We start from the raw sequence: 51,879 nt of genomic DNA on the forward strand, positions 1-51,879 counted from the left end.
ATATACAATCGGGTTTACCATCGCCCTCTAATTATGGTCCTATTTCTCAAAAGCCGCATAACTGTAATTTGAATTCGGTTGAGACAAGTATGAAGATTTCAGGATCGGCCATTACAAATACCGGAAGCGCTCGCCTTTCAAATCAGGATTGCATCCTGGCGGGATCCTGGAAAGAGCAGCGATCAATGACCGTGCCCTACCGGTTTGATTTTTCTGAGCTTACCGGTCAACCGGTCTTGGTTGCTGATGGTTTGGGAGGCCATCGTGCTGGAGAGTATGCGAGTGAAACGGTTGCAAATACATTTCTTTCAATGAAATCGGCGCCAAAGAGTTCAATCGAACTTGCAGAATTCTTAAGAAGTGCAAATCGAACCTTGTACGACGTGTCAGTGGGAAACTCACTATTGGAGGGGATGGGTACGACCGTTGCTGGCGTTGTTTGCCTTTCTCAAAAGCTGATTTGGTTCAATGTGGGGGATAGTAAAGTCTTTCGTTTTCGCAATGGTTTTTTGCACCAGTTGAGTGTTGATGACCTTGTCTCAGAGACATCCCTATCGGGTCTGATGAAACCTGCGTTGTCTCAATCCCTTGGCGGGACACCCAATTTCCATGACATCGATCCCCATACAGATATCGAGCAAGCGAAGATCGGCTCGAAATACTTAATATGCAGTGACGGCCTGACGGACGTAGTTCCGCTTCCATACATCGAGCGGGCTATGTCTCAATCGAACGAAATCGCCGTTGGACGACTGCTCGACGCTACACTGGCGCAGGGAGCACCCGACAATGTTTCCATCATAGTGATATCTGTGGAAAACAGCACTCTTCAAAAACACGAGCGCGCGCGATAACAGAATTCGCAAATATACCATGCGCTGAAGCTCTATTGGGCATTTAAGTCGTCCCCAGACTTGGCCCAGCGGGATCACCTCTTGTTGCGCAAACAATCAATTATACCCAGACCGGCATAGCCTCTAACGCCAACTTGAATAACAAGCGGAGTGAATAAAGATCTTCTTAGTGACTATGTACCAGCTTGTCGAAGTAAGGAATGTAGTCGCAGAACTCAGTTTTCTTCCGCACAAATAAGGAAACAAGACCCGATACAGTTTTCGAAGCTCAAAAGCTGCTGCACTAGCCAATCCTGACTACTCATGGACGGTATCACAACTGGTCGCCGGCTTTTGACTACCCAAGTATTGTATTCGTCTCTCTCTGTCGAAAGTCGGCTTGCCCAAAGAGCAAGCGATCTCCAAACTCAATCTGTCCCAAACTCGGGTCACGCCCTCTTCGCTTGTGGTGGCAAAGGATTGACCATCGGGTGATAGTGCAATTCTCCAACTTGGGGCTGTGTGCACTTTCTGAACAGGCATGAGCCTTCGGTTGACTGCCACGTCCCACCAATGCAACTCTCCTGATCTGTCGACTGCGACCAATGTCGCTTCATCCGCCAAAAAGGCAATATCCGTCGCACCACCCTTGTGCCCGCCGTATGCCGCCAGTTCTTCGCCGCTTTCCAGATCCCAGACTTTTACCACCTCGTCGCTTGACGCTGACGCAACTTTTGAATTGTCAGTTGAAAACGCAACACTCCACAGCGTGTTGTCGTCAGCGTCTATCACTTTTTCCAACTCATTTTGCAGGATACTCCAAATATAGATCTTTCCCGTGGAGGAAGCTGCGGCAAGTCTGGACTCGTCCGGAGATATGGTTACTCGGTTTATGGCCGTTTCGGGCAATCCAATTGTTTTTGCGACACTTGTGTCTACTGCATCAATTCTATGAACCCCGTTCCCTGTGGCCGCAAAAAACAACGAAGTGGCGGTTGGAGAAATGTTCCAGACCGGCGTCTGCCCCAAATTGAACTCTTCTGTTAGCTGCAAGGAAATTGGGTCCCAAATCCGGATGTTGCCGTCCCGATCACCAGTGACAAGGTGCCGACCATCTTGCGAGAACGCCACCGCCCAAACCTGATTTCGATGCCCCCTTAACAACATGGGTTTCATTGTCGATCCCACATCCCAAATCCACACATTGCCTTCGCTATCGCCTACCGCGATCTTGTTTCCATCTGGGCTATACGCAATGCCAAGAGCCTTATTTCCATCTTCAAAGATCAATGTACTGTCGCGGCTTGTTTCATAAACGATCTGCCAAATACGAACTTGCTGGTCCCGACCAAGTGTCGCCAGGATGGGAGCGTGCGTGGCAGTTTCGATGTCCACGATGCTCTGGCTATGCGCTTGAACTTCGTCGCCGATCGGAAACATGTTTGAATCTTCCATTATCAGCGTTCCGTTCGCCGTGGCCCCTACAAGTACGTTTTTGGGACCGGAAAACGCTGCGGCTACAACAGCTTCAGCATGGGTAAAGCGATCAACGACTGGGCCACCTGACGGAAATCCGATCGTCGTGACCTTTCCATTCGTATGGGAGACTGCAAAGAGACTGCCATCGCTGCTAAAAGAAAGGTGGTCAGGATCCGGACCAAGCGGACCACCCGGTATTGGGGGAAAGGCAGGACGCGCATCAATGTCTACCCATCCGTATATGGATCCGTCGACATTTCCAGCCACCAAACCTTCCAGAACCGGGGAAAAAGCGACCCGTTTAAAGCCGAGTTGCCGTTCCGCCAGAGGTGGACCTATTTGCATCCCGTTAGAAACGTCCCAAAGACGTACAGTGCCGTCTCCGGTGGCAGAAGCGGCACGCCTGCTAACTGAATCGAACGCCACGCCGAACGCGACGTCGTCACCGGAGAACAGTGTTGTGACCAGACCAATTCGAGAAGGACCAACATCCCACAAACGGACATCCCCGTCAGTTGCAGCCGACAAAAGGAGGTTTCCGTTCGGTGAGAATGCCAGGTCTCGAATACCCCCCGAGTGTCCTTCCAACTCAGCCAAAACACCTTGATCCGAATTGGTACTGTGGATCACAATGCGGCCATCTCGCAATCCGACGGCCACGCGTTGCCCTGCGGCATCAAGATCCATGGTTTGGGCGTCCCCGACCGACAGAGGACTTCCCAGCGGAATGAGGCCTGGTTCATTCAATTTCTGGCGCGCCATAAGCATTGCGGAACGTGCTTCCGAAGTGGAGGCGGCTGAATTGGCGCGTGCGATGGCCTCTGTGCTGAGGGAAAGGGCAAGCAACGGGTCCGAATGAGATAGGCCATTTGCGGCCGCTCCTAACGCACGCGCAAACCGCTCGTTGGCTTCCGCAGTGGCCTCCACTGCAATTTTACGGTTGCTTTCAGCAAGGTTAGAGGCACGAATAGCCATTATGGAAGCACCCGTCGCCCCAATGGTCAGAACCGCCAGCGCAGCAGCAGCGATTTGAAAGTAGAGGCGTCGCAGTCGTTTGCGCCGATTAGATGCCGCCAGAGCTGCCTCGCGCGCTTCGCGCGCCTGCCCGAGGAACTCTCGTTCAAGCTTTCCTAACTCATTTTCATTTTCAAGCGACCACTCCTCCGCGGCCAATAGCCTTGTTCCCCGATATAACAAGTCAGGTTCGCGACCATCGTTTTCCCACTCGGCGGCATCATGCTGAATACGTTGACGCATTCGCAGGTCGTCCCGGCTATCCTCGATCCAAGAGTTCAATCTTGGCCACGTACGCAACAGGGCTTCATGCGCGATTTGCACGGTGTTCTCATCCACCGACAAAAGGCGAGCGTCTGTCAGAGCTTCAACAACTTTCCGCGTTGTTTCTGGTTCGGAATCTTGTTCGACCTCATCTATCGGAAGCAACCTGCGTGTATCTGGCGTTCCCTCTCCGGGGGTTACCAATCGCAAAAACAATCTCTGCGTGGCATTTTTCTGATCATCGTCAAAAGTGTTGGAAAAAAGCGTCTCTGCTGTTTGGCTTATTGCACCCGTTACACCGCCTGCCTCTCGGTAGCCGTCCAGGGACATGGTTGCACCCTTACGTCGGATATAGGTTTCGTAAAGCGAATGCGCCACGAGAGGTAACGAGCCAGCCTCTTTGCCCGCCTCATCAACAATTGCATCTATCAGAGACCGGTCCATATGCAGCCCGGCCGCGCGCGCCGGCTCACTTATCGCGCGGCGAAGTTCCGCGCGGGTCATCGGCCCAACCATCAATTGGTTTTCAGATATCCTGTCCGCAAGCCAGGGAATTTCCGCGCAGGAGGCGTAAAAATCGGCACGAATTGTGATTACAATTCGAACTCGGCTATCTGCAGGGTCGGTCATTGCAGATAATGCTTCGATGAACTTGTTTCTGCGCTCTTGCGTGACCAGCGTAAAAAGTTCTTCGAACTGGTCTATGCAGATAAGCAGTTCGCCTTCATTAGCTGTCGCAAGTCGGCGCGCTGCGCTGGGATATGCGATGAAATCATTCAGTGAGACCTGAGCAGTAAGATGTGAGTTGTCCCCGATGAGTTGGAAATACAAATCCGTCATCGGATCCCGACCGGGGGTAAAAACACAAACACGCCAGTTTTCGCTACCCGGTATTGCGTTTGCAGCCACTGATGGGAGTAAACCAGCGCGAAGGACTGATGACTTGCCGCTGCCGGAAGAGCCCCCCAAAACCAGCATTCGGCTTTGTTGAAGCCTGTTTACAAGTTCTTCGACCAGATCTTCCCTGCCAAAAAAATAACTGGCGTCTTCTGACTGAAAAGCCGCCAACCCTTTGTAGGGACATTCCACCTGACCCTCTGAAATTTGCGTTACAGCTTCGGACGCGGCTTCTCGTCGATCCCGGTCCAGAGCATCATTCATCGCATTGCGCCAGGATAGCATTTCCTGAAACCGTGCCTCAGGGTCCAGCGCCATTCCATGCTCGATGCAATCGCGCCACATCTCTGGCAACCCAGTCAGGTTCTCAGATATGCGGTGAAAAGGTGGTGGGGCCCGGCCTGTCAATACGTGCCACATAAGGGCCGTTGCTGAGTAAATGTCGGTCATTGGAGACACAGGTTCTCCGTTTTCAACCTGTTCCGGCGCTTGATACAGCGGTGTTCCGGCCATCATAGTCGCGCCTGTCACGCCAATCGCCATGTCTTTTGCGATTCCCAAGTCGGCCAAAAACACTCTTTCATCCGGCTCGACCAACGCAGTGAAAGTGCTTGCGTTTTCATTGTCTTTCGGGCGCTTGATGCGTTGCAAAAGCACGTTTGCCGGCTTGACGTCACGATGCACGACGTTTGCTTCATGAACCGCCGTCAATCCATCGGCAAGCGCGTCTATCAGGATGCCCACACCATCACGCTGAGCTAACAGCGCTGGCTCCAAACGCTTCAGACGTTCCGCCAAAGTACCCCGATCCGCATAGTCCATGACAAAGTAGGGCCGCCCATCCTCCAGCCGTCCTACATCGTGAACGGACACGACACGCGGAGATCGAATACGCCTCAGCAAACGCGCTTCTTCCAGGAAGTGGGTAATGACCTTGTCATTGGTGGCCAGATTTGCGTGCAGAATTTTTAGCGTAACAGGGACTTCCAGTTCTTCATCCCTGGCCAAGACGACGGCCGCAAAGCCGCCGCTAGCAATTTCCCTTTCTACGGCATAACGGCCTATAAAAGCGGGGAAACTCATGGCCCATCCCTTACCTCAGAGATGCTCTTGCACGTCCACGCAATGATACTTGGTCGCGTCCAGAATATTGTGATCTCTGTCCGCCGCGGTAACGCACATTGTTGTGGCCCCCTCTCGTGCGGAGGTTGAGGCAGCTTCCTTGGTCTCATAGGTGGGGTAATCGTCGTGTCGGTGCCATCGGCCTTGCTCGACATTAAACTCACTCTGAGCGTTCCTGCCGACTTGCTCTACGGCGTAGCTCTCCCCCCACCAAGCGTGCAGGTGGTTCTTGGAGACGTCTGGTTCAAAGTTCGCTTCGTAGGTGATCGTAAGTTCGTCACCATTTTTTTCGACCGACACGATGCGGACTTCGCATCCATCCACCGGGCAGGCGTTTGGCATATCTGATTGTGCCATCGCTTCCACACCGAACAGAAATGCGGTTGCTCCAAGGATCAAACCAGCGCGACACAATTGGTTCAAATAAATAAACTGCATGCTTCCCTCCTGAGCTTTTTGAATTCAGCACTGCAGGATAATCCTAGCACGAAATGCAAATATCTTTCTGAGACTTTCGCCACAGAACTCAGAAGTCTGACTTTGGAAACAGCTATCGACGCACGACTTCAAATTCGAGAGGCCGGGCATCAGCGTGTTGAGTAGGGAGAGACAGCGATATCAAACCCCCGCCTGCAAGCATGACCGCTTCTCGTTTTAGCTGAATTTCTCTTTCGTTTTCAAACTTTACGTATGTCCCAGATGAGCTTCGATCTGTCAGCATGAGTTTGCCGTTTTTCATGTTCAGCACTGCGTGCAACCGCGAAACCCATGGCTGAGGCATAACTACGTCGCATCGTTTTGATCTTCCGATCCTAATTTCATCACCTTCTCTGCAACGCCATGACCTGTCGTCATGATAGAGGACAAGTGCAAAGCTGCCGCTCTGGGTTCCTTGACTGAGACTGCGATCAATCAGTGTCGGTGTATGCACAACTGTACTGAGTCCGTCCGTGGGTGGTCGCATTGAGTAAACTTTTACAGGATCGCTCACACCTTTCAGGTGAAGCGGACCAATCGGAGTGAGCAGCTGCTTTAGGTCTGGGTTTAAGTCACGGGCGACGCACTCACTGACGCAAGCCTCGCTTGGATTTGCAGCCGCAGCCAGTCTGGCAGTCAGATTAACAGTTTCACCGAAAATCCCGTTCTCCGCGAAAACGATTGGACCATGATGCACTCCTGCATGAACGGACAACAAAGTGCCGTGCGGCTTGTTTATCATCTCCAATGCCGCCTTAACTGCAGAGTCCTGATCAAGAAAATAGCATAAGACGTCGTCGCCTTTTTGCCCTACAGGAATACCTCCAAGGGAAATTGCAGCTTTTCTGAGACGGTTAATCTCGAACTGTATGAGCTTTTGCGCCTGATCATCCCCCATTGCCGCATAGAATGGAGTGCTATCCGAGATATCTGCTATTATCGTGGTAGCGAGCTTTGATTTCACAGTGACGTTCGCGGTTTGGTTTCGAAACAACATACCTTACGGCATTGAATTCCCAGAATAGGTTAAATGAGCTGAACTTCACAAATCAACCAGCTGAAACGGTGGCCACAAACTGCCAAGCAGTTTTGATCACGGGCGCCCGGGGCGGAGGTCGCCACAATTGGTATCTCCAGAGCAACTTTTCTTTAGGTAGAAAGCGTGCGTTAGCTGCACTTGCATAGAAGCTCTGAGGGCAAAGTCGTTATTCTGTATTGCGCAGGGCAATCATGACCTACTGAATCACTGGCAGCTCAAGCGTAAGACTCGCACCTTTTTCGACTTGGTTGATTGAGACGTGACCTCCGTGGCGTTGTGCAACAGCGGAGACGATTGACAACCCCAACCCACTTCCTTCGGACGGTTCCAGTTGAGAAAATCGTCCGAACGCTGTTTCGCTGTGCTCTGGGGAAAGCCCCTTACCGTCATCCGTCACCGTCAAAGTGACGCTGGCATCCTTTGGCAAAACTGTAACCGAAACACAGCTCAGTTCTTTTCCACCATGCTTCAGCGAATTGTCGAGAAGGTTTTTGATTGCCTCGCTTAGGAAACGCTTGTCCCCGGAAACGGGAACTTTCGCATTCGGCATCGTGACCTCAAACTCGATACCATTTGCAAGGAAGTGAACGCCAATTTCAGTGCAGGCTTCCTCGACGACTTCACGAAAGTCGAACTCTTCAATCTGGTCCAGATGCGTTGGATGGCGTAGACGTTCAAGCGAGAGCAATTGTTCCGCCACGGCCGCAGAACCCTTTGCCGCGATCACCAATTCAGCAATGCGTTTGTCCCTGTCACCGTCAGATTTTGCATCCCGAAGGGCTTCGGCCATAGACTGTACGGCGGCAGCCGGATTGCGGAGTTGATGTGCAGCTTCGGATATAAACGTCTGGTGCGCGTTTATGCTGCGTTCCACTTGCCGGAATAGCCGATTAAGGGTTTTGACAATTCCTTGCGCCTCTGAAGGTACAGGCCGCCTGATTTCGCTCAGATCGTCGGGAGAGCGGAGATCGATCGCATCCTGCAAATCCAGCAGCGGCCGCAGACCGCGTGCCACCCCGAACCAGACGACAACTGCGAGTGTGGCCAGCAAGATGCCCATTAGGATGGCAGCGCGGATCGATAGTTGGTTAGCAAATGCATTACGGTCGGCCATGCGCTGCCAAACTGTGACGGTTGCGTCCCCTTCAAGGTTTTCGATGATCACCCGTTCCGTCATCTTGAGCACGCGAACCTGCTCGTTGCGATAAACAGCTTGGAAGAAGTGCGGCGTAAACGGGTCTTGTTGGTCCAGGCCTGCCAGAGCTGGGGGATAGGCATATCCGGTCACATAAATGCCACCAGGGCCGGTGACATGATAGAAGATTTCGCCCCCAGATGCCTCACGGATCATATTTCGCGTCGACGGTAACAATGCATCACCGCCCGAGATGGCGACATCGCGGGAAATCGCGAGACCCGCAGACAACAGGCTGTCGTCAAATAGCTCCTGCGCTGTCTTCTGGGCTACCGTGAAACGCCACAGCCCAAGTAGCACCGCAAGAAAAACGAGTGGCGTCAGGATCAGAACAAACAGCCTGAGCCGAAGCGAATTAAGGTGGATCACGTGTCCACCTCAAGGAGATATCCAAGGCCCCGGGCTGTTTTGATCCTGATGCCCAAATCCTGAAGTCTCTTGCGCAGTCGTGACACATGAGGTTCGACGGCTGAATCCTCGACATCGGCTCCCACGCCGTAGACGTAGTCGGTCAGCTGACTTTTGGGGACGATCCTGCCGCGCCGTTCCAGCAGGCATTCCAGCACCGCCAACTCCCGTCGCGGGACGTCAAGCACCTGTCCATTTGCGCTGACTTGCCGGGCGGTACGGTCAAATTCCAAGTCGCCGATGGTTTCGCGCGATCCATAATCCAGTTGCTTGCGGCGCGACAGGGCACGGATGCGGGCCTCTAGCTCGTCCATCTCGAAGGGCTTCACCAGATAGTCGTCGGCACCCATGTCCAGACCCGACACGCGATCACTGGTTTCACTGCGCGCGGTCAGCAGGATGACGGGTGCGCTGTCCCCCCTGTTGCGCAGCGACCGCAAAATCTCGAGCCCTGATCGGCCAGGCAGGTTGATATCCAGAACGATCAGGTCCGCGCCTTCCTGCTCAAGATACAGATCGGCGGCGTCGCCATCTGTCAGCACATCTGCGGCATGGCCCCGATCGCGCAGCCGATAGGCAATAGCGTTGGCAAGGGGCTCATTATCCTCGACGATGACGATCCGCATCTGATCTCCTGCAAGTTTCACGCAAGGTTGACGCTCCATGATTGCCAGATGGGAGGGGGAATCAACCCCACAGTTCTATTTGCAATCACTGTGGCGTGAGACGCGCTGACGTGGTTGTCTGGTCAACAGGGAGGAACCAATGGCCATTTCCAACTTCACCCGTCGCGCCGTCGTGGGGCTGATCGCCGCCGCCGGTATCGCCGCACCTGCCGCAGCTGAGGTCGATTTCTCGGGCAAGACCATCGAATGGGTTATCCCGTTCTCAGAAACGGGTGGCTCAGCCAAATGGGCCAATTTCTTTGCGCCACTCCTGTCCGAAGCACTGCCGGGTCAGCCGACCGTGGTCGTGAAATTCATGCCGGGCGCAGGTTCGACCAAAGGCGCCAACTGGTTCCAGGAGCAAAGCCATGATGATGGCACGCTGCTGTTCGGCACATCAGGTTCGACCCAGTTCCCGTATCTGCTGAGCGATCCGCGTGTTCGCTATGAATACAATGACTGGATCCCGGTCATGGCGTCGGGAACCGGTGGTGTCGCCTATTTGAACGCCGAGGACGGAGCAAAGTTTGATGGGTCGGCAAATGCACTGAAAGACACCAACTTCATCTACGGGTCGCAGGGTGCAACGCGTCTTGACCTTGTACCGCTGCTGGCGTGGCAGATGCTGGGCATGAACGTCGAGCCGGTTTTTGGCATCAAAGGTCGTGGCGACGGTCGTTTGATGTTCGAGCGCGGTGAGGCCAACATCGATTATCAGACCTCCTCGGGTTACTTGGGCGGGTCGGCCCCGCTGGTAGAGGCCGGTCAGGCCGTGCCGATGATGACATGGGGTGCTCTGGATGCAGATGGCAACATCGTGCGCGATCCAACTTTCCCCGATATCCCAACCTTCAAAGAGGTCTGTGAGGCCACCGACGGTTGTGAAACCAGCGGTGAGGCTTGGGATGCTTGGAAAGCGTTCTTTGTCGCAGGTTTCCCGGTTCAGAAGCTGGCCTTCCTGCCCGGTGACACGCCACAAGAGGTCGTCGATGCCTACACCGCAGCGTTCCAAGCTGTAACAGAGCGTGGTGACTTTGCAGACATTTCTTCCAAACGAGTAGGCAAGTATCCGGTGTTCGTCGGCGACGGCTCAAAAGCTGCGCTGCAAACAGCGACCAATGTAGATGACAATGCCAAACAATATGTCCTGAACTGGCTGAAAGAAGCCTATGGCGTCGAGCTGAACTAAGCCGACACGTTGTCGCGCGCCCAACGAAGGGCGCGCGCTTTTCTGCACACAAGACAATTTATGAAAGGCGGCCGCTATGGAGGTTTTCGCCACAGCTGTTCCTGCGCTCAGTGACGCGTGGGGTCTGATCCTGCAACCCATCGTTCTGGGATATCTTATTCTCGGCGTCGTCATGGGTTTGGCCGTTGGTGTCTTTCCGGGACTTGGCGGCATCGCCGGGCTGTCCCTTCTGCTGCCTTTCATGTTTGGCATGGACCCCATCCTTGGACTGGCGCTGATGATCGGGATGGTCGCCGTTGTTCCGACCTCTGACACCTTCGCCTCGGTGCTGATGGGGATCCCCGGTAGCTCTGCCTCGCAGGCGACCGTGCTGGATGGCTTCCCGATGGCGAAAAAGGGTGAAGCCGCGCGGGCGTTGTCGGCCGCCTTTGCGTCATCCCTGTTTGGCGGTTTGGTCGGAGCAACCTTTCTGACAATGTTCATTCTTGCCGCGCGACCGATCGTTCTGGCCTTTGGCCTGCCCGAGATGTTGATGATCACCATCCTCGGTCTTTCGATGGTTGCCATCCTCGCCGGACGCATCCCGCTGAAGGGCGTTGCAGCCGCTGGGCTGGGCCTGATGGTCGGTACGATTGGCGAGGCGGACGCTGGCGGGTCGCTGCGTATGGCGACCTATGACATTCCCTATCTGACGGACGGCCTGAAGCTGGTTATCGTTGGCTTGGGCATCTTTGCGGTGCCCGAAATCGTCTCGCTGCTGCGGCAGGACCGGTCGATTGCCAAGGGCGCCTCGCTGGGTGCCGGGTGGCTGGACGGAGTCAAAGACTGGTTCGCTAATATCTGGCTGTCGGTCCGTTGTTCGATCATTGGCGTGGTTGTTGGCGTCATTCCTGGTCTCGGAGGGTCGGTGGTCGACTGGATCGCCTACGGTCATTCGGTTCAATCCACCAAGGACAAAAGCAACTTTGGCAAGGGCGAAGTGCGCGGGGTTATCGGACCGGAAAGCTCGAACAACGCCAAAGAGGGTGGGGGACTAGTGCCAACGCTGCTGTTCGGCATCCCCGGCTCTGGCTCGATGGCGATTTTCATCGGTGCTGTGGCTCTGTTGGGGTCTGGCGACATTGAGGTCGGGCCAAGCATGCTCAAAGACAACCTCGACATCACTTATTCTATTGTCTGGCTGCTGGCGCTTGCCAACGTCGTGGGGACCATCCTGTGTATCGCGGCCTCGGGCGGCATCGCCAAGCTGACCACGATCCGCTTCACCTATCTGGCGCCGTTCCTGTTCATGCTGATCAGCTTTGCGGCCTTCCAGTCTGGTCAGAATTTCGAAGACCTTCTGGCCCTGTTCGTCATTGGCCTGATTGGCATCTTCCTGCGCCGTTTCGACTGGTCGCGCCCTGCCTTCCTGATTGGGTTCGTTCTGTCCAACCCGGTTGAAAAGTTTACCAACCAGGCGTTTCAGATCGCCTCTTTCCGTTTCCGCAAGAGCTTTGGCGAAGGGATGGAGTATGTCTTCAGCCCCATCGTGATCGTCCTGATCGTGGTCACCGTAGTTTCGGTCATTCTGGGCATTCGGCAGGCCAAGATGATCATGGCTGAGGGTGAGGTCCAATCCGGCAGCAAGCGTGCGCCGTTGGTCTTCCTGCTGGTGATCATGGCCTACCTGATCGTGGCATTGGTCAACGCCAACATGATCCCCGACTACAACATGACCGACAAGATCATCCCATTGGTGATCGGCAGTGTGTCTTTGTTCTGCTGCGTAATCCTGTTGATCCAGATGATGCGACGCCCTGAGGGGAATGCGATTTTTGCCGACAAGGAAATTGCCGGTGAAGATGCGAGCGCTCCGCATGGGCTTTGGTCGACGCTGGCGTGGTTTGCGGGTTTGATCGCGGCCACATGGGTTGTGGGCTTCATTCTCGCCCTGATCGGATTCCTGATCGCCTTCTTCCGCATTCGGGCCGGGTCAAGCTGGCAGATGACCCTGATCCTAACAGCCTGCGGTATCGGCTTCATGTGCGTCATGGCGGGTGCTCTAAACCGGGATTTCCCACCGGGTCTGCTTCAGGACATGGTCAGCCTGCCGTGGCCGCTGAAATGAGCGATACATTGACCCTACTGTGCCTCGATGGGGATGGCATCGGGCCGGAAATCATGACCGCAACGCTGGCGGTTCTGCAAGCCGCCAGTCCAGCTCTGAATCGAGAGGTCAGGATCGAGCGGAAGATGATTGGCTTTGCAGCGTTGGAGGCCGAAGGGTCGACAATTCCGCAGGCTGTCGTCGAAGCCGCTAAGGCCGTTGACGGGGTCATATTGGGGCCGGTTTCCCACAACAGCTATCCGCCGGTTGATCAGGGCGGGCGCAATCCCTCGGGCGTTCTGCGTAAGAAGCTGGAGCTTTTTGCCAATCATCGCCCGGCCAGAACGTGGCCGGGGTTGGATGCACCGTCCCGCAAAGCCTTCGATTTGATCGTGATGCGCGAAAACCTCGAAGGGTTCTACGCCGACCGCAACATGTTCGCCGGTGGCGGTGAGTTCATGCCGGAACCCGATGTGGCGCTGGCTTTCAGGAAGGTCACGCGCTCGGCCAGCATGGATATCGCACGAGCTGGGTTTGAACTGGCCGCGTCGCGCCCCTCCAAGCATGTGACTGTCATTCACAAGGCGAACGTCATGCGCATGACGGATGGCTTGTTCCTCGATTGCACCAGGGTCATGGCCGACGAATTCGCCGATGTCACCTACGACGAAATGCTCGTAGATGCTGCGGCGGCTCATCTGGTTCGCGACCCTTCCCGGTTCGACGTCCTGATCACAACCAACATGTTCGGCGATATTTTGAGTGATCTCGCCTCGGAACTGGCTGGGGGTCTGGGGCTTGCCGGGTCCTTGAATTTCGGTGTCCGCCACGCAGTGGCACAAGCACAGCACGGCTCTGCCCCGGACATCGCCGGGAAAGACATGGCTAATCCGGTCTCGCTGATTTTGTCCACTGAAATGCTGCTGCGACATCTCGGGGAAATCGCTGCAGCCGATCTGATCCGCGCATCCGTGTGCACAGCATTGGCATTGCCCGAAACGCGAACGCGCGATCTTCACGGTGCGCTGGGCACCAGCGAGTTCACCGAAGTTCTCACAAAACTTGTCGAGGAGACTGCGAGATGAGCCAAACCGCAATCCCATATTTTTTTATGCGAGGTGGCACCTCGCGTGGACCCTATTTCCGAAGATCGGACCTTCCTGAGGATCTGGATACGCTGGCCGAGGTCTTGATCGCTGCTGTAGGTGCCGGTCACGCGCTGAATATCGACGGGATTGGTGGCGGCGCGGCGGTCACAACCAAGGTGGCAATGCTGTCGGTCAGCGACGATGAATGGGCAGACATCGACTATTTCTTTGCCCAGGTCTCGGTTGAGGAAAAGCTGGTGGATTTCAAGCCGACCTGCGGGAACATCCTGTCTGGCGTCGGCCCTGCGGCAATCGAAATGGGTATGATTAAGCCGAAAGATGATCAGACCGTGATCCGTATTCGTGCCGTTAACACCGGGGCACAAGTGGTCGCCAAAGTGCAAACCCCGGGCGGTGAACTGACCTATGACGGTGACGCTGAAATTGCCGGTGTTCCGGGACACTCAGCACCGGTGCAATTGAGTTTCATGGGGGTCGTCGGCTCCTCTACCGGTGCCTTTCTGCCCACGGGAAGTCTGCGCACCACAGTTCAGGGGATTGAGTTGACCTGCATGGACGTCGCAATGCCCATGGCCATTGCCCGCGCCACAGATTTTGGCCTGACGGGGTATGAAACTGCTGAAGAGTTGGATGCAAATCGAAAGTTCTTTGATCGGATGGAGTCTATTCGGATCGAAGCCGGCCAATTGATGGGAATGGGGGATGTATCGCAGTCAGTAACGCCGAAATTTGGGTTATTTGCCCCGTCCAAAGATGGTGGCACCATTGCCGTCCGGTACTTCATGCCGTGGAAGACGCATCCAACGATGGCAGTTACGGGGGCGCAGTGCATGGCGTCGTGCGCGCTGACGCCGGGAACTGTGGCAGACGGACTGCTTGAGCGCGCGACTGCCAGTCCTGCAGAGGTCATACTCGAACACGCCTCAGGAAAAATCGGTGTATTGGTTGATTTTTCGAACGAAGATGGGTTTTCACTTGGCGCCGCTGGGTTGGTACGTACGGCTCGCAAACTGGCCGATGGCCATATTTTCGTGCCCCAAAGCGTGTGGGATGGGAGTTGATCGGGCGCACTCAAATTGGTATACTATGGTATACTGAATGGAGTTTTCGCCATGGATGACTACACGGAATGCCTCGACATTGCCCTACAGGAACTCAAGCTGGCGCAAGCGGCACTGCGGCGAGATATGGGGGAATACCCGACACCGATTGCTGGGTGCGACGAGCAGTTCAACCACTTGCTTGATCAAAGCGAACGTGTTCGCAACGCGTTGGCGGCACTTGAAGCTCCAAGTTTTATTCCAACGCCAAGAAATCTCACCGCCGGGCGGAGTATTGAAAGCAGATGAAGGTTCACATCCTGGATGATTGGTTCGACACGTTGCGCGGTTTACCTTGCTTTGCCAAGCTTGCTGAACACGACGTGACGGTCTGGACAGATCATATTGAAGACACCGAAGAGTTGGCTTCGAGATTACGGGATGCCAAGGCAGTTGTCCTGTTTCGTGAGCGCACCAAAGTAACGCGTGAGTTGCTCGAGAAGTTGCCCAATCTTAAACTGATCAGCCAACGTAGCGTTTATCCTCACGTCGACGTACAGGCTTGTACGGATCAAAACGTTTTGCTCTGCTCGAACATGCACGGGGGAACTCCCTCGTATGCCGCAGCCGAGCTGACTTGGGCACTGATCATGGCCGGAATGCGCGATTTGCCGTCGCAAATGGCATCGGTCAAGGCAGGACGGTGGCAGGCTGGAGTCGGCAAGACTCTGCGAGGTCGTCAACTGGGGCTTTATGGCTACGGCCGCATCGCGCGCGCCGTTGCAGACTATGCCAAGGCTTTCGGGGTGAATGTGGTTTGGTGGGCCTCGGATGAGGGGCGGAAGCGAGCACTCGCGGATGGCGAACGGATTGCGCCCAGCCGCGAGGCGTTCTTCGCCGAAAGTGATGTCGTCTCGATTCATGTGCGTTTGAAGCCGGGCACGCGTGGAATCATCACGGCGTCTGATTTCGCACGAATGCAGCCGGGTGCACTGTTTGTGAACACATCCCGTGCAGGGCTTATCGTGCCGGGGGCATTGCTCGATGCGCTCAAAAATGGTTATCCCGGAAAGGCGGCGATTGACGTGTTCGACACCGAGCCGCTGACCGATCCGAACGATCCGTTGCTGTCACATCCGAACCTGATCGCCACCCCGCACATTGGTTTTGTGACCGAGGACGAGTTCGACCTGCAATTCGCCGATATCTTTGATCAAGTGAATGCTTATGCAGAGGGCGCACCAATCCATATGATCAACCCTGACGCTTGGTCAAATGCACCATAAGACTGCCCTCAACCAAGGTGCCCCGCGCTGCCAGCCGATCCAGATGTTGAGTGTTTACTGTTATCGAGCCGTCGCCAAATACGGCGAGACCCTTAAACCTTAATTTCACTGCGTCGATACAAGCCTACGGAAAATAGATGGTTGGAGGCAAATGGACTGCCGAGAAAGGTTGTGATCGAAAAAAGTGAAGCCAACATCTCTTCGTATTACGGCTATCAACAGAATGCTCAAGGGCTATGGCTGTCTAAAACCGAGGGTCGAGACGTGAGGGCGACAAACTATGCTACTGCCAAAGCTTTGGTGATGAAAACCATGGCCAGATCGCAGACTATATCATTGGGGACGCGGTTGATGCGCACCAAGGGCCAGCTCCGCGAGGTCACTGCCATTGCACGCAAACTGGCCGTTTTGCTACACCGCAAATGGGCGGATGACAGCAAGTTCGGTAAATGCAGCCGAAAGTGCCCGCTGCGCCGCCAAGCGCATCTCACTGCGAGGTTTTCCACAACAAATCCGGGCATGCGTGCAGCGATCGCCGATCCGGTATCACCCAGACCGCGAAGAGAGCATGATCCGGATGAGCGACAATGATCCCCTGCAATAAGGGAAAACGAGCTTGACCTACACGCCCCACTAGGGAACCAGAGATGTCCGGTTCGCGCAACGGGCGGGAATACGACCTTAGTTGCGCTTAAGCTCAAGTCTGTTCTGCGGGCTTCTAGTCCGCCGCCGCAACACCAATTCAAACGACGGCGCGCATTCCTGCCAAAAAACACTGGTCCCGAGGTTCCCTCATCCTGCGAAGTTGTCTAGTAAATCTAAAACAATGGAGATTTGACAAGGTGAGGTCAGGGCTCTTTTCACCTGCGCCCCCATAACAAATTCCGTTTTCTGACTTTGTTTTATAAACGCATACAATTCAAACAGCTTTTAGCGTCAAATTTGCTATTCAGGCCACCTTCACAGAGACGACGAGATGATCGCGGGCCGCACGGGAGGGGGAAATGATAAGATTATCTGTTTAGATTTTGGCCTTCGTGTTGCTTACGGGCTGCTGGGAGAAGGAAGAAGAAGCGACCGAGACTATTATTCGGCCCGTCAGAGCGACCGAGATTTCTGACCTATCCAGTTTGTATGACCGTTACTTTGTCGGGACTGCCAGAGCCGCGCGAAGTTTCGTTGGCCTTTCGCGTGCCGGGCAATGTTGTTGGTGTGGACGTTCAGGTTGGTGACCTTGTAACGAAAGGTGCAGTTATCGCGGCCCTGGAACCGGCCCTGTACCAGGCTGAAGTCGATCGGCTTATTGCCGAGCTTGAGAGCGCGCAGACGACGTTCGAAAACGCCAAATTGCAAACAGATCGGCAGCGATCCTTGGTTGGAAAAGATGTTGCTGCTCAGGCGACACTCGACCGATTTGTCGCGGGTGAAACATCAGCTCAGGCGGCAATCAATTCTGTCCAAGATGATCTGGACCGGGCCACTCTGGATTTGACCTATACAAGCTTGGCGGCACCGTTCGATGGCCGAGTGGTCGCGAAGTACATTGAAGATTTCGAAGAAGTCGCAGCACAGACTCCGGTGCTGCGCATTCTGGATGCCGTGCATATCGAAGTGGTGATTGATATTCCCGAACGATACATCGCCCTGGTCCCGCATATTGAGGATATAACCGTTACTTTTGACGCTTTGGGGGATGTGGTTCTATCGGCGGAAATCAGTGAGATTGGATCAGAGGCTTCGGCAACAACCCGGACCTTCCCTGTCACGTTGATTATGGAACAACCGGAAGACGCACTTGTTCTTCCGGGTATGGCAGGACGCGCCCGCGGCCAGCCAAAGTAAGGACACGAGCCATTTGATGCGATCACGGTTCCTGCCAGCGCGGTTTTCGTGCCGGAAGGGGAAGCCGATCCTCATGTCTGGGTGTTTGATACCGGCACAGAAACCATAACCGCGCGGAAAGTTTCGCTTGGCACACCCCGGTCCCAAGGGGTGGCCGTCAGCGATGGTCTGAAATTTGGCGAAGTGATCGTCACCGCAGGAGCGAACTCTTTGCGAGAGGGTCAGAAGGTTTCGCTACTTCCTGAGGGTACGGGGTAATAGGTCTAGCGGCATTCTCCATCCGCAATGCCAAATTCGTTTGGTTCACGGTTATCATGCTCACATTGGGCGGAGTTTCTGCGTTCTTCAGCCTTGGGCAGCCGGAAGCCCCCGAGTTCACCATCAAGATTGCAGTCGTGACCACCCTATATCCTGGTGCCAGCCCTGAGGAAGTTGAGCAGGAGGTCACGGAACGGATCGAGCTGAAACTCCAGGAGATTAAGGAGATCGACTACATCTCGAGCGATAGCAGGGCGGGTGTGTCGACCATTAAAGTCGAAATTCGCCCAAACTATTGGTCGGACCAACTGCCACAAATCTGCGACACGCTCCGTCCCAAAATCAGAGACGTGGAAACCGACCTGCCCCCAGGTGCAGTTCGTCCCGCGATCAACGATGATTTCGGAGATGTCTTTGGTCTGCTGCTGGCTATTACGTCTGATGGGTTCTCGGCGCGGGAGCTCGATGATTTCGCAGAAGACTTCAAACGAGAGCTCTCGTTGATCGATGGCGTCGGCCGCGTCGATCTTTGGGGCACACGCGACAGGGTCATCCATATGGAAACACGGGAAGAAACCTTGTCTGCATTGGGTGTTTCGGCTCAAACCGTCCTCAATACCCTGCAGACGCAGAATGCAATTGTGGATGCGGGGCGAGTGAATATCGGTGACGACCGCATGCGCATTGCGCCAAGCGGTACATTTACTAGCCCGTCTGATATCGCAGATTTGGTCGTTCGTCCTAGTAGCCTAGATCAGGCTCAAAGTGGGCAACTTCGGGGGCCCGAGCTTCTGCGATTAGGAGAAATCGTTGAGGTCAAGGAGGGCTATGCCGATCCACCAACGACCATGATGCGCTATAACGGACCCCCGTCTATTGGGTTGGCGATATCTTTCCAGTCTGGTGTCAACGTTTTCAGCGTTGGGGAAGCCGTAGACGCGAGAGTAAATGAACTGATTGCAGGCCTGCCCGTGGGCATCGAGGTTGAACGGGTCCATTGGCAATCTGACGACGTGAATCTGGCCGTCAGCAGTTTCTTGATCAGCCTCGGACAGGCTGTAGCGATTGTGCTGGTCGTTCTGACTCTGGCGATGGGTGTTCGCATGGGGATCATCATCGGCAGCGGATTGATCCTGACGATCCTAACTACTTTCATACCTTTGGCGGCACTGGGCATTGATCTTCAGCGGATGTCTTTGGGCGCGTTGATCATTGCGCTAGGCATGATGGTCGACAATTCGATCATTGTCTCAGATGGCGCGATGGTGCGGATGTCGCAGGGAATGGATCGCGCGAAAGCCGCAATCGATGCCGCCACGCGCCCTGCTATGTCTCTGCTAGGGGCAACATTCGTCGCGATTATGGCCTTTTACCCCATTTTTGCATCGGTAGAGAGCGCAGGAGAATATTGTCGGACGCTCTTTTCAGTTGTCGGAATTGCACTGCTGGTCAGTTGGCTGCTGTCGATGACGGTCACGCCATTGCAGTGCGTTGCCATGCTGCCGGAGCCAAAGGGCGGGGCCAGTGAGACATTCGACACCGGTTTTTTTGCCGTTTACCGCCGTTTTCTGGCCGCCGCGATCCGCGCTAGCTATCTGACTACCGGAGTGGCCACTGGTGCTCTGGTCATTGCCGAGGTTGGCTTTGGTTCCGTCACACAGTTGTTCTTCCCGACCTCGTCGATGACCAAGTACATGATCGACTATTACGCGCCTGAGGAAACCCGGATCGAAGCCGTATCCGAGACGATCACCCGGATCGAAGAGCGGGTGGAGATGGATGATCGCGTGACGGGTATCGCCAGCTTCATCGGGGCTGGACCACCGCGTTTTTACTTGCCTGTCGACCCCGAAGGAACAAACCCGTCCTACGCGCAAGTCATTGTGAACGTCGAGGATTACCGCGACATTCCTGAGATGACCAAAGAGATCTCGCTTTGGATATCGGCGAATATGCCCGAAGCAACATCCTTCACGCGTCAATTCGGTGTGGGCCCCAGCAATACTTGGGCTTTTGAAAATCGTATTATCGGCCCCGCGGATGCCGATCCCGAAACTTTGCGCGAAATTGGCGACAGAGCAGTTGCGATACTGGATCAACATCAATGGACGAAGGTGGCGCGTACCGATTGGCGCAACCGACTCCTGGTAACCGTTCCTGACTATGATCAGGACCGAGCGCGGTGGACGGGTATTACCTACGAAGATCTTGGGAATACTACCAAGCGTGCCTTCGACGGGCGTTCGGTTGGCCTCTACCGCGAAGGCGACGAGTTTCTGCTGATCATAGTCCGGCCCGGAGCAGATGATGTAGCTGCCGTGGACAACTTTGAACTGCTGCAACTGCAGTCACCATTTTCTGTTGAGCCTGTCCCATTGGCACGGGTTGTTCGCGGCGTGAATGTCCGGCCAGAAGACCCCACGATCAATCGCCGCGACCGGCGCCGGGTTCTGACCGTCCAAGCCAATCCAATCGATAGTGTAACTCTGCCAAGCTATCGCGTCGCAGTTCTCGCTGATTTCGATGCTTTGGAGGCTGACTTGCCGCCGGGCTACAGCATGAAAGGGGTGGAGAGTACGAGGACACTGTGTCTGCGCAAGCGTCCTTGATTCCGGGGATGATACCCGCGTTTTCGATCATGGCACTTATCGTGGTCGGACTATTTAACTCATACCGCAGACCGTTGGTCATTTTCCTAACTGTAGCGTTTGTGCTGATAGGTATTGTTCCAAGCCTGCTTCTCACGAATACCCCGTTTGGCTTCGTCGCATTGCTCGGAGGCATGAGCCTGACGGGTATGATGATCAAAAATGCGATCGTTCTGATTGATCAGATCAACGACAACCTGGCCGAAGGTCAACCGGGTTACGACGCGGTATTGAATGCCGGCGCTTCCAGGCTTCGTCCCGTCGTGCTGGCAGCGGCAACTACTGTTCTGGGCGTAATACCGCTGCTGCCAGACGTATTCTGGGTGGGTCTTGCCGTCACGATCATGGGTGGATTGACCGCGGGCACGATGCTCACAATGATACTGGTTCCGGTCCTGTTCGCCACGGTGCATGGCATTCGACAATCACCGGCGGTCGTTTGACGTCGCCTTTCAAACGGCCCTTGGATCGATTGTTGCATTTGTGAAGCAGGACGTTCTGTAGCCTGGCGGGTTATTTCGGGGGATAAGATGGACAATACAATACTGTACTTTTTAGTTGGCATCTTCGTCGTTGGCCTAATCTCGTTGGGATTTTTCGCCAGAGGTAGCGGAGCTCTTCTAGTGATTGCGATACTGGTTGGTGTGTTGTTGGCGATGATCGGTTTTTTTGGAGGCTACTTTGGCGAAGCACCAAAGTGAGGTTGGACAGACATTTTATTAAAATGTGTTGCTAGTTAAGGGAAACGTCAGCTGAACCAAGAACATGGCTTTTGGGATGCCCTAGGTTGCAGCTGTGAAAAAATGGATTTCCTGTTTTAAGGTCCGACTTTCACAAACGGCTTCCAATGAGTGTTCTTGCTGCGATAGCGCGTTTCTAACTTGAGCCCATCCGATGAGCCCGCAGAAGTTTTGCGCCAAACTGGTTTTGACGTTTTCAAAACCCATCAACCGCAGGCCAAAAGAACCCAGGCAACCTAAGCAATGATGTAATCTATGATCACTATGCGCCGTAAACCGAATGGGTTCGAAACATTTGGGATGCGGCAAAGAAAAAGTCGAAGCTGGGCAAACAATGTCGCCATCGGCCTGCAAGACAGAGATGTCGATGAAGAAGCACTTAGCAGGCAGTTCGAGGATTGGCCCGTCGATGGGATGAAAATCACCATAATTGCGCGTCCGAAAGCAACGTTGGAAGGTTATTATGGCAATAAACTACATGATATATACGGATATGGAGCTGAATGAGCTTCAAGCTCGGTTTAACACAGTATCGCAAACCGCTCATGACTTGCGGGAAACTTGGAGTGCAGGCGAGAAAATCAGCCTCGCGGCCAAAGTGCGGTGGGAGAGGATTCCTTTGACAGCACCTTGACAAGATCTCTGTTTCTATAAATTTTATCTGCTAAAATAAATCGTGGGATCGTGCCGAATGTATCTTGGGTTGGATTTGGGGACGTCGGGTCTCAGAGGAATTCTGGTGGATGACGCCGGTCTTGTTGTCGGTGATGCCGAAGTCAACATTGCGACCTCGTCGCCCAAACCCGGTTGGTCCGAGCAGAACCCCTTGGATTGGATCAACGCTTGCGAAGAGGTTGTCAGCAAGCTCCGCGAAATTAACGCGCAAGCGGTCTCAAGATTGCGTGGCATTGGCCTAAGCGGACACATGCACGGCGCGACGCTTCTGGATCGCGGTGGCGAAGTGCTGAGGCCCTGTATTCTTTGGAACGATACGCGGTCAGCCGATGAGGCGAGGAGACTGGATCAAACACCAGAGATGCGCACCATATCGGGAAATATTGTATTCCCGGGGTTTACTGCGCCGAAACTGGAGTGGGTGCGTACGCATGAGCCGGATGTGTTTTCAAAGGTAGACAAGGTGTTGCTGCCGAAAGACTATTTGCGGTTTTGGCTGACTGGTGAATATGTCTCAGACATGTCAGACAGCGCAGGTACATCCTGGCTTGACGTTGATGCGCGGCAGTGGTCAGAAAAGGCGCTCGCCATGGGTCACATGCGTGTCGACCAGATGCCGCGCTTGGTCGAAGGCAGTGAGCCGGGTGGAGCGTTGAAGGCCCGTTTGAGGCGGGAGTGGGGGCTGTCGAATCCGGTTGTTGTGGCTGGCGGTGCTGGCGACAATGCTGCCGCAGCTTGCGGGATCGGGAGCATCAACGACGGCACCGGTTTTGTCTCACTCGGAACATCCGGCGTGTTGCTTGTTGCGCGGGAAGCCTATGCTCCTGATCCGGAAACTGCCGTGCACTGTTTTTGCCACGCAGTCCCCGATCGGTGGATACAAATGGGCGTCATGCTTTCAGCAACGAACAGCATGAACTGGCTTGCTCGCAATCTGGGTGAACCCGTGGAAAATCTCGCCTCAGCTATGCCCGAAAAACTGAATGGACCTTCTGTGATCACGTTCCTGCCATATCTGTCAGGAGAACGGACACCGCATAACGATAGCCATATCCGAGGTGCGTTTTTGGGTGTGGATGTTTCGTCGGAACCAGCTGAGCTGACCCAGTCTGTAATGGAGGGTGTTTCTTTTGGAATGAGAGATTGCCTGGAAGCACTGAAGAGCACAGGAACCCAGCCAAATAGCCTTATGGCGGTAGGGGGAGGTGCACGATCTCGGTTCTGGCTGGAAACCCTGGCTACTGTTTTGCAAGTTCCACTGGATTTGCCAAAAGGCAGCGAATTCGGTGCCGCTTTGGGCGCTGCGCGACTCGCGATATGTGCTGCAAACGGCGCTGAACCAGCGCAAGTCATGACACCGCCGGAAATTCAGGAACGCATCGAACCACGCGGCGATCTGATTGACGCCTACGAAAACGAATACCGGAGATACAAGCAATTCTATCAGGCGCTTGCGCCGTTGGCAGTAAGATGAATCCAGAAAAGGATAAAGCCTCTGGAATTGAAACCGCTATTCTCACCGATGGGGATATGCGTGTTTCGGTTTTGAACTATGGGGCGATCACGCAGGGTTGGTGGTACAAGGACGTGCCGCTCATCCTTGGGTTCAAGGACCCAAGTGAGTATCTCACCGATACGCGTTACCTGGGCGCAATCGTCGGGCGCGTTGCCAACCGGATCAGCGGCGCAACGTTTGGCTTGGAAGGTGTTAGTTTTGAACTGACCGCCAACGAGGGCAAAAACACATTACATGGCGGCGACGATGGCCTGTCTAGCCAGTTCTGGGACCTCGAACAGATTGCACGGAATGAGGTCTTGTTGAGCTACGTTTCTCGCGACGGGGAGAGCGGCTTTCCAGAGGAAATCAGGTTCGAGGTCAGGATCTGCATACAGGGTCCGCGCTTGGTCTATTCAATGGCTGCACAGCCCGGCCGGCCGACGCCAATAAGCATTGCGCAACATAACTATTACACTTTGGGTGCTGCCGATGGCGTGGACCGGCACAATCTGAAACTCGCTTCAAATCGGTATCTGGAAATCGACGATCAGGGTATCCCGTCGGGCAGGGTGCTTGCGACCGACGAAAACGGGTTGGATTTTTCAACGCCCAAAACGATTGGAAGTGTTCCCGAAGGAATCGATCACTATTTTTGCTTTGATCATGATCGCAGCCCAAAAGTTCCGGTGGCGGAACTCACTTCACCTTCTGGGCTTGCGTTGACAGTCTACTCTGACCAACCCGGAGCGCAGGTGTATTCGGGCTACAAGGGGACGGAACCGCTTTGCGCTTCGCGTGGTGTGTGCATTGAGCCATCGGGTTATCCAAACGCACCGAATATCTCGTCGTTTCCCTCTATAATTTTTACTCCGGAGAACCCGTATCGGCAGGAACTTACCTTAGAGGTGTCTGAGGAATGACATGAGAGCAGGTTCGCTATTCTTGGTTTTCGGCTTAACAATCTCAGCGGTGGGTGGTGCGCGTGCCCAATCGCTTGGCCCTTTGCCGGAGTTCATCGAACCCGACTTGGCAAGTGTCGAGCTGGGGCGGTTGCTGTTCTATGACCCGGTTTTGTCTGGCAACAGAAATATCAGTTGCGCCACCTGCCATCATCCCAAGCTTGGTACGTCAGACGGTCTTTCCCTTGGCATAGGGGAAGGGGGGATTGGGCTGGGTCCAGAGCGAACGCTGGACCCAGAGAACACCCCGGAGCAACGTATTCCTCGAAACTCGCCTGGGCTTTGGAACCTCGGAGCCACTGAGTTCACGACTTTTTTCCATGATGGACGACTCGAAACAGACTCAACGCAACCTGACGGAATCAGAACCCCCTTGGGTACCCATATGCGGTCCGGCTTCAAGTCCGCGCTGGCCGCACAAGCCATGTTCCCGGTTTTGTCGGCGGACGAAATGGCGGGTCATTACTCCGAGAATGACGTGAGCAAGGCGGTCCGTCTTGGATTTTTAACGCAGCAAGGCGGTGCGTGGGATCTGATTGCAGAACGTGTTGCGGCCATTCCGGAGTACGAGCAGAGGTTTGAGGATATAGCGCCGGATGATGAGATTACGTTCACGGCAATTGCTAACGTAATCGCGGACTTTATCGCTTCCGAGTGGCGTGCGGACAACAGCCCGTTCGATCGCGCAATGCGAGGTGAGGCCAAGTTGTCGCAAGAGGCCGAGATAGGTATGGGCTTGTTCTATGGAAAGGCCGGTTGCAGCAACTGCCACTCGGGCTGGTTCCAAACTGATCACAAGTTTCATTCGATCGCACTGCCGCAAATCGGTCCGGGAAAGGCGGCGCGGTTTGAAAACCATGTCAGGGACGACGGGCGTCTTCGCGTGACCGGTTACGACGAAGGTGCGTTTGCTTTCCGCACGCCATCTTTGCGCAACGTGACGCTGACAGCCCCGTACGGACACAACGGAGCTTATGTCGAACTTGAGGACATCGTGCGGCATCATCTGGACCCGGTAATGTCTTTGCGAAATTACTCGATTGAGATGGCTGCATTGCCAGCCTTCCCGGGCTCCGAAGATCATAAGGCAATGTCAGACGGCCAGCACTTAAACGCAATTGCCCAAAGCAACAGCTTGTCGAAAGTAAACCTGACGGATCAGGAAATCGAAACTCTTCTCAGCTTTTTGGCAAGCCTTGAAGACCCGGCAGAGCGGCTAGGTGTGCCGGATCAAGTCCCTAGCGGACTGCCGGTGGATCAATAGTCAGCGTTGGATTCGAACAATTTGTTTAGAGAGGTGTTTCTGCCACTCGCTGGCCGATCCATCCGGCCAGATCACGCGAACCTGAACCTGGTTATCGCTACCAAGACCAAAATGATGAAAGCCAGCGATCCCACCGGCATGTCCACCGCCAATTGTCAGTTCTCGTGTCTGAACACCATGCGAGGTTTTGATTTCAACAAATCCACCGACGGCTGCACGGTTAGCTTGACCTTGATTGATATCCAGCAGCAGCCAATTGCCACTCAGCGAAGTGTTCTGGCTGACTTCGAGATCTGAACCTCGGTTGACGACCACAAGATCCAGCCGACCGTCGTTGTTTAGGTCTGCGAGCGCCGCACCGCGAGATTTCGCCATCGACGCAACGCCAGCATCTGCCGCAGCTTCAAAGAACTGACCATCGAAGTTCTGCAATAGCAGGTTGTTGGGATCGTTCAGAGCGGCATCGGGCATTTGCTCTACATTGCCTTTGGCCACGAATATGTCGTCCCTGCCGTCGTTATTGACGTCGCCAAATTGTGCGTGCCACCCGGTGGATGGCCTTCCGTCTTCGCCGATATGTGGTCTATGAGCGGTCGTTCCCTTTTCGTAAGTTGCATCACGCCATGTTGGGCCGTTCGGTACTGGATCAAAAATCTGGAGTTTCTGATCACCCATCGAGGTCAGATAAACTTCGGGAAATCCGTCCCCTGTAAGGTCCCGAGAGGCGATCCCCATTCCCCAGATCGAAAAAGGCAGCCAGCCTTCGTCTTCCGAGTATTGTCGCGGCTCAGGCTCCATAGCCCATAACTGCTCGTGGCCGCCGCGCACATAGTAGTGCCGGTCGTTGCTGACACGTAGATCAGCTCGGCCAGTTCTAGCCCAGTCCGAAAACAAAATCGAAAGCGAGCAATAGCCGGGTTCAAGGCGCAGCGGCTCATGGTACGAGCCATCTTCCGGGCGGTACAAAAGGGTTGGTCCGCAGGATTCAAAAGGGCCTTCGGGATCAAAGCGATCAACATAGGTGCCAAACGCCAACGTTGGTAAAGTTTGCCCGTTTTCCCATGTTGCTGAGAAACCTGTGGTCCAGTGATCCCCTGATCGAAAACCGAGTTGATCGAAAGGGCTGAATTGGCAGCCGGGATGGCCCTGAAGAAGCAGGTCTGGGCCAACACGCAAAATCGCCAGATCCATTATGCCATCACTATCAACGTCAAGTGGGTACGCGCCGGTCACACCGGTCAGCGAAAGATCCTCAGGCGTTTCTATCCGAAAAGATATCTGATCTCTCGAGGTGTTTATGAACAGTTGAGATCGGTTGGATCCGCCAGCCAAAAACAGCTCTGGAAAGGTGTCCCCATTGCAATCGAAAACTGCCACTCCGCCGCCGACAAAATGCTCCCAACCGCCATCATAGACATGTTTTGGCACATCCACATTTGTAAACTGGGGAATAACAGTGTCCGCATTCGCGACATTGGCATATGCCACAAGTATCGCAAGCTCAGGACGCATTTGCCGTCAGCTCCTTGACCTTAAGAATCGAGATTTGTTCAATTCCATAGGCTGCAGCCCCCTTGGCCCACATCATGTCACCCCAGTGATGAACTTTAATCTGGGGCAAAGGTGCGTCGACATTCACAACGCCGTTTCGAATGCGGGTCATTACTTCGCTGGAACACAAATGCTCAAAGCTCATTTGTGCCCCCGAGACGATAATGCACTCTGGGTCATACAAATTGATCAGGTTGGAAATCCCGAGGCCAAACATCTGACCTGCGCGGGCAAGCACCGACGATGCTCGGTCATCACCCGAGTTGGCGCGGTCATGTATGTCGGAAACAGAGTCCATGCCGTTGGTATGACCTGTGACTGTCATCTCACGGATCAGGGCATAATCGCCTACGTAGGCTTCCAGACACCCGCGTTGGCCGCATTGGCAAAGGGCCCCGTCAAGTTGAACTTTGGTGTGCCCGAATTCAGCGCCGCAGCCTCGCTCTCCACGGTAAAGTTTGCCATCCAGAACGATACCGAGGCCAACACCGTGTTCGATCGTAACGACGAGGAAGTTCTTTAAACCCTTGCCCAAGCCAAAAAGCTGTTCGGCCTTGGCGACAAGATTGGCGTCGTTGTCAACGAATGCAGGGCAGGGCAGCTCATTTGAAAGCAAGTGGCTGAAATCAATATTTCTCTCAGTAATCGAAGAAGACCAGTGGACAAAATTCCTGTTTGCATCGACCAGTCCAGCCACCCCGATGGATACACCTGCCAAATGAGCGACGGATTGGTCGATCTGATTGCAGGTTTCTTCAAGTGCTTCGCGGATCGCCGATACAAATTCTTGCGGCGACATTCTGGCGTGATCCAGAGCATATTTATGGGATGCGACTTCGTTACCTTCAAAGTCGACCAAGATAACTGAGATCACTTGCCGAGCCACTTTTAGACCGGCCACAAGGTGCATCTGGCCGTCCAATTGCAGCAATACTCTGGGTCTGCCTCTTTTCCCCGACTTGGACTGTGCCTGGCTTTCAGTCTCCTTCACCAGCCCGGCTGAGATGAGATCAGCCGTGGCTGCGGTGACGGTCGCAGGGCTGGTTTGCAAGGCGGAAGCAATATCGATCCGCGAGACGGATCCCTTTGCTCTGATGTGCTCCAGTACCCGCAGGCGGGTCGTATTTCTTTGTTCCAAAGAAACCGGAGAGGCTTTGCTTTTCAGCATCTTGTCCTCGCGAATCTTGCTGTTGGCCCAATCTATTTGAATTTGAGTGCCTCTTGTAGAGTAAATATTTTACCGACTGAAATAAATATGGTATTCAAATTTGTGAGAGCCGCGAATCGAAATGCGATGGCTCGGCAAATGGGAGGAAATCATGAAAAGAATTCTCAGCATTTCGGCTGCGGCCACTTTGTTGGCTTCGACCGCATTCGCAGAGCCAGTGGTCGGCGTAAGCTGGTCGAACTTTCAGGAAGAGCGTTGGAAAACGGATGAGGCGGCAATCAAATCGGCGCTTGAAGCAGGCGGTGCCGAGTACATTTCGGCAGACGCGCAATCGTCCTCAGCAAAGCAGCTATCGGACATTGAAAGTCTGATCGCCCAAGGCGTGGACGCGCTTATCATCCTGGCGCAGGACGCGCAGGCCATCGGGCCGGCTGTTCAGGCTGCGGCAGACGAAGGTATTCCGGTCATTGCTTATGATCGCCTGATTGAGGACGATCGCGCATTTTATCTGACCTTTGACAACGTGGAAGTCGGTAGAATGCAGGCGCGCGCTGTTTTTGAGGCCATGCCCAAGGGCAATTATGTGATGATCAAGGGCTCTCCGACTGACCCGAACGCGGACTTCCTCCGCGGTGGACAGCAAGAGATTATCGGGGCAGCCGTCGACAGCGGTGACATCGTAATCGTTGGCGAAGCCTATACGGATGGTTGGCTGCCCGCGAACGCGCAGCGGAACATGGAGCAAATCCTGACTGCAAATGAAAATAACGTCGATGCGGTCGTTGCATCGAATGACGGTACTGCAGGTGGTGTTGTTGCAGCTCTGACCGCGCAGGGCATGGAAGGCATTCCCGTGTCCGGCCAGGACGGCGATCACGCAGCGTTGAACCGCGTCGCGCTGGGCACGCAGACCGTTTCGGTTTGGAAGGACGCTCGTGAACTCGGAAAGGCCGCTGGCGAAATCGCCGTCGCGCTGAGCGGTGGGACAAGCCCCGCTGATGTCGAAGGCGCAGTTAGCTGGACATCGCCCGGTGGCACCGAGATGAACTCGGTCTTCCTCGCGCCCGTTCCGATCACCAAGGACAACCTGTCCGTTGTCGTGGACGCTGGGTGGATCCCATTGGAAGATCTGTGCCAGGGCGTTGAAAACGGACCTGCTCCCTGCAACTAAACTTCAAAGTCCCTGGCCCTGTCTGGGCCGGGGACCATTGCTGAATATGAAAGATCGGAAATGACCGAAACTTCGTCTCAGCCGGTACCTGAAAAAGCGAAACCCAACCTGTTCCAGCAACTGGAACTGGATATGCGGCTTTTGGGAATGATCGGCGCGTTTGTCATCCTTTGCATCGGGTTCAACATCTTTACTGACGGGCGTTTCCTGACGCCTCGGAACCTGTTCAACCTGTCCATCCAGACGGTTTCGGTCGCCATCATGGCGTGCGGGATGGTGTTCATCATTGTCACGCGACACATCGACCTGTCGGTTGGAGCGCTGCTTGCAACAACCTCGGCCGTGATGGCAATGACGCAAACCGAGCTTTTGCCGCAAGTCCTTGGGATGGGTTTGAACAATCCTGCAACCTGGGCGATCACCATTGTCTTCGGGCTGTTTGTCGGCACGCTGATTGGTGCGTTTCATGGCTGGATGGTTGGTTATCTGACGATACCGGCTTTCATCGTCACGCTTGGCGGGTTTCTGGTTTGGCGAAACGTGGCGTGGTATTTGACCAGCGGCCAGACGATTGGGCCTCTGGATAGTACGTTCCTGATGTTTGGCGGGACCAACGGAACTTTGGGAACAACGACAAGCTGGCTTTTTGGGCTGTTCGCGTCTGCGATCGCCATCTGGGCTTTGTGGAGTGGCCGCCGCGCAAAAGCGTCACACGGTTTTCCGGTAAAACCTGTTTGGGCCGAGGCCACTCTGGCCGGAATAATTGCAATCGCCATCCTTGGATACGTTTACATCGTAAACAGCTACGCCATTCCAACGCGCCGGCTACAACGCTTGTTCGAAGCGCGCGGTGAGACGATGCCCGAGGGGCTGGTCGTCGGATACGGCATACCGATTTCCGTTCTCATTTTGATCATCGTGGCGGTTACCCTGACGATAGTTGCGCGGAAAACCCGGTTCGGCCGATACATCTTTGCCACCGGCGGTAACCCGGATGCGGCAGAGCTTTCGGGTATCAATACACGGCTGCTTACCGTGAAGATATTTGCACTGATGGGGTTCCTGTGCGCCGTGTCCGCCGTGGTCGCCTCGGCGCGTCTGGCGAACCATTCGAACGATATTGGCACGCTGGATGAACTGAGGGTTATTGCCGCTGCAGTTATCGGAGGAACTGCGCTGTCGGGTGGCATCGGCACCATTTACGGCGCGATCCTTGGCGCATTGATCATGCAGGCGCTTCAATCGGGTATGGCAATGGTTGGCGTGGACGCGCCGTTTCAGAACATCGTTGTCGGCAGCGTTCTTGTGCTGGCTGTCTACATCGACATCGTCTACCGCAAGCGATTGGGGGCCAAGTGATGCAAGCTCAGGATACTCAGAAAACCCCCACCAACTCCGGTCGCGGATCGGGCGCGCCGCCATTGGTCGAGATGCGCGACATCTCGATTTCCTTTGGCGGGATCAAGGCCGTCGACCATGTCTCGGTCGATCTCTATCCGGGTGAAGTCGTTGGCCTGCTTGGCCACAATGGGGCCGGGAAGTCCACTCTGATCAAGGTGCTGTCGGGGGCCTATCAGATGGATCACGGCGAGATACTTATCGATGGCAAGCCGGTCGAGATCGGCAATCCCCGCGACGCCCGGGCGAACAATATCGAAACCATCTACCAGACGCTCGCCTTGGCCGACAATCTGGACGCGACATCGAACCTGTTCCTGGGGCGCGAGATGACGACGCCTTTTGGTTTGGTCAACGACGCGGCCATGGAGGCTGAGTGCCGAAAGATCATGGCCCAGCTCAACCCGAACTTTCAGAAGTTCAATGATCCGGTCTCCGCCTTGTCGGGTGGGCAAAGACAGTCTGTGGCGATTGCTCGGGCCGTCTACTTCAACGCCCGTATTCTGATTATGGACGAGCCGACAGCGGCGCTGGGTCCGCATGAAACGCAGATGGTGGCGGATTTGATCCACCAGCTTAAGGCGCAGGGCATCGGGATCTTCCTGATCGATCACGACGTGCATGCCGTAATGGAACTGTGTGACCGCGCCTCGGTCATGAAGAACGGGAAGCTGGTTGGGACGGTCAATATCGCAGACGTCACTGATGACGATCTTTTGTCGATGATCATTCTTGGCAAGCAGCCAGCACAAAAAGCAGAGTAGGGGGCAGAAATGCCAAGTGGATTTTTTGAAGGGATCGAACAGATCCGGTTTGAAGGTGTGGAAAGCACGAACCCGCTGGCCTTCCGGCATTACAACCCGGACGAGATTGTCCTGGGTAAACGTATGGAAGACCATCTGCGATTTGCGGTCGCTTGGTGGCACTCATTCGCGTGGGAAGGCGGAGACCCCTTCGGCGGGCCGACGTTCGAACGCCCTTGGCATCCACAGGACGACATGGGCCGGGCTCGCCTAAAGGCGGACATTGCCTTCGAACTGTTTGAGCTTCTGGGCCAGCCATTCTTCTGCTGGCACGACGCTGACATCCGGCCGGAGCAGGGCAATTTTGCCGATAACCTGAGAACTCTGGAGGAAATCACAGATTACATCGGGGAAAAGATGCAGGTGCCTGGTACCAAGCTGCTTTGGGGCACCGCCAATATGTTCAGCCATCGCCGCTGGATGTCTGGCGCCAGTACCAACCCTGATCCCGACGTTTTTGCATTTGCCGCAGCGACGGTAAAATCCTGCATGGATGCGACCCACAAACTCGGTGGCGAAAACTATGTTCTGTGGGGTGGGCGTGAAGGGTACGAAACCCTGCTGAACACGGATCTGACAACCGAACTAGACCACATGGGCCGGTTCTTGAACATGGTCGTGGAGTACAAACACAAGATTGGGTTCAAGGGCACCATTCTTGTGGAACCCAAACCTCAGGAGCCGTCCAAGCACCAATACGACTATGACGCCGCCACTTGTATCGGGTTTCTCAGGAAGTATGGGCTGGAGAACGAGGTGAAACTGAACCTCGAACAGGGGCATGCGATCCTTGCCGGGCACAGTTTCGAGCATGAAATTGCGGTTGCCGCCGCCGAAGGGATGCTGGGGTCGATTGATATGAACCGCAATGACTACCAATCCGGGTGGGATACGGACCAATTCCCCAACAATACACCGGAAGTTGCCCTAGCTTACTATTACATCCTGAAGGCTGGTGGCTTTACCACCGGGGGCACGAATTTTGACGCCAAAATTCGCCGGCAGTCAATTGATGCCACAGATCTGGTGGCGGCGCATGTCGGAGGGATGGACATCTGTGCACGTGGTCTGAAAGCTGCTGCCGCCATGATTGACGATGGCGGTTTGGAAGACGCGATGTCGGAACGGTACTCCGGTTGGAAGTCTCCACAAGCGAAGTCCATGTTGGGTAGTAGTTTGGAAGAAATTTCTGCCAGGGTTTTGCATGATGGCATAAACCCAGAACCACGATCTGGACGCCAGGAAATTCTGGAGAATTACGTGAACAGGTTTGTGTGACCAAAGAAATCCGCGGACGGTTTCAAAAATGCGACTTGGTTGGATGCAGTGACCGGCGGCGGCATGTCCATCGGAGCGGTATGGCCGAAGCCGAAGTCGACACCACCCCAGATGCGTATATCCTCGACGATTTCATGTGGTCATCGACGGGGTCACTCGGCCTGGAAAGGTTTCAAGCTTTCTTGAAACTGTTCGATGAATTCAAGTGTCACCAGTGACGGTTGCTTCAAAATCGGGCGTACAAGGGAGAGTGTATGTGACAAGAATGGTTTGAACGGTCGATAGCTCAATCCGCTCGCGGCGTATTGGACGGCGTCCAACTCGCTTACCACAGAAACGCCGACACCTTTTACCGCTAATTCACAAGCTGCTGTGAATTGCCTGACTTCAATGTGGGAATTCAGTTTCACATTGGCGTTCTGAAACGCCTTTGAGAGTCGCCCAAAAAAGTCGCTGTCGCGTCGTGTGTGAATTATCTTGGCCTTTGCAAGATCCGCGGGTGTCACCTCAGAGAAGTTTTCCAATTCATGTCCAGTTGGAAACACGCAAACTGTGCGGACATCGATGTTTCTGCTTTCGACAGCTGGATGACCATTAAAGCTGTCGGTGATTCCAAAATCATATTGCTCACCGATCATCCATTCGAGAATGCGTTCCGGTCTGTCAGGCTCGATCGTCATGGTTACACCTGGCCTATCTTCCAAAAACCTGGCGACGACGTTGGGAAGGTGACTGGTGGCGAACCCGGGTAAACATGCGACGCGGATGTGCCCTGCTTTGCGTTGGGTTATGTCCTGACTGACATCCGAGATCTGCTTCATCAGCTCAAGAACCCGTTCTACGCTGGGTTGTAGGTAACGCACCTCCTGTGTTGGCACCAACCGACCTTCGCGGCGATCAAAAAGTTGAAACCCAAGCGATTTTTCAAGATCGGATAACAGTCGGCTGACCGCAGGCTGGCTTACCCCAAGATCCGCTGCTGCCGCTGTAACCGACCCATTTGTGGAAACTGCCATAAGGGCTTCCAATTGTCGGATCCTTAAAGTTTGACTCATTTTGGGACCAGTTATGTTGCTGTCTGGAATTAATATAATGTTGTGTTATATTTTTTTCCAAAACTAAATGCTTGAATTATAAATCTGTAACGTTAACGTCGTGAAACCGTCATGTATGCCGATTACGCATTGCGGTCGGTATTCAACGAAGCATCGAACCTGATGCATGGGAGGAATCATGAATAAGCAATTTCTCGGCGCTCTCGCCGTAACTACTGCGTTGTCCCCCGTGGCGGCGTTGGCGCAAACTGAAGTTCAATTCTGGCACGCCTTCACCGGCCGACTGGGTGAGCTTGTTAAAGCGCAGGTTGAAGAGTTCAACGCAAGCCAGGATGAGTTCGTCGTGGTCGAAAGCCACAAGGGTAACTACTCGGAAACTCTGAACGCAGGTATTGCGGCTTTCCGTGCCGGTGAGCAGCCCCACATCCTGATGGTGTTCGAAGTGGGCACGGCAACGATGATGTCGGCTGAAGGTGCGATCAAACCGGTCTACGAAGTGATGGCTGAAAGCGGAGCATCCTTTGATCCGGATGCATATATAGGGGCTGTCAAAGGTTACTATACGACTACGGACGGTGAGATGCTGTCGCTGCCTTTCAACTCGTCCACGCCTGTTCTGTGGGTCAACCGCGATGCCTTCGAAGCGGCGGGCGTTGATCCGGACACGGATCTGTCGACCTGGGAAAAGGTTGGCGACGTGCTTGAGCAACTGAAGGCTGGCGGCGAAGACTGCCCGCTGGTGACCGCATGGCAGAGCTGGATTCACCTCGAGAACCTGTCGGCCTATCACGACGTTCCGTTCGCATCGCAGGACAACGGTTTTGCCGGTTTGGATACCGAGCTGATGCTGAACGGTCCGGCGCAGGTCGCACACCTGACGGCAATGGGTGACTGGGCCAAGGATGGCAAGTTCATCTACACCGGGCGCAGAAACGAAGGTGGTGCAAACTTCCGGGCTGGCGAATGCGCGTTGTTTACGGAAAGCTCGGCCGGTTACGCAGGTATCAGCTCCGAAGCTGAGTTCGCCTTCGACGTGCGCCCGCTGCCCTATTGGGAGGCTGTCACCAGCGAGCCGCAGAACACGATTATCGGCGGTGCATCTCTTTGGGTAATGGAAGGCCATGATCCCGAGGAATACAAAGGCGTTGGTGAGTTCCTAAGCTTCCTTTCTTCCTCGGACGTTCAGGCGGCCTGGCACCAGAACACCGGTTATCTTCCAATCACGGCCGAAGCAGGTGAAGCTACTCGTGCCGCAGGTTTCTATGACGCAAACCCGGGTACCGACATCGCGGTGATCCAGATGACTGCGAAAGAGCCCACTGCAAATTCGAAAGGTCTGCGTCTGGGCTCGTTCGACCAGATCCGAGGCATCATCGACGAAGAGCTTGAGGCCGTCTGGTCCGGCGAGAAAACCGCTCAGGAAGCGATGGACAGCGCGAAAGAGCGCGGTGACGCGCTGCTGCGCCGGTTCGAGTCCGCCAATCAATAAATCTTAATCCGATGCGGGCCTTTTCTGGGCCCGCATTCTCTTTTCTGGTGGACTAACAGGATGGAAAAACGCGTTACATTCCGCGGCTGGCTCTTGCCATTGGCGCTGATCGCACCTCAGGTCATCATTTCCGCTGTTTTCTTCTTCTATCCCGCCGGTCAGGCCGTCTGGCAGTCTCTTTTCATACCTGATCCCTTTGGGCTGTCGTCCCAGTTTGTGGGACTCGGCAATTTTGAATTCCTGCTGAGCGACAAGTTCTATCGCGCTTCTTTCGTTACGACGGCGGTGTTTTCGACACTCGTCACGCTATGCTCGATGATCCCGGCCTTGTTTCTGGCGGTTATCGCTGATCGCTTGATTAAAGGTTCGGGCGTCTATCGGACGTTGCTGATCTGGCCCTACGCCGTAGCCCCCGCCGTGGCCGGTGTCCTGTGGCTGTTCATGTTCAACACGCGCGTTGGTGTCGTGTCGTGGTATCTCGGCCAGCTTGGCTATGACTGGAACCACGTTCTGAACGGCACCGAGGCCATGGGGTTGGTGGTCGTCGCCTCGGCCTGGGGGCGCATCAGCTACAACTTCTTGTTCTTCTTTGCGGCCCTACAATCGGTCCCAAGGTCGGTAATCGAAGCTGCCGCGATCGACGGTGCGCGCTTCTGGCGTCGGTTCTTCACAATCGTCCTGCCGCTGTTATCTCCGACAGCGTTCTTCCTGCTGGTGGTAAACGTGGTCTACGCCTTCTTTGAAACCTTCGGCGTAATCCACACCATTACCGGAGGCGGGCCGCAGCAGGCGACGACCATTCTGGTCTACAAAGTCTTCTCAGATGGGTTCGTTGGGCAGGACCTAGGTTCGTCCTCGGCGCAGTCAGTCATCCTGTTGATCGTCGTTGGCCTGCTGACCGTCATCCAGTTCAAATACGTGGAAAAGAGGGTGCATTACTGATGGCCGCCCAGCAACACGGAATGGTCGAAAATCGCGGGATGGGGATCTGGCTGACCCATGCGCTGATGATCCTTGGCGTTCTGATCATCTTCTTTCCGATTTGGCTGGCATTTGTCGCCTCGACCGTGACACAGCCGGAAATCGTGTCACCGCCTATGCCGTTGGTGCCGGGTGACCAGTTCTGGGAAAACTACAAAGCCGCGCTGTTTTCCGGCGTGAATGTCCCAGTTGCCACGATGCTGTTCAACAGCCTCGTGATGGCCATTGGGATTGCGGTGGGCAAGATCGTTATCTCGCTGCTCTCGGCCTTTGCGATTGTCTATTTCCGCTTTCCCGGCCGGACGACGTTTTTTTGGCTGATCTTCCTGACCCTTATGCTTCCGGTCGAGGTCCGTATCGTTCCAACGTTCGAAGTTGTCGCCGGGTTCGGTATGCTCAACAGCTATTATGGTTTGATCTTCCCTTTGATCGCCTCGGCCACGGCAACGTTCCTGTTCCGGCAGTTTTTTCTGACAATCCCGGATGAACTGGCCGAAGCGGCACGCGTCGATGGCGCCCGCCCGATGCGGTTCTTCATTGATATCGTGGTGCCCATGAGCCGGACCAACATCGCGGCGTTGTTCGTGATCCTGTTCATCTATGGATGGAACCAATACCTTTGGCCGCTTTTGATCACCACCGATCCCGAAATGAACACCATCGTGATGGGTATCAAACAAATGTTTCCGTCAGGCGACGACGTGGCCGAGTGGCCGGTCATCATGGCGACGTCCATTCTGGCGATGATCCCGCCCGTCATCGTGGTGGTGTCGATGCAAAAGCTCTTTGTCCGCGGCCTTGTCGATAGCGAGAAGTAAGAAATGGCAACAGTAACCCTTGAGAACGTCAAAAAGAGCTTTGGCCCGACGGACGTCATCCATGGCATCGATATCGACATCGCGGATGGTGAGTTCATCGTAATCGTTGGCCCCTCAGGCTGCGGGAAATCCACGCTACTGCGGATGGTTGCGGGTCTGGAAACGGTGACTGCAGGCGAAATCCGGATCGGAGAGGAACGGGCCAACGACAAAGAGCCGATGGATCGCGATATCGCGATGGTGTTCCAGAACTATGCGCTCTACCCACATATGTCCGTACGCCAGAACATGGGATATGGCCTGAAAATCGCCGGATTGCCGAAGGCCCAGATTGACCAGAAAGTGACCGAGGCCGCCAAGCTATTGCAGCTGGAACCCTTGCTGGATCGCAAACCCAGACAACTATCAGGCGGCCAGCGTCAGAGGGTGGCGATGGGTCGGGCTATTGTCCGCGAGCCAGCGGTTTTTCTGTTTGATGAGCCACTTTCGAACCTCGATGCCAAGCTGCGGGTTCAGATGCGTCTGGAAATTCGCGAACTCCAGGAAAAGCTGGGGATCACGGCGCTCTATGTGACCCACGATCAGGTCGAGGCCATGACGATGGCCGACAGGATGATCGTGATGAATGGTGGCATTGCCGAGCAGATTGGAACGCCGTTGGAAGTTTACGAAACGCCCAGAACTTTGTTCGCGGCACAGTTCATTGGCAGCCCCGCGATGAATGTGTTTGACGCCCAGCGTGAAAACGAAACGATCAAGATCGGTGAAATTGCGGTCGGCCGATCTGCAGGTCCTGATACCGCGTTAAAGCTGGGGATACGCCCAGAGCATCTGCTGTTGGCTGATAATGGTCCGCTAGAAGCGACGATTCAGATGGCAGAGCCGCTTGGGGCAAACACTCTGTTGCACGGTCAACTTGCGGGTATCGGCGGAGCGATCACGATAAGCCTACCGGGCGTCCACCCGATCGAAGGCCGGCATCCGAACATGCGGTTCTCGGTCGCCCCAGAGCACATGCATCTGTTTGACCAATCAACCGGTGAAAGGCTGGGCGGCTAATGGCGTTTCCTCAAGTCGAAGCCTTCCGTGGTGGAGAAAACCTGATCCGGGTCGTGGGCCATCGAGGGGCGCGAGGCGTATTGCCCGAAAACAGCATGATTGGTTTTGACTTCTCGCTGTCTATCGGTGTCCCGCTTCTTGAATTTGATGTTGTCCTGACGGCGGATGACGTGCCGGTCATAACTCATAATCATCGTCTGCACGCCCCGAGCTTTCGCGGCGTAGATGGCCAGTTTCTGACCGGCGAGGAACCGAAGGTGTCCTCATTGACTTTCGAGCAGATTCAGCAATTCGATATTGGACGGTTAGATGGGCAATCTGCCTATGGCCAACGCTTTCCAGACCAAGCCCAATTGGATGGCGTTCGAGTCCCAAGGCTGATGGACTTGCTAGATTTGGTAAGTGAACCAAAAAACGGCGATGCCTATCTGATGCTCGAACTGAAGTCGGATCCTGACGTGGCGCATGATCCGCTTCATAGGGAGAACTTTGTCGGGCGAGTTCTACAGGAAGTCCGCGCCAAAGGTCTTTCGTCGCGCGCGGTATTACACAGTTTTGATTGGAACCTTCTGGAGGAATGTCAGCGACAAGCTCCTGACATGCCGTCTTCTTACCTGACGCAGCTTCCGGATAACGCGGATGACGTTGGCGAGGATTCCTCGAAAGCGGTTTGCCCTGATTTTTGTGGTCGGCGTGATGAAATTCCGAAGTTGGTCAAGGAGGCTGGCGGATCGCTTTGGTGCCCGTACTACGCGGATGTAACGGCTGAAAATGTGGCGCGCGCAAAAGATCTGGGCCTATGTGTTGCCGTTTGGACGGTCAATGAGCACGAAGAAATAGGCAAGATGATCGACCTGCGCGTGGATGCAATCGTATCTGACTACCCCGGTCGGATTCAAAGGCATTTATCGGATTTGGGCATGAGGTGGCGTGTCAGAAACCAGTGAGTTCTGAGTTGCAAGAACCTGACGCTTTTTTATTTCTTCCAGTCACAATCGAGAAGGATAAATCACATTACCACTTTAATCTGGCCAGCTAGGCGAAAAGAATAGTGGTCCAGCGGAGCAAACAAGTTGCAGCACTGCCCCTGCAATTGTTCGGTGACCGCCTTAAGGTCCTCCTAATCACGTCGCGTGACACGGGGCGTTGGATAATGCCGAAAGGTTGGCCGATGGATGGCAAGAAAGACTGGCGTGCAGCAGAAATCGAAGCGCTGGAGGAGGCCGGGGTGGAAGGCACAATTTCTCGCAAACCCATCGGTGAGTTCGAATACGCCAAGTTTTTTAATGACGGTACCTGTGTCAATGTGAAAGCCACCGTCTATCCACTCTACGTCGATAAGGTAAAGCGCCGTTGGAGGGAAAGGCACCAAAGAAGAAGGCATTGGTTCTCGCCCAAGGGTGCTGCGAAAGCACTCAAGCAGCCAGATTTGGAAGATTTGCTCCTCGACCTAAAAAACAATCCAAGAAAGAACAAATCGATCCGCGAATTGTTACCATGAACAAAGGCAATGCCATTCATAACGCTTCTGGCTTAGAGCGGGTTAAACCGGAATGAGACGATATGATTTTCTTCTCTGCTGTCTGACGTCAGCACCAATGGGACAGTTTAGGTCGATTTGATAAGAGAGGGTTTCTGGCTCATCGTAACCGCCAAGGAGTGGAGATGAAAAAGAAACCCGGAACCAAGCAGAGCCACGGTGAGTAGGTCGTAAAGGACATTCGCCGTGCGACCCGCAAACAGTATTCCGCAGAAGAGAAGATCAGGATCGTGCTGGACGGCCGGAAATGCGGTGACGCAGCCTTTTTGCGTACGCCGCTGCCTGAGCCACCCCTCGCTTGGTCAAAGGCGAGTTCCGACGGCCTTGCCGCCGCTTTTGTGAATTCCACTCGGTCTCGCCGTGGCGGAGCACAAAGATCGTTGGGTTGATTTTCAGGTTTAACAAGTACCTATGTCTTCCTTATTTATAGCAAACCGAGGACGGCCAGAAATCTGATCTAAGAGGGGAATAGTCTAAGTGGACAACTTTTACTGCAAAAACTGCTTCGACTTTAGGCGCCCCATTTTCTCGACAACGGAGAAAAGCGGCTAGCCAAGGGTTGCCCTGAATACTTCTCCGCTCACCATAGGCATACTTCGTTCCTGAGACCTGTATTGGCATTTGTGCCGTTCCATCATCCTTCGATGGAAGAAGAGAGGTCAGCGAATGAACTCGGGCCGCCACCGCTTAAAAGACGTGAGAAACGCTATTGGCACGGCTCGAATATCCCTTCATTGAACGTCGAAACCAGTCAACTTTTGCAAGTGTTTAGTCCACAGGTCAGAGTTCATTTCTTTCCCGCCACAATACGGTCAAGGATGAGTGCGCAGAACAGGATTGCCAGACCTGCCAGTATGCCTTGGCCAGCCGCAGCGTATTGCAGCGCTTCCAACACATCTTCGCCCAAACCTTTCGCGCCGATCAGAGACGCCACAACAACCATTGCCAGCGACATAAGGATGGTCTGGTTAACACCAGCCATGATCGTTTTGTGCGCCAAGGGCAGATCAACCCGCCACAGCAGGTAACGTGGCGTGGCACCAAAGGCGAGTGCAGCCTCGCGCACTGTTTCGGGTACTTGTTGCAAACCGAGGACGGTAAAGCGGATCACCGGTGGGCTGCCAAAAATCATGGTCGCCACAACACCAGCCGGTTTGCCAGACCCAATGAAGGCAACAACCGGGATAAGGTAGACAAATGAAGGCATCGATTGCATGAAGTCCAGAATTGGTCGCACGATCGCAAAAGCACGTGGACGGCGTGCACAATAGATGCCGAGTGGTATGCCCAGTGTAATCGAGATCAACGCAGCCGCTCCGAGCAGCGCTATGGTTGTCATCGCCTTTTCCCAGAAATCCAGCAGCCCGAGATAGGCCAGCGCGGCACCGGTGAAGATCGCGACGCGCGGTCCGGCGGAAAGGTAGGCCAGCATGATGATCACCAGCGCCACCACCGGCCACGGCGTATCGACCAGAACCACCTCAATCCAGTCCAGCAGCGTACGCATTCCATAGGTCAGCCCGTCAAAAAAGCCGCGGCCTGCAGTCTTGGTCCATTCAAACACGGCTTGCACGCCGTCGCCGACATTCAGCCGCCAATCGCGGTTTGTCGGGAAGGTTTTCAGAACAGCCAGCGCATCTGGTTGGGCGAATTTGATGGCTGACAATACGACAACTACCAGAGTCAGTGCGGACGCAACGACCATCCGGGTCACCGACCATCCATGCGCCACGCTGGTATCCGACCGCCAACGCGCGAACTGACCTTCCAGCGTCCAGTTGGCCAACGATGCCGCAAGAAACTTGACCGCCAACAGCAGGACAATCCCAACCGCGAGATAAGTGATACCAGTGGAGTCTGCGCTCTGGGCAGCTTCCTGCGCGCCGGCCAAGGCACCCTCCAGCGACTCTGCTGCGCGTTTGAGGGAGTCTAAGGAAGCAGCACCGGATTGCTCCGCCGCCTCGATCTGCTGCCTACGCAGCGCTAATGTTTGCTCGATCTGATCAGCGCGTTCGCGGAACTCCCGCCCGAGATCGCCGAACAAGCCCAAGCCGATTTGAATGTAGGCGAGCGTTTCAAGCACCAGAAAGCCCAGGAACCACGACCAGAGGCCACGCGCCCCGAACCAGATCGGGCCGAGAATGGCCGCAGCTTTGTTCAGGGTGAACCGATAGCCCGGCGCCTGCATCATGTAGGCAAAGGTCTTCTGATAGTAGGCTTGGCTCTGTCCGACAAAATCGCCGATCAAACCTTCCAAACGGTCGGCGGTTTCGGGTTTGACCTGCTGTGCGTCAACGTGTTTCATCGTCTTCCCCTTAAGCCTGACTGTCTTGGATGGCGCGAATGAGCCCCGCACGGTTGATCACACCTACGGTTTCGCCATCTTGCGTGACGGCCACCACACCGTGTCCTTCAACGCAAAGGTTCATCAGGTCGGATAAATCCATATCCGGATGCGCCTCTTTGGCGTCGTCAGGAACCTCGCCATGCCGTGCCTCGAATTCGTCGACGGGCTTCATCACCGAATGGGCGAAGATCATGTTGAGCTTGGAGATCCCGGCGACGAAATCGGCGACATAATCATCGGCCGGGTTCAGGATGATCTCTTCCGGCGTGCCGATCTGAACAATGCGCCCGTCCTTCATGATCGCAATGCGGTGGCCAATGCGGATCGCCTCATCGAGATCATGGGTGATGAACATCGTGGTTTTGTTGAGCTTGTGGCTCAGTTCCATGAACTGGTCCTGCAACTGCTTGCGGATCAGTGGGTCGAGGGCCGAAAACGGCTCGTCCATAAGCAGGATTTCCGGGTCCGCAGCGATGGCGCGGGCAAGTCCGACACGCTGCTGCATACCGCCGGACAGCTCATGCGCGTATTTGTCTTCCCAACCGTTGAGCTCCACCAGTTCCAGAACGCGGTCCGCCTCTTCCCAGCGACGCGCCTTGCCGGTGCCGCGAATTTCCAGAGGCATCGCTACGTTATCGCGCACCGTCCGGTGGGGCATCAGGCCAAAATTCTGGAACACCATGGCAACGCGGCGGTTGCGCAGGTCGCGAAGCCCATCGTCGTTCAGGCCCATCACATCATCGCCGTCCAGGTAGATATGGCCGTCCGTGGGTTCCAGCAGGCGGTTTACGTGGCGCACCAGGGTCGATTTGCCCGACCCTGACAGGCCCATGACGCAAAACAACTCACCGCGTTCGATCTCGAAGCTGGCGTCAGCAACTCCGACAACGCAGTTGAACTGTTCCAGCACTTCGGCCTTGCTCAGTCCTTCACTGTGAATGGCTTTCAGCGCGTCCTGCGCTCGTGCTCCAAACACCTTCCAAACGCCACGTGCATCGATTGCAATATCTGCCGTCATACTGGCCCCACTTTGGTCTAGCTTGCAGATTGTGCCCTCGGCGAACGGGCCGAGGGCCATTTCGTATCAGTTGGTTTTCAGGCCAAGCCAGCCGTCGACCGTGTCACCATTCGCGGCTATCCATTCGGCGACGACCTCATCCGTGTCGCGCCCCTTGACCACGACCTCGTAGGTCAGGCCGCTGAGTTGATCAGCATCCATGTTGATGTTGCTCAGGAAAGACGCCGCAGCCGGATTGCGCTCTTCCAGCGACTTCGAATGGGCAACAGTCACGGTTTTCACGGGCTCGCCCGTGCTGACATGCGATTTGTTGTACCAATCCGCGTCCTGATCTGGCTGAACCATTTTGTATGTGGCCGCATCGTGCTCAGGTTCTTCAAGGATCGTCACGTCGTACAGCGCGTGCACGTAATGCGGTGCGTAGCAGTAGAAAGCAGCGCCCTTCTTCTGGTCAATCTGATCCTTGAGACGCGAATAGAATACGGTCTCATCCTCGGTGGTGGGCGTCAGGAAAGTTTCGATACCATAGTCGCGCACGCGAACCTTGAAGGTGTTGGTCGAGGCCCAACCCGACGCGCCGACCCATACTTCGCCCATGCCGTCGCCGTCCGAGTCGAACAACTCCTGCGCCATTGGCGTGGCCAGGTCGTAGATCGATTTGATGTTGTGATCTTCGACCATGTAGTTCGGAACACAGATCCCTGCGCGGCCCTCGTAGTTGCCGGAAGACAGCGCCACGGTGCCTTTCTGATCGACATATTCGTCAGTGAACGACGACTGGTTCGGTAACCAGACATCGGGGTGTACATCGATGTCACCTCGCCCGCCGTCCATGGCGGCAAAAATCACCGCGTTGGCGCCCGGCGCGTAACCGACTTCTCCACCCAAACGCGTTTCGATGACCTGCCCGATGACGCGGCTCATGATTTTGGCACCGGGCCAGCTGGGTTCGCCCACCATGACCTTGTCTTGTGCCAACGCTGAAGTAGCCCCCAGGGTGAGCGCCAGTGTTGCCGTCAGTGTTGTCAGTCTTTTCATGTCATATTCTCCCGTTGCATTGTGTCGTTTGCGCCATCAGGCGCGTGCCCGCTTGCGTTGCGGGTCTATGAATGGAATGTCCGATACCGTTGCCCCCAGGCGTTTCATCCGCCCGTCGAGTTGGCCAATTTCCAGTCGGGTCCCGTTCTCGGCATGTTCGACCGACAACCGCGCCATGGCGATCGCGTGTTCCAACATCGGTGATCGGGTGGCCGAAGTGACGACGCCCACCTGCCGTTCATCGGCAAAAACAGGAGCGCCATGGGCAGGCACATCATCACAGCCGATCAACAAGCCTTTAAGCACGCGACGCGGCTCTCGCGCGTTTCTTTCAAGTGCGGCTTTGCCCGAGAAACTGGTTTTTTTCAGATCGACCGCAAAGCCCAACCCGGCCTCGAACGCGTCGACGCCCGGAGCAAATTCGGCATTTGCCGCAGCCAACCCGGCTTCGATCCGGAGGATGTCCAGCGCAGCCGAGCCCATGGGTGTAACTCCAATTTCTTGACCCGCTTCCATAACCGCATCCCAAATCGCGATCGCGTCAGACTTCGAACAGAAGATTTCGTAGCCTAATTCTCCGGTGTAACCGGAGCGCGAGAGCATGAACGGCGCGCCATCTCGATCATTCAGCCGCGCAATGGTCACCCCGAACCACTTCAGGTCATCTAGCGAAGGTACGTGTGGTTGAGTAAAGGCGATCTTGCGTAGCAGATCGCGCGATTTTGGCCCCTGAATGGCTAGGTTCGGCATAGCGTTCTGCATTGCGTGGACCCGAACCTGCAAGTCCAGATCCGTTGCCAATGCTTGCAGCACGCGACCGCTTTCTTCGGAGCCGCAGCACCAGCGGAAAATCTCGGGGGCAAGCCGGAAAAGCGTGCCGTCGTCAATGACCGACCCGCTTTCATCGCACATCAATGTGTAAGATCCGCGCCAGACCGGCAATTTGGCGACGTTTCGCGTTGTTGCCTGCTGCAGCAGTTTCTCGGCGTCTGGGCCAACAATATCGAATTTGCGCAGCCCGCTCATGTCCTGCACCGTCACGGCTTCGCGACATGCCCAGTACTCACCCAACGTGCCGTGCGCGGGAAAGCTAACCGGTGCCCACAGATCACGTGCAGGCGCGAATTGTTGAGTCAAAGGGGCAAGCCGGTCATGAAATGCGGATTCCTGACTGATCGACATCGGGGCATCTTCCTTTTCACGATAGGCGACCGCTCGCCGGATCGGCGTTTCCGGGCGGTAGATGCGGACATGTACATCCGTCGGATTCCAGCCATTGATCGGGTCAATATCGTCCGGGCACGCGGTCGAGACGCACACCAAATCCTCCATCGCGCGCATCGCGACATAGTCGCCGGGGCGCGAATACGACTCTTCGGTCAGGATGTGATGCGTCCCAGGATCGATCCACGTGTTCCAGAAGAAATTGATCGCCGGCCAAGCCGCCCGACGCGCAACGCCGTACGGGGCCAGCGCATTCGACATGTTGTCGGAACAGTTCACGTGCCCTGGAAAGCCACGCTCTTCATAACCTCGGGCGGTGCAGGCCAGACCGAACGTGTCATGCCGCCCACAGGTATCCTGCACCACATTGAGAAGTGGCCGCATCTCTCGATCGTAAAACTTGTCCAGCAAACCCGGACCAGGAAATGCGCGACGCACCATCGACCGGGTGGCTGTGGAGTCGATCAACCACTCGGCACCGCGGTCCAACCCATCGGAACGAAGCGCCATGAAGTCAGAGCACTGCTGCCCTTCTACGTCAATGATTTGAACGAATTCACCGGCTTTCAGCTCGTATGCGATCCCCGTACCGCGCGGCACAGTGAATTCGTCCCGCGTGTCGCCCAAAAGCGGCGGCAGCAAAGGTTCATTCGAAGCTGCAATCTTATGAGAAACCGCGACACAGCCAGCTCCGGTTCCTTCAATCAATCCAAAAATAGAAGTTGGGCGGATCAGCCAAACTGTAATCCGCTTGTCGGTGCTCAAGACCAGCGGCTCTGTTGAAGTGATTAACCTGGAGCGAGGAATTTCCTGTGCTGGATTCCCACCATTCGCTCCAATCCAACCGGTGATTGGTTCGCTGTTGAACTCGTTGCAATCAACCGTACCGTTTGCCTCTAGGCCTAGATGAGCAAGCGTCGGCTTTCCGTCGAGAAATTCAACAACATCCAGCGGATGAGACTGTGATGTTGCTTCCAAAGACAGCAGGTCACCTGCGCCCATCTCCACGCGGATCGCTTCGCGCGATCCCAAGACATATTTTCGAACACCCGAAGCCTTCGGAAACCCCGGAAATCTGCGCCCCGGGCTATCGAACCCGGAATTCGTGAACTCGTGTAATACGACCGAACCTTGCATATCGCTGTTGGATTCTCAGTTATGAAACTAGTTACAGAGGTTGATGAAACTAGTTACATATGTCAACACTTTCGTTGAAAGCCGGTAAAATGGATGCAAAATCACGTGACACAAAAAGACCCGGCGTTGAAAAAGCGCGCAAATCTCAGAGATGTCGCAAAAGCTGCAGGCGTGTCAGTCGCTACGGTGTCCCGTGTCCTGAACGAGCCCGGTGTCGTGAAAAAGGACACTCTGGAGAAAGTTCAGAAAGCAATTGCGGACCTTCGATTCGTCCCCAGTGCAGCTGCCCGAGCTATCAACTCGGGCCGCACGCGTTTCGTAGGCGCGCTGGTTCCGACCTTGGACAACGCCATTTTCGCTCGGTTTCTTGCGGCGCTGGAACGGAAGCTTTCCGAAGATGGGCTTTCATTGATTGTGGCCACAACTGAGTCTGACCTGGAGATTGAAGCCAAAAAGGCGAAAGGGCTTGTCGATATCGGGGCAGAGGGCTTGATCATTACCGGTGCAACACATTCCGATGAGTTCCACGAACTTATCGAACGTACGATGATCCCCACGATCATCACATCCTACTTTGACGGCTCTAACCCTTTGCCAACGATTGGGTACGACAATAAAGCCGCGGCGCAATTGGCGTTGCAGCACCTCATTGAACTTGGGCATCGGCAAATCACTGTCGTACACGGACCAGTTGACAATAATGACCGGACTCTGGCTCGGCTTTCCGGGCTGCGCTCACTGCATTGGGAGGGTCAACTTACGACTGTAGAGACTGACATCAGTCTTCGCGGCGGAGCGGAAGCAGCTGCGCGCATCGTAGGCGACGCAGCCAAGCCTGACGCCATACTGTGTCTATCCGACGTTGTGGCGTTAGGGGTCTTGTTCGGCCTGCAGTCGAAAAGGCTAAGTGTCCCAGAAGAAATATCATTAATGGGCTTGGATGATCTACCAAGCTCTGCCGTTGCGGTGCCGTCATTAACAACAGTACACCTTCCGGTTTCCCGCATGGGCGAAAGGGCAGCCGCTGCATTGGCGCGGTGGATTTCCATTCAGGAGAGACCGAAGGCTGAAAAGCTGGAGGCAAAATTGATCGAAAGAAACTCAACTATTCGAAAAGTACCTATAGGCAAAAAAGCCTTTCCTAAAAAAACACAGTAACAAACTTCCAGTAGCTGTTCTTTGCAATGCGGCGAATGCCTGGGTTAGGGCTGATTCTGTTGAAAAACTCGGGGCAAGTGATGGCGACATTGTCACCGAAGGTTTGGCACGAGGTGATTGCCTTGGACGCGGATCCAATCGACGCGCAAGTGGGCTGACTTGACGCCTAAGATCATGCCATCGCCTCCGGTTGGACGGTCTTGGGCCTTAGCTTGGCGACCTTTCTAAGGTTCTGTGCGATAACGACCAGCAGGAACTCATCCTTAGCCCCATTGGGTCCGCACAATCTCAACCTGGTCAGATTCAAAATGCGGTTCAGATGCGCAAACAGCATTTCAACTTTCTTCCGTTTGTCACGGCTGACCTTATAGGCTTGCGTCTTCCTGCTGGATCGCGCGAAATCCCGAGCGTGCTCATGTGCTTCCCGACGGATTGATCTACAGATTTCGTTGGGGCAGCATTTCTCTTTCGATGGACAACTCTGACAGTCAGATTTCAGTGCGCGGTACTTTCGGCTGCCACTGATGTTCTTGCCGCGGTTGGGATCGGAGTAGTTTCGACGGAATTGCTTCAGCGCGAAGCCTTCCGGGCAAGTGTACAGATCGTTGGCCTCATCATATTCAAACTCGAACCTTGTCCATGCACCGTCTTTGCGGTTCGAGTGATTGATCACTGGGATGAACGGGAAGAACCCACGCTTCTTGACCAGCCAGCCCAAGTTGTCGCTGGAGCCATAGGCCGTGTCTGCGACAAGCCAATCCGGCCTGATACCGAAGCGCTTTTCAGTGCGATCCAGCGTTGTTTGCGAAGCGCCCGCCTCGGCCTGTCGGATCGCCCGCGTCGCCTCAACGACCGTGATGACTGAGCCTTTGGTGCCGATCAGGTAGCTCGTGGCGTAAGCAAAATAGGGACGACTTTCCTCAGCTCGGGTCCACTGGGCTGCCGGAACGGACTTTATTGGCGTCTGCCGGTATTAGACTGGCGTCAACGGCGAAGCCTTCGCCAGATACAAGACCCTCCTTCAGACAACGTACGACGGTCGTCTCGAAGATGCGCCGCAGCATGTCGCTTTCACGGAACTTGCCATGGCGGTAACGCGAGAACGATGAGTGGTCGGGAACATTGTCATCCAACCCAAGCCGACAGAACCAGCGGTATGCCAAGTTGAGATGCACCTACTAGCAAAGGCGCGTATCGATCGCTTCTTACTGAGTCTGCACGCGGAAATAGCGCGTTGGGCGATGCGAAACAGCTACAAGTCAAGCTTCGAGTGCTTTCACAAAGGCCTATCGTACCACCTTTGCGGTGAGCCTGAGCAAATACACGCCACCTACGCAGCGGGTTTCCGCGACGTAAACTTCCACTCACTATACGAGGTTACAAAATTACACTAAGCCCCGCACAACGTTTTGATGGGGGTCAAAATGAAACTGAGTGTATTGGAAATCTTTTGCATAGTTCTGGCAGGCGCTGTGGCCGTAGCCGGGTTTGCGGAAGCGGCAAGCGCGCTGATATCGGTCATATGATGTAATCGAGAGAGCTGATGTTTCTCGCTAATATTCTGTGGCTCAGACCAACCGCAAGGCCAGTTCCACTTCCCCATCAACGATTCTACCCGTTGGGTGAAAGCCAAACTCCTTGTAGAACGGCATAGCGCCACCCGGCTCATCAACAACGCTGATTATTAGGTTAGAACGTCCCCTTTCGCGCGCTAACGACTTCGCGAAATCCAAAGCTGCTCTACCATGTCCCCGACCCTGATGGGCCTGGTCAACCATTAAGCGCCAGATATAAATCCCGTCCGGGTCATCGCCTTCGTCAAGATCCGCATCCGGGTGGGACATATCGATAACCGCCAGCAGCCCGACCGGAGTAGTTTGCTCCCAAACACCATAGATTTCCGACCCGGGTTCAAAAATGGACTGTGCCATGGTCATTAGGTTTGAAGCAACGAACGTGGTTTGGCTGTCGCGCACCCTTAGTCCAGCCAGGGGCCGGAGGGTATCTTGGGAGAAAGGGCGAAACTCGGGCATGAACTATACCTAACAGAACTTCTAAAGACCGAGAAGCTAAGGGCGTGCCTGCTCGGAACCGACTACCAGAATCGCAGGTTTTCAGGTATGAAGTCTCATATTGATTTCTTTTGAGGTATTGCCATGACCATTGTCCGTACCCTGACCGAGTACCGTGCTGCGCTCCGTGAGATTGAGTACCTATGGGGATCAGAGCCGAACACGGAAGAGGGTCGGAAATTGGAAGAATACCTGTCGGCGGTCGATCAATACGAGCAGCTATCAAATGTAGCGCCTGAGAGCCTGACAAATATTTGACTCTTCGGCGTTACGCCTCCCCGGAGGCTGCTTACCGCGTTGGGAGAACGGAAATGAATAGAAACTTCATAGTAATCGTTGCGGTTCTGGTTGTTTTACTCTTGGGCCTTACAATGATGACATCAGTTGAGGAGGGCGTGGGAAGTGAAGAAACCGCCCCACCCTCAGCAACGGAAGCAACAACTGCTACGGAATAAGCGCCCAAAGAACATTAAGCGCGTTTCACGGCTTAGCGAGCGTCCGTACCAGGCCCATATGTCAAAAGTAGTAGTGGCGGTAGAAAAAGGGGTCTTGCATGTAGTCAGTGTTTTGGCCGGTTTCTCGAAGGTCTTTTGCGACCTGAGCATCGGTCTCTCTTTGCTTTTTGCGCGCCAGTTCTTTTCTTTTACGTCTCGCGAACCTTTTTTCTGGCAAGGCGAAAAGGGCGCCCCAAAAGTTTTTGCGACTTTCTTTGTCTGTAAAAGCCATTGTCGTTCCTCACGCGGTCTGCAGTGAATCCAAGACTTTTAACTGGTGCCTTTAAGTTGGTAGTTCTCTTCCAAATCATTAAGAAAAGTACATCGAACACACCGCTTTGGGATCGTTTCGGTAGGGCCGGGTTTTCAGATGCATAACATCGCAGACAACTTTGAAAGTCTTATTGAGAACTACGGGCTATTCGTACTTTTCCCCACGATCTTCTTTGAGACCTTTGGGCTGCCTCTTCCGGGAGAAAGCGCCTTAGTGGCTGCATCGGTGCTTGCAGCAAAAGGAACTCTGAACATTTTTGCGGTTGCAGCGGTTGCCAGTCTTGCGGCCATAGCTGGCGACAATGTTGCTTACCTGATTGGGCGCAGGTACGGCCGCGCTATCATCCTGGCGTATGGATCGCGTTTTGGCATTACCGAGACGAAGTACGAGACCGTGGAGCGCGCGACAAACAAATATGGTGCCTCTTTAGTGGTGTGCGCGCGCTTTTTTGTATTGCTGCGGCAGTTAAACGGTTTGGCCGCCGGGTCAGCGAATATGCCGTGGGTAAAGTTCTTTTTGGCAAATGTTGCGGGCTCGGTGTTGTGGGTGGTGTTCTGGACGACTATTGCATACCAGTTCGGAAATCGCGTCTCGCTACTACCCGATGCCCTGCATCATGTTTTACTGATGGGTGCCGTCTTGGTTCCTATAATCTTGGTGCTGGTGTTTATATTTGGCCGTAGGGCACTGCTGAAATGAAAAGCAATGGCAAAGAAATGACCTGGACCAAGTTGAGCGCAACTGGCTTGTTGCATTTTGTTTGGTTTGAAGCGGTAAATCGCTTTACTGGATCCGCATTCCTTGATTGGAAAAATAGAC

General features: G+C 54.7%; 42 protein-coding genes and 3 pseudogenes. 28 read left to right on the plus strand and 17 right to left on the minus strand.

Translation table 11 applies throughout. The annotated features are described in order from the left end of the window. Positions 1-854: PP2C family protein-serine/threonine phosphatase (locus ACR0J0_RS21785; protein WP_480666089.1), on the plus strand; the 854-nt coding region annotated here is incomplete at its 5' end. A 297-nt stretch (positions 855-1,151) separates the two neighbouring features. Here the strand turns inward: ACR0J0_RS21785 and ACR0J0_RS21790 are convergent. The 6 genes and pseudogenes from ACR0J0_RS21790 to ACR0J0_RS21815 all read right to left on the minus strand — a co-directional run bounded on the left by ACR0J0_RS21790 (position 1,152) and on the right by ACR0J0_RS21815 (position 9,354). After that, positions 1,152-4,658 carry a WD40 repeat domain-containing protein gene (locus tag ACR0J0_RS21790; RefSeq protein ID WP_480666126.1) on the minus strand — a complete coding sequence of 1,169 codons (3,507 nt, stop codon included), beginning with the start codon at positions 4,656-4,658 and terminating at the stop codon, positions 1,152-1,154. Between the two features lie 225 nt (positions 4,659-4,883). Further along, positions 4,884-5,570: pseudogene (locus ACR0J0_RS21795) on the minus strand (serine/threonine-protein kinase); the annotation flags it as partial. Positions 5,571-5,585: 15 nt separating this feature from the next. Beyond that, complete coding sequence (locus ACR0J0_RS21800; RefSeq protein WP_480666090.1) at positions 5,586-6,047, minus strand: hypothetical protein; 462 nt, start codon at positions 6,045-6,047, stop codon at positions 5,586-5,588. 112 nt (positions 6,048-6,159) lie between these two features. Beyond that, positions 6,160-7,050: an FHA domain-containing protein gene (locus ACR0J0_RS21805; protein ID WP_480666091.1), complete on the minus strand. Its 891-nt coding sequence runs from the start codon at positions 7,048-7,050 to the stop codon at positions 6,160-6,162. A 271-nt stretch (positions 7,051-7,321) separates the two neighbouring features. Beyond that, positions 7,322-8,689 (minus strand): sensor histidine kinase, encoded by a 1,368-nt coding sequence (locus tag ACR0J0_RS21810; protein WP_480666092.1) that lies wholly within the window; start codon positions 8,687-8,689, stop codon positions 7,322-7,324. Next, positions 8,686-9,354 (minus strand): response regulator transcription factor, encoded by a 669-nt coding sequence (locus tag ACR0J0_RS21815; protein WP_480666093.1) that lies wholly within the window; start codon positions 9,352-9,354, stop codon positions 8,686-8,688. Before ACR0J0_RS21815 ends, ACR0J0_RS21810 begins: the two co-directional genes overlap by 4 nt. A 139-nt stretch (positions 9,355-9,493) precedes the next feature. On the opposite strand from ACR0J0_RS21815, the gene ACR0J0_RS21820 reads away from it, so the two are divergent. The 14 genes and pseudogenes from ACR0J0_RS21820 to ACR0J0_RS21885 all read left to right on the plus strand — a co-directional run bounded on the left by ACR0J0_RS21820 (position 9,494) and on the right by ACR0J0_RS21885 (position 25,987). After that, positions 9,494-10,582, plus strand: a complete 1,089-nt coding sequence (locus tag ACR0J0_RS21820) for a tricarboxylate transporter (protein ID WP_480666094.1) — start codon at positions 9,494-9,496, stop codon at positions 10,580-10,582. A 76-nt stretch (positions 10,583-10,658) separates the two neighbouring features. After that, positions 10,659-12,689: a tripartite tricarboxylate transporter permease gene (locus tag ACR0J0_RS21825; RefSeq protein ID WP_480666095.1), complete on the plus strand. Its 2,031-nt coding sequence runs from the start codon at positions 10,659-10,661 to the stop codon at positions 12,687-12,689. Beyond that, positions 12,686-13,753, plus strand: coding sequence for an isocitrate/isopropylmalate dehydrogenase family protein (locus ACR0J0_RS21830; RefSeq protein ID WP_480666096.1), 1,068 nt, complete (start codon positions 12,686-12,688; stop codon positions 13,751-13,753). The genes ACR0J0_RS21825 and ACR0J0_RS21830 overlap by 4 nt, the downstream gene beginning before the upstream one ends. Further along, complete coding sequence (locus ACR0J0_RS21835) at positions 13,750-14,838, plus strand: 4-oxalomesaconate tautomerase (RefSeq protein ID WP_480666097.1); 1,089 nt, start codon at positions 13,750-13,752, stop codon at positions 14,836-14,838. Before ACR0J0_RS21830 ends, ACR0J0_RS21835 begins: the two co-directional genes overlap by 4 nt. 51 nt (positions 14,839-14,889) lie before the next feature. Beyond that, positions 14,890-15,126 carry a hypothetical protein gene (locus ACR0J0_RS21840; RefSeq protein WP_480666098.1) on the plus strand — a complete coding sequence of 79 codons (237 nt, stop codon included), beginning with the start codon at positions 14,890-14,892 and terminating at the stop codon, positions 15,124-15,126. After that, a complete protein-coding gene (locus ACR0J0_RS21845; protein WP_480666099.1) occupies positions 15,123-16,103 on the plus strand; it encodes a D-2-hydroxyacid dehydrogenase family protein in 981 nt (326 codons plus the stop codon). The genes ACR0J0_RS21840 and ACR0J0_RS21845 overlap by 4 nt, the downstream gene beginning before the upstream one ends. A gap of 171 nt (positions 16,104-16,274) precedes the next feature. Continuing rightward, positions 16,275-16,694, plus strand: a complete 420-nt coding sequence (locus ACR0J0_RS21850; RefSeq protein WP_480666100.1) for a hypothetical protein — start codon at positions 16,275-16,277, stop codon at positions 16,692-16,694. 543 nt (positions 16,695-17,237) lie between these two features. After that, complete coding sequence (locus tag ACR0J0_RS21855; RefSeq protein WP_480666101.1) at positions 17,238-17,945, plus strand: efflux RND transporter periplasmic adaptor subunit; 708 nt, start codon at positions 17,238-17,240, stop codon at positions 17,943-17,945. Positions 17,946-17,966: 21 nt separating this feature from the next. Continuing rightward, on the plus strand, positions 17,967-18,203 hold the full coding sequence (locus tag ACR0J0_RS21860) for a hypothetical protein (RefSeq protein ID WP_480666127.1): 237 nt from the start codon (positions 17,967-17,969) through the stop codon (positions 18,201-18,203). Positions 18,204-18,259: 56 nt separating this feature from the next. Next, positions 18,260-21,294, plus strand: a pseudogene (locus ACR0J0_RS21865) (efflux RND transporter permease subunit). A gap of 552 nt (positions 21,295-21,846) precedes the next feature. Continuing rightward, positions 21,847-22,098, plus strand: coding sequence for a hypothetical protein (locus ACR0J0_RS21870; RefSeq protein WP_480666102.1), 252 nt, complete (start codon positions 21,847-21,849; stop codon positions 22,096-22,098). A 184-nt stretch (positions 22,099-22,282) separates the two neighbouring features. Continuing rightward, a complete protein-coding gene (gene xylB, locus ACR0J0_RS21875) occupies positions 22,283-23,740 on the plus strand; it encodes a xylulokinase (protein ID WP_480666103.1) in 1,458 nt (485 codons plus the stop codon). Continuing rightward, entirely contained in the window at positions 23,737-24,684 is a 948-nt protein-coding gene (locus tag ACR0J0_RS21880; protein WP_480666104.1) for an aldose epimerase family protein, read from the plus strand. Before xylB ends, ACR0J0_RS21880 begins: the two co-directional genes overlap by 4 nt. A 1-nt stretch (position 24,685) precedes the next feature. After that, complete coding sequence (locus ACR0J0_RS21885; protein WP_480666105.1) at positions 24,686-25,987, plus strand: cytochrome-c peroxidase; 1,302 nt, start codon at positions 24,686-24,688, stop codon at positions 25,985-25,987. On the opposite strand, the gene ACR0J0_RS21890 is transcribed toward ACR0J0_RS21885, so the two are convergent. Both ACR0J0_RS21890 and ACR0J0_RS21895 read right to left on the minus strand, forming a co-directional pair. Then, positions 25,988-27,499 carry a CRTAC1 family protein gene (locus tag ACR0J0_RS21890; protein WP_480666106.1) on the minus strand — a complete coding sequence of 504 codons (1,512 nt, stop codon included), beginning with the start codon at positions 27,497-27,499 and terminating at the stop codon, positions 25,988-25,990. Then, a complete protein-coding gene (locus ACR0J0_RS21895) occupies positions 27,489-28,706 on the minus strand; it encodes an ROK family protein (protein WP_480666107.1) in 1,218 nt (405 codons plus the stop codon). Before ACR0J0_RS21895 ends, ACR0J0_RS21890 begins: the two co-directional genes overlap by 11 nt. Positions 28,707-28,857: 151 nt before the next feature. Here ACR0J0_RS21895 and xylF point away from each other — a divergent pair, with 151 nt between their 5' ends. Genes xylF through xylA form a run of 4 tightly spaced genes read left to right on the plus strand, consistent with a single transcriptional unit; the run spans position 28,858 to position 33,356 of the window. Next, complete coding sequence (gene xylF / locus ACR0J0_RS21900) at positions 28,858-29,877, plus strand: D-xylose ABC transporter substrate-binding protein (RefSeq protein ID WP_480666108.1); 1,020 nt, start codon at positions 28,858-28,860, stop codon at positions 29,875-29,877. Positions 29,878-29,937: 60 nt separating this feature from the next. Next, positions 29,938-31,236 carry a sugar ABC transporter permease gene (locus ACR0J0_RS21905; protein ID WP_480666109.1) on the plus strand — a complete coding sequence of 433 codons (1,299 nt, stop codon included), beginning with the start codon at positions 29,938-29,940 and terminating at the stop codon, positions 31,234-31,236. After that, a complete protein-coding gene (locus ACR0J0_RS21910) occupies positions 31,236-32,039 on the plus strand; it encodes an ATP-binding cassette domain-containing protein (RefSeq protein WP_480666110.1) in 804 nt (267 codons plus the stop codon). The genes ACR0J0_RS21905 and ACR0J0_RS21910 overlap by 1 nt, the downstream gene beginning before the upstream one ends. Before the next feature lie 9 nt (positions 32,040-32,048). After that, positions 32,049-33,356 (plus strand): xylose isomerase, encoded by a 1,308-nt coding sequence (gene xylA / locus ACR0J0_RS21915; RefSeq protein ID WP_480666111.1) that lies wholly within the window; start codon positions 32,049-32,051, stop codon positions 33,354-33,356. 152 nt (positions 33,357-33,508) lie between these two features. Here xylA and ACR0J0_RS21920 read toward each other — a convergent pair whose 3' ends face one another. After that, positions 33,509-34,411, minus strand: a complete 903-nt coding sequence (locus tag ACR0J0_RS21920; RefSeq protein ID WP_480666112.1) for a LysR substrate-binding domain-containing protein — start codon at positions 34,409-34,411, stop codon at positions 33,509-33,511. A gap of 178 nt (positions 34,412-34,589) precedes the next feature. Here ACR0J0_RS21920 and ugpB point away from each other — a divergent pair, with 178 nt between their 5' ends. The 6 genes from ugpB to ACR0J0_RS21950 all read left to right on the plus strand — a co-directional run bounded on the left by ugpB (position 34,590) and on the right by ACR0J0_RS21950 (position 40,259). Then, positions 34,590-35,900, plus strand: coding sequence for a sn-glycerol-3-phosphate ABC transporter substrate-binding protein UgpB (gene ugpB, locus ACR0J0_RS21925; RefSeq protein WP_480666113.1), 1,311 nt, complete (start codon positions 34,590-34,592; stop codon positions 35,898-35,900). Between the two features lie 60 nt (positions 35,901-35,960). Next, entirely contained in the window at positions 35,961-36,842 is an 882-nt protein-coding gene (gene ugpA / locus ACR0J0_RS21930; RefSeq protein ID WP_155150415.1) for a sn-glycerol-3-phosphate ABC transporter permease UgpA, read from the plus strand. 20 nt (positions 36,843-36,862) lie between these two features. Further along, entirely contained in the window at positions 36,863-37,699 is an 837-nt protein-coding gene (ugpE, locus tag ACR0J0_RS21935) for a sn-glycerol-3-phosphate ABC transporter permease UgpE (RefSeq protein WP_480666128.1), read from the plus strand. 3 nt (positions 37,700-37,702) lie between these two features. Further along, positions 37,703-38,758 (plus strand): sn-glycerol-3-phosphate ABC transporter ATP-binding protein UgpC, encoded by a 1,056-nt coding sequence (ugpC, locus tag ACR0J0_RS21940; protein WP_480666114.1) that lies wholly within the window; start codon positions 37,703-37,705, stop codon positions 38,756-38,758. Next, a complete protein-coding gene (locus ACR0J0_RS21945) occupies positions 38,758-39,705 on the plus strand; it encodes a glycerophosphodiester phosphodiesterase family protein (protein WP_480666115.1) in 948 nt (315 codons plus the stop codon). The genes ugpC and ACR0J0_RS21945 overlap by 1 nt, the downstream gene beginning before the upstream one ends. A gap of 104 nt (positions 39,706-39,809) precedes the next feature. Further along, the gene (locus ACR0J0_RS21950) at positions 39,810-40,259 is read left to right on the plus strand and encodes an NUDIX domain-containing protein (RefSeq protein ID WP_480666116.1); all 450 of its coding nucleotides are present in this window, start codon (positions 39,810-39,812) and stop codon (positions 40,257-40,259) included. Between the two features lie 261 nt (positions 40,260-40,520). Here ACR0J0_RS21950 and ACR0J0_RS21955 read toward each other — a convergent pair whose 3' ends face one another. The 5 genes from ACR0J0_RS21955 to ACR0J0_RS21975 form a co-directional block, all read right to left on the minus strand. After that, positions 40,521-40,670: a histidine phosphatase family protein gene (locus ACR0J0_RS21955; protein WP_480666129.1), complete on the minus strand. Its 150-nt coding sequence runs from the start codon at positions 40,668-40,670 to the stop codon at positions 40,521-40,523. Positions 40,671-41,085: 415 nt separating this feature from the next. Continuing rightward, positions 41,086-42,603: an ABC transporter permease gene (locus ACR0J0_RS21960; protein WP_480666117.1), complete on the minus strand. Its 1,518-nt coding sequence runs from the start codon at positions 42,601-42,603 to the stop codon at positions 41,086-41,088. A 10-nt stretch (positions 42,604-42,613) separates the two neighbouring features. After that, positions 42,614-43,663 (minus strand): quaternary amine ABC transporter ATP-binding protein, encoded by a 1,050-nt coding sequence (locus ACR0J0_RS21965; protein WP_480666118.1) that lies wholly within the window; start codon positions 43,661-43,663, stop codon positions 42,614-42,616. A 66-nt stretch (positions 43,664-43,729) separates the two neighbouring features. Next, entirely contained in the window at positions 43,730-44,701 is a 972-nt protein-coding gene (locus tag ACR0J0_RS21970; RefSeq protein WP_480666119.1) for an ABC transporter substrate-binding protein, read from the minus strand. A gap of 36 nt (positions 44,702-44,737) precedes the next feature. Continuing rightward, positions 44,738-46,690 (minus strand): DUF1989 domain-containing protein, encoded by a 1,953-nt coding sequence (locus tag ACR0J0_RS21975; protein ID WP_480666120.1) that lies wholly within the window; start codon positions 46,688-46,690, stop codon positions 44,738-44,740. Between the two features lie 465 nt (positions 46,691-47,155). Between ACR0J0_RS21975 and ACR0J0_RS21980 the strand changes: the two genes are divergently transcribed. Then, complete coding sequence (locus ACR0J0_RS21980; RefSeq protein WP_480666121.1) at positions 47,156-48,220, plus strand: LacI family DNA-binding transcriptional regulator; 1,065 nt, start codon at positions 47,156-47,158, stop codon at positions 48,218-48,220. Between the two features lie 172 nt (positions 48,221-48,392). Here the strand turns inward: ACR0J0_RS21980 and ACR0J0_RS21985 are convergent. Together ACR0J0_RS21985 and ACR0J0_RS21990 are read right to left on the minus strand one after the other, a co-directional pair. Further along, a pseudogene (locus ACR0J0_RS21985) lies at positions 48,393-49,395 on the minus strand (transposase); the annotation flags it as partial. A 393-nt stretch (positions 49,396-49,788) separates the two neighbouring features. Further along, a complete protein-coding gene (locus tag ACR0J0_RS21990) occupies positions 49,789-50,253 on the minus strand; it encodes a GNAT family N-acetyltransferase (RefSeq protein WP_480666122.1) in 465 nt (154 codons plus the stop codon). 123 nt (positions 50,254-50,376) lie between these two features. Between ACR0J0_RS21990 and ACR0J0_RS21995 the strand changes: the two genes are divergently transcribed. Next, the gene (locus tag ACR0J0_RS21995; protein ID WP_480666123.1) at positions 50,377-50,550 is read left to right on the plus strand and encodes a hypothetical protein; all 174 of its coding nucleotides are present in this window, start codon (positions 50,377-50,379) and stop codon (positions 50,548-50,550) included. Positions 50,551-50,808: 258 nt separating this feature from the next. Here the strand turns inward: ACR0J0_RS21995 and ACR0J0_RS22000 are convergent, their stop codons facing one another. Further along, the gene (locus ACR0J0_RS22000; protein ID WP_480666124.1) at positions 50,809-51,018 is read right to left on the minus strand and encodes a hypothetical protein; all 210 of its coding nucleotides are present in this window, start codon (positions 51,016-51,018) and stop codon (positions 50,809-50,811) included. 138 nt (positions 51,019-51,156) lie between these two features. On the opposite strand from ACR0J0_RS22000, the gene ACR0J0_RS22005 reads away from it, so the two are divergent. Next, positions 51,157-51,759 carry a DedA family protein gene (locus ACR0J0_RS22005; protein WP_480666125.1) on the plus strand — a complete coding sequence of 201 codons (603 nt, stop codon included), beginning with the start codon at positions 51,157-51,159 and terminating at the stop codon, positions 51,757-51,759. Positions 51,760-51,879 lie beyond the last annotated feature (120 nt).

It is taken from the genome of Ruegeria sp. BF12 (genome assembly GCF_056538705.1).

Bases quoted from the DNA above. Each gene is read 5' to 3' on its own strand.
- ACR0J0_RS21800 (WP_480666090.1), bottom strand. From the start codon at position 6,047: ATGCAGTTTATTTATTTGAACCAATTGTGTCGCGCTGGTTTGATCCTT.
- ACR0J0_RS21815 (WP_480666093.1), bottom strand. From the start codon at position 9,354: ATGCGGATCGTCATCGTCGAGGATAATGAGCCCCTTGCCAACGCTATT.
- ACR0J0_RS21820 (WP_480666094.1), top strand. From the start codon at position 9,494: ATGGCCATTTCCAACTTCACCCGTCGCGCCGTCGTGGGGCTGATCGCC.
- ACR0J0_RS21825 (WP_480666095.1), top strand. From the start codon at position 10,659: ATGGAGGTTTTCGCCACAGCTGTTCCTGCGCTCAGTGACGCGTGGGGT.
- ACR0J0_RS21830 (WP_480666096.1), top strand. From the start codon at position 12,686: ATGAGCGATACATTGACCCTACTGTGCCTCGATGGGGATGGCATCGGG.
- ACR0J0_RS21835 (WP_480666097.1), top strand. From the start codon at position 13,750: ATGAGCCAAACCGCAATCCCATATTTTTTTATGCGAGGTGGCACCTCG.
- ACR0J0_RS21840 (WP_480666098.1), top strand. From the start codon at position 14,890: ATGGATGACTACACGGAATGCCTCGACATTGCCCTACAGGAACTCAAG.
- ACR0J0_RS21845 (WP_480666099.1), top strand. From the start codon at position 15,123: ATGAAGGTTCACATCCTGGATGATTGGTTCGACACGTTGCGCGGTTTA.
- ACR0J0_RS21855 (WP_480666101.1), top strand. From the start codon at position 17,238: ATGACCGTTACTTTGTCGGGACTGCCAGAGCCGCGCGAAGTTTCGTTG.
- ACR0J0_RS21870 (WP_480666102.1), top strand. From the start codon at position 21,847: ATGATCACTATGCGCCGTAAACCGAATGGGTTCGAAACATTTGGGATG.
- xylB (WP_480666103.1), top strand. From the start codon at position 22,283: ATGTATCTTGGGTTGGATTTGGGGACGTCGGGTCTCAGAGGAATTCTG.
- ACR0J0_RS21880 (WP_480666104.1), top strand. From the start codon at position 23,737: ATGAATCCAGAAAAGGATAAAGCCTCTGGAATTGAAACCGCTATTCTC.
- ACR0J0_RS21885 (WP_480666105.1), top strand. From the start codon at position 24,686: ATGAGAGCAGGTTCGCTATTCTTGGTTTTCGGCTTAACAATCTCAGCG.
- ACR0J0_RS21890 (WP_480666106.1), bottom strand. From the start codon at position 27,499: ATGCGTCCTGAGCTTGCGATACTTGTGGCATATGCCAATGTCGCGAAT.
- ACR0J0_RS21895 (WP_480666107.1), bottom strand. From the start codon at position 28,706: ATGCTGAAAAGCAAAGCCTCTCCGGTTTCTTTGGAACAAAGAAATACG.
- xylF (WP_480666108.1), top strand. From the start codon at position 28,858: ATGAAAAGAATTCTCAGCATTTCGGCTGCGGCCACTTTGTTGGCTTCG.
- ACR0J0_RS21905 (WP_480666109.1), top strand. From the start codon at position 29,938: ATGACCGAAACTTCGTCTCAGCCGGTACCTGAAAAAGCGAAACCCAAC.
- ACR0J0_RS21910 (WP_480666110.1), top strand. From the start codon at position 31,236: ATGCAAGCTCAGGATACTCAGAAAACCCCCACCAACTCCGGTCGCGGA.
- xylA (WP_480666111.1), top strand. From the start codon at position 32,049: ATGCCAAGTGGATTTTTTGAAGGGATCGAACAGATCCGGTTTGAAGGT.
- ACR0J0_RS21920 (WP_480666112.1), bottom strand. From the start codon at position 34,411: ATGAGTCAAACTTTAAGGATCCGACAATTGGAAGCCCTTATGGCAGTT.
- ugpB (WP_480666113.1), top strand. From the start codon at position 34,590: ATGAATAAGCAATTTCTCGGCGCTCTCGCCGTAACTACTGCGTTGTCC.
- ugpA (WP_155150415.1), top strand. From the start codon at position 35,961: ATGGAAAAACGCGTTACATTCCGCGGCTGGCTCTTGCCATTGGCGCTG.
- ugpE (WP_480666128.1), top strand. From the start codon at position 36,863: ATGGTCGAAAATCGCGGGATGGGGATCTGGCTGACCCATGCGCTGATG.
- ugpC (WP_480666114.1), top strand. From the start codon at position 37,703: ATGGCAACAGTAACCCTTGAGAACGTCAAAAAGAGCTTTGGCCCGACG.
- ACR0J0_RS21945 (WP_480666115.1), top strand. From the start codon at position 38,758: ATGGCGTTTCCTCAAGTCGAAGCCTTCCGTGGTGGAGAAAACCTGATC.
- ACR0J0_RS21960 (WP_480666117.1), bottom strand. From the start codon at position 42,603: ATGAAACACGTTGACGCACAGCAGGTCAAACCCGAAACCGCCGACCGT.
- ACR0J0_RS21965 (WP_480666118.1), bottom strand. From the start codon at position 43,663: ATGACGGCAGATATTGCAATCGATGCACGTGGCGTTTGGAAGGTGTTT.
- ACR0J0_RS21970 (WP_480666119.1), bottom strand. From the start codon at position 44,701: ATGAAAAGACTGACAACACTGACGGCAACACTGGCGCTCACCCTGGGG.
- ACR0J0_RS21980 (WP_480666121.1), top strand. From the start codon at position 47,156: ATGCAAAATCACGTGACACAAAAAGACCCGGCGTTGAAAAAGCGCGCA.
- ACR0J0_RS21990 (WP_480666122.1), bottom strand. From the start codon at position 50,253: ATGCCCGAGTTTCGCCCTTTCTCCCAAGATACCCTCCGGCCCCTGGCT.
- ACR0J0_RS21995 (WP_480666123.1), top strand. From the start codon at position 50,377: ATGACCATTGTCCGTACCCTGACCGAGTACCGTGCTGCGCTCCGTGAG.
- ACR0J0_RS22000 (WP_480666124.1), bottom strand. From the start codon at position 51,018: ATGGCTTTTACAGACAAAGAAAGTCGCAAAAACTTTTGGGGCGCCCTT.
- ACR0J0_RS22005 (WP_480666125.1), top strand. From the start codon at position 51,157: ATGCATAACATCGCAGACAACTTTGAAAGTCTTATTGAGAACTACGGG.